The organism is Cryobacterium tagatosivorans (assembly GCF_004402215.1).
Taxonomy (GTDB): Bacteria; Actinomycetota; Actinomycetes; order Actinomycetales; family Microbacteriaceae; genus Cryobacterium; species Cryobacterium tagatosivorans.
Genome location: NZ_SOEZ01000071.1, coordinates 1 through 51041, shown reverse-complemented (window position 1 = coordinate 51041; position 51041 = coordinate 1). Strand labels below are relative to the sequence as shown.

42 protein-coding genes are annotated in these 51041 nt (G+C 69.9%); 13 read left to right on the top strand and 29 right to left on the bottom strand.

Annotated elements, in window-relative coordinates:
- From E3O23_RS18610 to nusA, 3 genes are all read right to left on the bottom strand, one after another.
- The coding region (locus tag E3O23_RS18610) for a translation initiation factor IF-2 N-terminal domain-containing protein (protein ID WP_241983495.1) at positions 1 to 323 on the bottom strand (323 nt) is incomplete at its 3' end.
- A gap of 76 nt (positions 324 to 399) precedes the next feature.
- Positions 400 to 657: a YlxR family protein gene (locus E3O23_RS14775; protein ID WP_092321589.1), complete on the bottom strand. Its 258-nt coding sequence runs from the start codon at positions 655 to 657 to the stop codon at positions 400 to 402.
- Between the two features lie 8 nt (positions 658 to 665).
- A complete protein-coding gene (gene nusA, locus E3O23_RS14770) occupies positions 666 to 1676 on the bottom strand; it encodes a transcription termination factor NusA (protein ID WP_134492284.1) in 1011 nt (336 codons plus the stop codon).
- 136 nt (positions 1677 to 1812) lie between these two features.
- Between nusA and E3O23_RS14765 the strand changes: the two genes are divergently transcribed.
- Positions 1813 to 2634: a DUF1206 domain-containing protein gene (locus tag E3O23_RS14765; protein WP_134492282.1), complete on the top strand. Its 822-nt coding sequence runs from the start codon at positions 1813 to 1815 to the stop codon at positions 2632 to 2634.
- A 22-nt stretch (positions 2635 to 2656) separates the two neighbouring features.
- Here the strand turns inward: E3O23_RS14765 and E3O23_RS14760 are convergent, their stop codons facing one another.
- The 3 genes from E3O23_RS14760 to E3O23_RS14750 all read right to left on the bottom strand — a co-directional run bounded on the left by E3O23_RS14760 (position 2657) and on the right by E3O23_RS14750 (position 6452).
- Positions 2657 to 4423 carry a proline--tRNA ligase gene (locus tag E3O23_RS14760; RefSeq protein ID WP_174776655.1) on the bottom strand — a complete coding sequence of 589 codons (1767 nt, stop codon included), beginning with the start codon at positions 4421 to 4423 and terminating at the stop codon, positions 2657 to 2659.
- Positions 4424 to 4527: 104 nt separating this feature from the next.
- Positions 4528 to 5685 carry a flavodoxin-dependent (E)-4-hydroxy-3-methylbut-2-enyl-diphosphate synthase gene (gene ispG / locus E3O23_RS14755; RefSeq protein WP_174775354.1) on the bottom strand — a complete coding sequence of 386 codons (1158 nt, stop codon included), beginning with the start codon at positions 5683 to 5685 and terminating at the stop codon, positions 4528 to 4530.
- Positions 5686 to 5741: 56 nt separating this feature from the next.
- The gene (locus E3O23_RS14750; RefSeq protein ID WP_134492280.1) at positions 5742 to 6452 is read right to left on the bottom strand and encodes a hypothetical protein; all 711 of its coding nucleotides are present in this window, start codon (positions 6450 to 6452) and stop codon (positions 5742 to 5744) included.
- A 199-nt stretch (positions 6453 to 6651) separates the two neighbouring features.
- Here E3O23_RS14750 and E3O23_RS14745 point away from each other — a divergent pair, with 199 nt between their 5' ends.
- Positions 6652 to 7836, top strand: coding sequence for an acetyl-CoA C-acetyltransferase (locus E3O23_RS14745; RefSeq protein ID WP_134492278.1), 1185 nt, complete (start codon positions 6652 to 6654; stop codon positions 7834 to 7836).
- A gap of 89 nt (positions 7837 to 7925) precedes the next feature.
- On the opposite strand, the gene E3O23_RS14740 is transcribed toward E3O23_RS14745, so the two are convergent.
- Entirely contained in the window at positions 7926 to 9257 is a 1332-nt protein-coding gene (locus E3O23_RS14740) for a M50 family metallopeptidase (RefSeq protein WP_198415193.1), read from the bottom strand.
- On the opposite strand from E3O23_RS14740, the gene E3O23_RS14735 reads away from it, so the two are divergent.
- The 4 genes from E3O23_RS14735 to E3O23_RS14720 are packed head-to-tail and all read left to right on the top strand — an operon-like array spanning position 9193 to position 12520.
- Positions 9193 to 10644, top strand: a complete 1452-nt coding sequence (locus E3O23_RS14735; protein WP_134492276.1) for a serine/threonine-protein kinase — start codon at positions 9193 to 9195, stop codon at positions 10642 to 10644. The genes E3O23_RS14740 and E3O23_RS14735 overlap by 65 nt on opposite strands.
- Positions 10641 to 11165, top strand: a complete 525-nt coding sequence (locus E3O23_RS14730; protein WP_134492274.1) for a hypothetical protein — start codon at positions 10641 to 10643, stop codon at positions 11163 to 11165. The genes E3O23_RS14735 and E3O23_RS14730 overlap by 4 nt, the downstream gene beginning before the upstream one ends.
- On the top strand, positions 11165 to 11563 hold the full coding sequence (locus E3O23_RS14725) for a hypothetical protein (protein WP_134492272.1): 399 nt from the start codon (positions 11165 to 11167) through the stop codon (positions 11561 to 11563). The genes E3O23_RS14730 and E3O23_RS14725 overlap by 1 nt, the downstream gene beginning before the upstream one ends.
- 45 nt (positions 11564 to 11608) lie before the next feature.
- On the top strand, positions 11609 to 12520 hold the full coding sequence (locus E3O23_RS14720; RefSeq protein WP_134492270.1) for an NAD-dependent epimerase/dehydratase family protein: 912 nt from the start codon (positions 11609 to 11611) through the stop codon (positions 12518 to 12520).
- Here the strand turns inward: E3O23_RS14720 and dxr are convergent.
- On the bottom strand, positions 12517 to 13596 hold the full coding sequence (gene dxr, locus E3O23_RS14715) for a 1-deoxy-D-xylulose-5-phosphate reductoisomerase (protein ID WP_134492268.1): 1080 nt from the start codon (positions 13594 to 13596) through the stop codon (positions 12517 to 12519). The two genes, E3O23_RS14720 and dxr, sit on opposite strands and share 4 nt — an antisense overlap.
- Positions 13597 to 13690: 94 nt before the next feature.
- Between dxr and E3O23_RS14710 the strand changes: the two genes are divergently transcribed.
- Positions 13691 to 14473, top strand: a complete 783-nt coding sequence (locus E3O23_RS14710) for a lysophospholipid acyltransferase family protein (RefSeq protein ID WP_420897675.1) — start codon at positions 13691 to 13693, stop codon at positions 14471 to 14473.
- Positions 14474 to 14496: 23 nt separating this feature from the next.
- Here E3O23_RS14710 and E3O23_RS14705 read toward each other — a convergent pair whose 3' ends face one another.
- Entirely contained in the window at positions 14497 to 14985 is a 489-nt protein-coding gene (locus E3O23_RS14705) for a CGNR zinc finger domain-containing protein (RefSeq protein ID WP_134492264.1), read from the bottom strand.
- Positions 14986 to 15068: 83 nt separating this feature from the next.
- Between E3O23_RS14705 and E3O23_RS14700 the strand changes: the two genes are divergently transcribed.
- Complete coding sequence (locus E3O23_RS14700; RefSeq protein WP_134492262.1) at positions 15069 to 15311, top strand: hypothetical protein; 243 nt, start codon at positions 15069 to 15071, stop codon at positions 15309 to 15311.
- On the opposite strand, the gene E3O23_RS14695 is transcribed toward E3O23_RS14700, so the two are convergent.
- Together E3O23_RS14695 and E3O23_RS14690 are read right to left on the bottom strand one after the other, a co-directional pair.
- Positions 15308 to 15829, bottom strand: coding sequence for a GNAT family N-acetyltransferase (locus E3O23_RS14695; RefSeq protein WP_198415192.1), 522 nt, complete (start codon positions 15827 to 15829; stop codon positions 15308 to 15310). The genes E3O23_RS14700 and E3O23_RS14695 overlap by 4 nt on opposite strands.
- The gene (locus E3O23_RS14690; RefSeq protein WP_134492260.1) at positions 15826 to 16323 is read right to left on the bottom strand and encodes an OsmC family protein; all 498 of its coding nucleotides are present in this window, start codon (positions 16321 to 16323) and stop codon (positions 15826 to 15828) included. The genes E3O23_RS14695 and E3O23_RS14690 overlap by 4 nt, the downstream gene beginning before the upstream one ends.
- Before the next feature lie 91 nt (positions 16324 to 16414).
- On the opposite strand from E3O23_RS14690, the gene gabT reads away from it, so the two are divergent.
- On the top strand, positions 16415 to 17788 hold the full coding sequence (gabT, locus tag E3O23_RS14685) for a 4-aminobutyrate--2-oxoglutarate transaminase (RefSeq protein WP_134492258.1): 1374 nt from the start codon (positions 16415 to 16417) through the stop codon (positions 17786 to 17788).
- 2 nt (positions 17789 to 17790) lie between these two features.
- Positions 17791 to 18798 carry an asparaginase gene (locus E3O23_RS14680; protein WP_134492256.1) on the top strand — a complete coding sequence of 336 codons (1008 nt, stop codon included), beginning with the start codon at positions 17791 to 17793 and terminating at the stop codon, positions 18796 to 18798.
- An 86-nt stretch (positions 18799 to 18884) separates the two neighbouring features.
- Here E3O23_RS14680 and E3O23_RS14675 read toward each other — a convergent pair whose 3' ends face one another.
- From E3O23_RS14675 to E3O23_RS14660, 4 genes are read right to left on the bottom strand one after another with little or no spacing between them, the layout of a single operon-like run.
- Positions 18885 to 19691 (bottom strand): ABC transporter permease, encoded by an 807-nt coding sequence (locus E3O23_RS14675; protein WP_174776654.1) that lies wholly within the window; start codon positions 19689 to 19691, stop codon positions 18885 to 18887.
- Positions 19688 to 20602 (bottom strand): ABC transporter permease, encoded by a 915-nt coding sequence (locus tag E3O23_RS14670; protein WP_134492254.1) that lies wholly within the window; start codon positions 20600 to 20602, stop codon positions 19688 to 19690. The genes E3O23_RS14675 and E3O23_RS14670 overlap by 4 nt, the downstream gene beginning before the upstream one ends.
- A 2-nt stretch (positions 20603 to 20604) precedes the next feature.
- On the bottom strand, positions 20605 to 21804 hold the full coding sequence (locus E3O23_RS14665; protein ID WP_134492252.1) for an ABC transporter ATP-binding protein: 1200 nt from the start codon (positions 21802 to 21804) through the stop codon (positions 20605 to 20607).
- 5 nt (positions 21805 to 21809) lie between these two features.
- Positions 21810 to 23021: an ABC transporter substrate-binding protein gene (locus E3O23_RS14660; protein ID WP_134492250.1), complete on the bottom strand. Its 1212-nt coding sequence runs from the start codon at positions 23019 to 23021 to the stop codon at positions 21810 to 21812.
- A gap of 237 nt (positions 23022 to 23258) precedes the next feature.
- Between E3O23_RS14660 and ald the strand changes: the two genes are divergently transcribed.
- The gene (gene ald, locus E3O23_RS14655) at positions 23259 to 24374 is read left to right on the top strand and encodes an alanine dehydrogenase (RefSeq protein WP_134492248.1); all 1116 of its coding nucleotides are present in this window, start codon (positions 23259 to 23261) and stop codon (positions 24372 to 24374) included.
- A 23-nt stretch (positions 24375 to 24397) separates the two neighbouring features.
- On the opposite strand, the gene E3O23_RS14650 is transcribed toward ald, so the two are convergent.
- The 9 genes from E3O23_RS14650 to E3O23_RS14610 all read right to left on the bottom strand — a co-directional run bounded on the left by E3O23_RS14650 (position 24398) and on the right by E3O23_RS14610 (position 42006).
- On the bottom strand, positions 24398 to 27268 hold the full coding sequence (locus tag E3O23_RS14650) for an FtsK/SpoIIIE domain-containing protein (protein ID WP_134492246.1): 2871 nt from the start codon (positions 27266 to 27268) through the stop codon (positions 24398 to 24400).
- A 120-nt stretch (positions 27269 to 27388) separates the two neighbouring features.
- Positions 27389 to 28021: an FHA domain-containing protein gene (locus E3O23_RS14645; protein WP_241983493.1), complete on the bottom strand. Its 633-nt coding sequence runs from the start codon at positions 28019 to 28021 to the stop codon at positions 27389 to 27391.
- On the bottom strand, positions 28018 to 30345 hold the full coding sequence (locus E3O23_RS14640; protein WP_134492244.1) for a transglutaminase-like domain-containing protein: 2328 nt from the start codon (positions 30343 to 30345) through the stop codon (positions 28018 to 28020). Before E3O23_RS14640 ends, E3O23_RS14645 begins: the two co-directional genes overlap by 4 nt.
- Entirely contained in the window at positions 30342 to 31643 is a 1302-nt protein-coding gene (locus tag E3O23_RS14635; RefSeq protein WP_134492242.1) for a DUF58 domain-containing protein, read from the bottom strand. The genes E3O23_RS14640 and E3O23_RS14635 overlap by 4 nt, the downstream gene beginning before the upstream one ends.
- Entirely contained in the window at positions 31640 to 32611 is a 972-nt protein-coding gene (locus E3O23_RS14630; protein WP_134492286.1) for an AAA family ATPase, read from the bottom strand. The genes E3O23_RS14635 and E3O23_RS14630 overlap by 4 nt, the downstream gene beginning before the upstream one ends.
- 53 nt (positions 32612 to 32664) lie before the next feature.
- Positions 32665 to 38556 carry an Ig-like domain-containing protein gene (locus E3O23_RS14625; RefSeq protein WP_134492240.1) on the bottom strand — a complete coding sequence of 1964 codons (5892 nt, stop codon included), beginning with the start codon at positions 38554 to 38556 and terminating at the stop codon, positions 32665 to 32667.
- On the bottom strand, positions 38553 to 39974 hold the full coding sequence (locus E3O23_RS14620; protein WP_134492238.1) for a serine/threonine-protein kinase: 1422 nt from the start codon (positions 39972 to 39974) through the stop codon (positions 38553 to 38555). Before E3O23_RS14620 ends, E3O23_RS14625 begins: the two co-directional genes overlap by 4 nt.
- A 96-nt stretch (positions 39975 to 40070) precedes the next feature.
- On the bottom strand, positions 40071 to 40910 hold the full coding sequence (locus E3O23_RS14615) for a PP2C family protein-serine/threonine phosphatase (protein WP_134492236.1): 840 nt from the start codon (positions 40908 to 40910) through the stop codon (positions 40071 to 40073).
- 43 nt (positions 40911 to 40953) lie between these two features.
- Positions 40954 to 42006 (bottom strand): FHA domain-containing protein, encoded by a 1053-nt coding sequence (locus E3O23_RS14610; RefSeq protein ID WP_134492234.1) that lies wholly within the window; start codon positions 42004 to 42006, stop codon positions 40954 to 40956.
- Positions 42007 to 42191: 185 nt separating this feature from the next.
- On the opposite strand from E3O23_RS14610, the gene E3O23_RS14605 reads away from it, so the two are divergent.
- The gene (locus tag E3O23_RS14605; protein WP_134492232.1) at positions 42192 to 42674 is read left to right on the top strand and encodes an Lrp/AsnC family transcriptional regulator; all 483 of its coding nucleotides are present in this window, start codon (positions 42192 to 42194) and stop codon (positions 42672 to 42674) included.
- 3 nt (positions 42675 to 42677) lie between these two features.
- Entirely contained in the window at positions 42678 to 44141 is a 1464-nt protein-coding gene (locus E3O23_RS14600; protein ID WP_134492230.1) for an aspartate aminotransferase family protein, read from the top strand.
- 67 nt (positions 44142 to 44208) lie between these two features.
- On the opposite strand, the gene E3O23_RS14595 is transcribed toward E3O23_RS14600, so the two are convergent.
- The 5 genes from E3O23_RS14595 to E3O23_RS14575 all read right to left on the bottom strand — a co-directional run bounded on the left by E3O23_RS14595 (position 44209) and on the right by E3O23_RS14575 (position 50888).
- Entirely contained in the window at positions 44209 to 45408 is a 1200-nt protein-coding gene (locus tag E3O23_RS14595; protein WP_134492228.1) for a DUF4192 domain-containing protein, read from the bottom strand.
- A gap of 178 nt (positions 45409 to 45586) precedes the next feature.
- A complete protein-coding gene (locus tag E3O23_RS14590; protein WP_134492226.1) occupies positions 45587 to 47551 on the bottom strand; it encodes an ABC transporter ATP-binding protein in 1965 nt (654 codons plus the stop codon).
- Positions 47548 to 49281: an ABC transporter ATP-binding protein gene (locus E3O23_RS14585; protein WP_134492224.1), complete on the bottom strand. Its 1734-nt coding sequence runs from the start codon at positions 49279 to 49281 to the stop codon at positions 47548 to 47550. The genes E3O23_RS14590 and E3O23_RS14585 overlap by 4 nt, the downstream gene beginning before the upstream one ends.
- A gap of 8 nt (positions 49282 to 49289) precedes the next feature.
- Complete coding sequence (locus tag E3O23_RS14580; RefSeq protein WP_241983496.1) at positions 49290 to 49877, bottom strand: TetR/AcrR family transcriptional regulator; 588 nt, start codon at positions 49875 to 49877, stop codon at positions 49290 to 49292.
- Positions 49878 to 49925: 48 nt separating this feature from the next.
- Positions 49926 to 50888 carry an aldo/keto reductase gene (locus E3O23_RS14575; RefSeq protein ID WP_134492220.1) on the bottom strand — a complete coding sequence of 321 codons (963 nt, stop codon included), beginning with the start codon at positions 50886 to 50888 and terminating at the stop codon, positions 49926 to 49928.
- Positions 50889 to 51041 lie beyond the last annotated feature (153 nt).

Genomic DNA, 51041 nt, shown 5'->3' with positions numbered 1-51041 from the left:
GCCACGGCGACCGGTGCCGGGGCTGCCGGCGCGGCGACGGGCTGTGCGGCCGGCTTGGCCGGGGCGGGGCGGGCCCCACCCGGCTTGGCGGTCGATGCGACGGCCGGCTTTGCGGCGGCCGGCGCTTCGGTTTTGGTTCCCGCGGCGGCGGTCTTCACACCGTCGGCCTCGAGCGCGGCGCGGAGGCGCCGGGCTACGGGGGGTTCAACACTGGAGGACGGTCCCTTGACGAACTCGCCCATTTCCTTCAATTTGGCAAGGGCTACCTTGCTGTCGACGCCGAGCTCGGTTGCGATCTCGTGTACGCGTGGTTTTGCAGCCACAATTCTCCTGTTCCGGGCCTGCACCCGGAAAGGGGCAGACCGTTAGTAACGGACGGTTCTCATTTCGAGCCGCTCATTAGTTATCCATTAGCCAAGTCAGCCTGTTCTCTAGTTGTTTCGCGTCCACGGAACTGGTCACGCGAAGGGCACGCCCGAAGGCGCGTCGCCGCTGTGCGTCCTGGAAGCACGCGACGGTGGGATGCAACCACGCGCCTCTGCCAGGAAGTGTGGCGGTTTCATCCGCCACGAGTTCCGATTCCCGGGCCACAACCCTCAAAAGAGAGGAGCGAGGTGCGCGCAAACGGCATCCAATGCACGTTCTAACGGGTTCCATCGTACCCCCTATTCGGCGTCCTCCAGAATACTGTCAGGTTGGATGTCGATCTTGGCCCCGGTCAGCTTGGCCGCGAGGCGGGCATTCTGGCCCTCCTTGCCGATGGCCAGGGACAGCTGGTAGTCGGGAACGAGCGCCCTGACGGCCTTGATCGACTCGTCGATGACGTAGGCGCTGGTGACCTTGGCGGGAGACAGCGCGCTGGCGACGAACGTGGCCAGGTCGGGCGAGTAGTCGACGATGTCGATCTTCTCGTTGTTGAGCTCCGCGGTGACGGCGCGCACACGCTGCCCGAGTTCGCCGATGCAGGCGCCCTTGGCGTTGACGCCGGGTTCGGTGGCGCGCACGGCGATCTTGGTGCGGTGGCCGGCCTCGCGGGCGAGCGACACGATCTCGACGACGCCGCTGGCGATCTCGGGCACCTCGAGCGCGAACAGGCGGCGAACCAGGGACGGGTGGGTGCGTGACACGGTGATCTGCGGGCCCTTGAGCCCCTTGCCGACTGCGGTGACGTAGACGCGGATGCGCGTGCCGTGCGTGTAGCTCTCGCCCGGCACCTGCTCCTCGGGGGGCAGGATCGCCTCGATGCTGCCGAGGTCGACGTGGATCATGCGGGGGTTGGGACCCTGCTGGATGATCCCGGCCACGATCTCGCCCTCGCGGCTGCGGAACTCGCCCAGCACCGCGTCATCCGCCAGGTCGCGCAGACGCTGGTTGATGACCTGCTTGGCGGCGAATGCCGCGATCCGGCCGAAGTCGGTCGGCTCGTCGACGCCCTCGCCGATGATGTTTCCCTCGTCGTCCTGCTCGGGGACGAAGATGGTGATGTGGCCGGTCTTGCGGTCGAGAACGACCCGCGCCCCCGGCTCTTCCTCGACGGCCTGCTTCATGTGCTCACCCGGGTGGATGTGCTTGAGGTAGGCGGTCAGAATTGCCTGTTCAATGATCCGCGCGAGTTCCTCGAAGGGGATCTCTTTCTCGCGCTCCATCTGCCGCAACATACTGAGGTCGATGTCCATGGCCGGCCTCCTCTATTCAAATTGTGCCGCCGCGAAACTGCGCAGCGGGCTCACCTCTACGGTACCTGAATCCGAGGGGCTCCGTCACCGGGGATGCCCCTGTCCCCGGTGGCGTTCCGACGGCTAGTCTGGGCGAATGACGAGTGATTCCGCAGCAAAATCCGTGCGCAAGGTGGCGCGCAAGGCCGAAGACAGCACGCCGTTCCGGACCCTGGCCCGGGTGGGCTACGCGGTCAACGGTTTGCTCCACCTGCTGATCGGCCTGATCGCCGTCGGCGTCGCCACCGGCACCAGCGGAGCGAAGGCCGACCAGTCCGGCGCCCTCGGGCAGCTCGCCGCCACGCCCGGCGGGGTGTTCGTGCTCTGGACCGTGGTGATCGGCCTGGCCGCCCTCGGCTTGTGGCAGGTCGTCCAGGCCTTCCTGGTGCCGGCCTACGACCCGAAACGCAAGTGGGCGCACCGGGTGATCGAGCTCGGCAAGGGCGTCGCCTACCTCGCGATCTCGGGAACGGCGTTCTCGTTCGCCCTGGGCGCCGGGTCGGACGCGGCCGCGAGCACCCAGGACTTCACCGCGGGGTTGCTGGCGGCGCCGGGCGGAGTCCTCCTGATCGTGCTGCTCGGTCTCCTCGTACTCGTGATCGGCGGTTTCTTCGTCTACCGGGGAGCCGCGAGGAAGTTCACCGAGGCGATCGCCGTGCCGACCGGCCCGGTCGGCACGGCGATCGTGAGCCTCGGCGTCTTCGGTTACGTCGCCAAGGGATTAGCGCTCGGCGTGGTCGGCATCCTGTTCCTGGTCGCGGCCCTCACGGCCAGCGCGGCCAAGGCGACGGGGCTCGACGGGGCGCTCAAGGCGCTCATCGTCCTGCCGTTCGGTCCCGGCATCCTGATCGTTGTCGGGGTCGGCCTGATCGCCTTCGGCGTCTACAGCTTCGCTCGGGCTCGGTACGCCCGCCTCTGACTAGCGCAGCGCCTCGGGGCGCTCAGCCCAGCCGGGACACGACGTCGGCGACGGCGACCTGTTCGCGTTCGCCGGTGCGGCGGTCCCAGAACTCGACGATGCCCTCGATCGCTCCCCTGCCGACGATGACGATCTTCGGAACGCCGATCAGCTCGGCGTCGCCGAACTTCACGCCCGGCGAGACCTTGCCGCGACGGTCGTCGTAGAGGACCTCGCGGCCGGTGGCTTCGATCGCCGCGACGACGGATTCCGAGGTCTCGAAGACGACCTCGTCGCGGCCGGTCGCGATCACGTGCACGTCGAACGGCGCGACTGATTCCGGCCAGATCAGGCCCTTCGCGTCGTTGTTGAGCTCGGCGATGGTGGCCAGGATCCGGGTTACCCCGATCCCGTAGGACCCCATCGTGACGGTGACGAGCTTGCCGTTCTCGTCCAGCACCTTGAGTCCGAGCGCTTCGGCGTACTTGCGGCCGAGCTGGAATACGTGGCCGATTTCCATGCCGCGGGCGAGTTCGACCGGGCCGGAGCCGTCCGGGGCCGGGTCGCCTGCACGCACCTCGGCGGCCTCGACGGTTCCGTCGGCGTGGAAGTCGCGGCCGGCGACGAGCCCGAAGACATGGCGGCCGGGCTCGTTGGCGCCGGTGATCCACTCGGTGCCGTCGACGACGCGGGGGTCGACCAGGAAGCGGATGCCGGTGGCGGATTTCTCGCCGAGGACGGCCCCGGCGATCGACCAGGGGCCGATGTAGCCCTTGACGAGGCCGGGGTGCCTGGCGAAGTCGGTCTCGTTGGCCGCCTCGACCTCGGCCGGCGCGAAGGCGACCTCGACACGCTTGAGGTCGACCTCGCGGTCCCCGGGGAGGCCGATGATGACCAGTTCCCGGCTGCCGTCCGGCTGCATCAGCGCCAGCACGACGTTCTTGAGCGTGTCGGCGGCGGTCCATTCGCGGCCGTCCGGGCGCGGGTGGGCGCTGTTGGCCCGGTCGACGAGGGTCTGGATTGTGGGGGTGTCAGGCGTGTCGAACACCTCGGCCGACGTCAGGTCCTTGAAGCTGATCGCGGGCGGCGCGACGGTCGTGAAGGCTTCGATGTTGGCCGCGTAACCGCCGGCCGAGCGCACGAAGGTGTCCTCGCCGACCGGGGTCGGGTGCAGGAATTCCTCGCTCTTCGAGCCGCCCATCGCGCCGGCATCCGCCTGCACGATCACGTATTCGAGGCCGAGCCGGGTGAAGATGCGTTCGTAGGCGTCGCGCTGGGCCTGGTAGCTCGCATCCAGGCCGGCGTCGGTGTAGTCGAAGGAGTAGGCATCCTTCATCGTGAACTCGCGACCGCGCAGCAGCCCTCCGCGCGAGCGGGCCTCGTCGCGGTACTTGTCCTGGATCTGGTAGATCGACAGCGGCAGGTCCTTGTAGCTGTTGTACAGGTCCTTGACCAGCAGGGTGAAGACCTCTTCGTGGGTGGGGGCCAGCAGCAGGTCGCTTCCCTTGCGGTCCTTCAGGCGGAACAGTCCGTCGCCGTACTCGTCCCAGCGCCCGGTGATCTCGTACGGTTCTCGCGGCAGGAGGGCGGGAAAGTGCACCTCGTGCGCGCCGGCCGCCGTCATCTCCTCGCGCACGATCGCCTCGATCTTCGCTTTCACGCGCAGTCCGATTGGCAGCCAGGCGAAGATCCCGGGGGCCTGGCGACGGATGTAGCCGGCCCGCACGAGCAGGCGGTGGCTGGTCACCTCGGCGTCTGAGGGGTCTTCGCGGAGGGTACGGAGGAAGTAGTTCGACAGGCGTGTAGGCACCCGTCTACTTTAGGCCGCGCCCGCCCGGTCCCGCGAAACCGCAGTCGTGCGCCTCATTCGGCCCGCATAACGCGCACGACTGCGGGTTCGCGGGGTGAGTAGGGCTACTTGCCGACGGTCACGACGGGCGCGCCGAGGCTGTCCTCGCTCGGGGGCATTTCGGCGGCCAGTCGGTTGGCCTCCTCGATCAGGGTCGCGACGATCTCGGACTCGGGCACGGTCTTGATGACCTCGCCCTTGACGAAGATCTGGCCCTTGCCGTTGCCGGAGGCGACGCCGAGGTCGGCCTCGCGGGCCTCGCCGGGCCCGTTGACGACGCAGCCCATCACGGCGACGCGGAGCGGCACGGTCATGCCCTCGAGGCCGTCGGTGACGTCGTTGGCGAGCTTGTAGACATCCACCTGGGCCCGCCCGCAGCTCGGGCAGGAGACGATCTCGAGCTTGCGCTCGCGCAGGTTCAGCGACTGCAGGATCTGCAGGCCGACCTTGATCTCCTCGACCGGCGGCGCGCTCAGGGACACCCGGATCGTATCGCCGATGCCCTCGGAGAGCAGGATGCCGAACGCCGTGGCGCTCTTGATCGTGCCCTGGAACGACGGCCCGGCCTCGGTGACGCCGAGGTGCAGGGGCCAGTCGCCGCGTTCGGCGAGCAGCCGGTAGGCCTTGACCATGATGATCGGGTCGTTGTGCTTGACCGAGATCTTGAAGTCGTGGAAGTCGTGCTCCTCGAAGAGGCTCGCCTCCCAGACGGCGCTCTCGACGAGCGCCTCCGGGGTGGCCTTGCCGTACTTCTGCAGCAGGCGCGGGTCGAGCGAACCGGCGTTGACGCCGATCCGGATGCTGACGCCCGCGGCCTTCGCCCGGCGCGCGATCTCGCCGACCTGGTCGTCGAACTTGCGGATGTTGCCCGGGTTCACCCGCACGGCCGCGCAGCCGGCGTCGATCGCCGCGTACACGTAGCTGGGCTGGAAGTGGATGTCCGCGATGACCGGGATCTGGCTCTTCTTCGCGATGATCGGCAGCGCCTCGGCGTCGTCGCGGCTGGGCACGGCGACACGCACGATGTCACAGCCGGACGCGGTCAGCTCGGCGATCTGCTGGAGGGTCGCGTTGATGTTCGGCGTCGGCGTTGTCGTCATCGATTGGACGCTCACCTGGGCGTCGCCGCCGACGAGTACCTTGCCGACTTTGATCTGACGGGTCTTTCGTCTGGGAGCGAGTACCTCAGGTACCTTGGGCATCCCTAAATTGATTGCAGCCACGCCGTTAGCTTACGCGCCGTGACCGGGACGTTGGCTGTGCGGCCGGGCACTGTCGGTCAGGACACCCAGTGGCTGAGGTTGACCGGCGCCGAGATGTGATCGATGACGCCCGAAGCCGAATCGGAACTGGCGCGCACCGCCCAGGCGTTGGGATAGGTCACGTTCTCCCCGGCGGGCGTCGCGAGTTCGGGGCCGACGTCGACCAGCACGAAGGCGTAGCCGACCGAGACGAACATCACGTCGACGCTCAGGCCCAACCCCTTCGCGACGCCGATGATTTCGTGCCCGACGGTCTTGCCGGCCGCCGTCTCGATCCCGACCCCGTCGCCGATGACGCCGCGGGTGACATCGAGTTGGAAGTCGCTGTAGCCCGGGAAGTTGCCCACGGTCGGCAGGAAGTCGGTGAGCCGCAGACCGGTCCAGGAGTAGGTGACCCCGGCCGGGGCCTCCAACCCGGCCGCGAACGGGGTGATCGAGGGTTCTCCGCCGATCACCACGGACAGCGCGTCCACCACTTTCTCGGGCGGGAGGTCGTACGGAAGCGACTTCACGACGGACCCCGCCGCGTCCGCGAGGTCCAGCGCCTCGGCGCGCACGATGATGGTGGTGACGGTGGTGAGCGGATCACCGCGCGGGGCGGGGGCCGGCGAGGCTGTCACGTCCACGGCTGGGCGGGGCGTCTGCTCGGAGGCACACGCCGCGCCAGCCAGCACGATCCCGATCACCAGCACGCCGACAACGAAGGGCCTTCCGAACGATCGGCGCATCCCGTGCCTCTTCCCCCAAGGGCGCGACCCGACGCGCCGCCTGCCGCGATCCTCCCATTTCGCGCGCGCGAACGGGAAGAGGCTCCGCATAACGATTCGGCCAAGGGGCCTGCCCCTCGCAACGGGAAGCCGGGGCGCCGGTCCCACCGGATCGGCGTTACAGTCGAAAGATCAGTGTGAAGACGAAGGAGTCACCCCTATGCCCGCAATCGACGTAGTCATCCTGGCCGGATCCCGCACCCCGCAGGGTCGCGTGAACGGCCAGCTGTCCTCCCTCACCGCCGTGCAGCTGGGGACGGCCGCCATCGCGGGCGCCCTCGCGCGTGCCGGCGTCAGCCCGGACCAGGTCGACGCCGTGCTGATGGGGCAGGTGCTCCAGGCCGGCTGCGGGCAGAACCCGGCCCGCCAAAGCGCGATCGCCGCCGGCATCCCTTGGAACGTCCCCGCGATGACGCTCAACAAGGTCTGCCTGTCGGGGCTTGCCGCGGTGATCGACGCGGCGCGTCTCGTCCGGCTCGGTGAAGCGGATGTCGTCGTCGCCGGCGGGCAGGAATCCATGTCGAAGGCCCCGCACCTGCTGCCCGGCTCCCGCCAGGGCTGGGCCTACGGAAGCGTCACCGCCCTCGACCACGCCGCCCACGACGGCCTGACGGATGCCTTCGACGGCCTGTCGATGGGCATCTCGACCGAGCGGGTCAACGAGAAACTCGAGCTGAACCGGATCGAGCAGGACGAAATCGCGGCCGCGTCGCACCAGAGGGCCGCCGCGGCCATGGCCGACGGCACCTTCGACGACGAGATCACGCCGATCAGCGTGCCGCAGCGCAAGGGCGAACCGAAGCTCATCGGCGCCGACGAGGGCGTTCGCGGCGACAGCACGGTGGAATCGCTCGGGCGCCTGCGCCCCGCCTTCTCGACCGACGGAACGATCACGGCAGGCAATTCCTCGCCGCTCAGCGACGGCGCGAGCGCGGTCGTCGTGGCCGGCAGGCAGTGGGCCGAGGAGCACGGGCTGACCTGGCTGGCCGTGATCGAAGCCTCCGGACAGGTCGCCGGCCCCGACAACTCGCTGCACTCGCAGCCGGCGAACGCGATCGCCCACGCCCTCGGCCGGGCCGGCTGGTCGGCCGAGGACCTCGACGTCGTCGAGATCAACGAGGCGTTCGCCGCGGTCGCCCTGCAGTCCTCGCGTGAGCTGGGCCTCAGCAGCGACAAGGTGAACATCCACGGCGGCGGGATCGCGATCGGCCACCCGATCGGCGCCTCCGGCGGCCGGCTCGCCCTGCACGCGGCGCTGGAACTCGCTCGTCGGGGCGGCGGCAAGGCGGCCGTGTCGCTCTGCGGCGGCGGCGGCCAGGGCGAGGCACTGCTCCTCTCCCGCTAAAACCCCCTCCGCCCCTCCCGCGAAACCACAGTTGTGCGCGCTAAAACGCGTTCAGAACGCGCACAACTGCGGTTTCGCGGGGGGAGGGCTCAGCCGAAGATGCTGATCGGCTTCACAATGTCGGCGTAGATCAGCAGCAGGCTCATTCCGCCGAGGACGATGACCACGGCGAACGTCAGCGGCATGAGCTTGGCCGTGTCGACGGGTCCGGGAACCGGGCGCTTGAACAGCTTCGCGAAGAAGCGACGGATGCCCTCCCACAGCGCCCCGGCGACATGGCCGCCGTCCAGCGGCAGCAGCGGGATGAGGTTGAAGACGAACAGGGCGATGTTGACCGAGCCGAGCAGGCCGAGCAGGCTCGCCACCTTGCTGGCAACGGGGACCGAGTCGATGCTCGTGATCTCGCCGGCTACGCGCCCGACGCCCACGACGCTGATCGGCCCGTTCGGGTCGCGCTCCCCCGGGCCGAATGCGGCGTTGGCCACCTCGACCAGCCTCTGCGGCAGGTTCAGGATCATCTGGCCGACCCGGACGATGTTGTCTCCCACGGCGGGCAGCACGGCGGCCGCGGGCTGCTGCACGAGTTCGCTGGCCGGGCCGATCCCGACGAATCCGACCTCACGGGTGACCGGCTTACCGGAGGCATCCTCGGTGATCGCGCCGGCCTCGTCGACGACGTAGCGCTCGGTGAGCTTGGGCGTGATGGCGAGGTTGACGTCCTCGCCGTCGCGCTCGACGACGAACTCGAGCGGGGTGCCCGGCGACTCGCGGATGATCGCGGTCGACTGCTCCCAGGTCTGGATCGGGGTGCCGTCGACGCTGACGATCCGGTCGCCCGGCTTGAGTCCGGCGGCGGCGCCCGGTGCCTGCTCGTCGGACGCGTCGCAGGTCTGCCGGGCGCTCGTGGCCGGCAGGACGCACTCAGACACGCTGCCGACGGTCGTGCTCGGCTGGGCCGTTCCGAAGCCCATCAGCACGATGGCGAAGAGGATGATCCCGATCAGGAGGTTCATGGTCGGTCCGCCGAGCATGATGATGATGCGCTTGAAGACCGGCAGGCGGTAGAAGGCGCGAGCATCCTCGCCCTCGCCGATCGATTCGGCGCTGCTGCTCCGGGCATCCTGCACGAGGGTATTGAAAAACCCGGTTCCCGCCGTGCGGGCGGCGCCGCCCGCCTTGACCGGAGGGAACATGCCGATCATCGAGATGTAGCCGCCCAAGGGGATGGCCTTGAGGCCGTACTCGGTCTCGCCCTTGCGCCTGGACCATACGGTCGGGCCGAATCCGATCATGTACTGCGTGACCTTGACCCCGAACGCCTTGGCCGGTACCAGATGGCCGATCTCGTGCAGGCCGATGGACAGGGCCAGGCCGACAATAACGACGACGACACCTAAGATAAACAGCAGCACGGTTTCCACAGGCCCCAGATTAGCCGCATCAAGCTGCAAAGCCGCTGGTTACCGGCCCCCTCGCGGGTCGCGTCCCAGCCACAGCATTCCCGAGGAGAATCCCCTGTCTGAACAGCAAACTGCCAGCCCCATCGGCGATGTCCTCGCCGATCGGTTTCGCGTCGATCGCCTCATCGGCAACGGCGGCATGGCGGCCGTGTACCAGGCTACGGATGTCGTCCTCGGCCGGACCGTGGCCATTAAGCTGTTCCGCAATGACTCGCTCGACGATGACTCGGGGCCGGAGCGCCAGAGCGGCGAAGTCGCACTGCTGGCCAGCCTCAACCACTTCGCCCTCGTCACCCTCTTCGACGCGGGAACCGCCGTCATCGATGGCGCACCGCGCACCTTCATCGTCATGGAATTCGTCGACGGACCCGACCTGCGCAGCCAGATAGCCGGCGGGCCGCTGTCGGCCGCGGAGGTGGCCGAGATGGGCGCCGACCTCGCCGAGGCCCTGCACTACGTGCACTCCCAGGGCATCATCCACCGTGACATCAAGCCGGCGAACGTCCTGCTGGCGCCGTCCAGCTTCCCGGGCCGCAGCTCCCACGCCAAGCTTGCCGACTTCGGCATCGCCCGGCTCCTGGACGAGGCGAGACTCACGGCGACCGGCACGCTGATCGGCACGGCGAGTTACCTGAGCCCAGAGCAGGCCCTGGGCGCTCCGATCGGCCCGCCGAGCGACGTGTACTCGCTCGGGCTGGTCCTGCTCGAGTGCCTGACCGGGCAGCGCGCCTATCCCGGCACGGCGATCGAGTCGGCGACGGCCCGGCTGCAGCGCCAGCCGGAGATTCCGGCGATCCTCGGCCGCGAATGGTCGAACCTGCTCGGCGCGATGACCAGCAGGGAGCCCGCAGACCGGCTCAGCGCCTCCGACGCCGCCGTCGCGCTCCGCGCACTGACCTCCCCCGGCGCGGCGGATGCCGGCGCCGTGGATGCCGAAGCCACCCAGCTCATCGCCACCGGCGCCTCCGACGCCACGGCCCTCCTGGCCAGCGACCAGACCGACGAGACGGCGGCCACCGCCCTCCTGCCCGTCGCCTCCCCCGCCGCGACGCTTCCCTCGGCCGACACCTCGGCGGAGACGGTGGTCATGGGCAGGGCGCAGTCGCCGCAGGAATCCGACGACACCGCGGCCCAGGCCACTCGCGGGGCCGGGCGTGCTTCGCGGTCCGGGCGCAGGAAATGGCTGCCCATCGTCCTGGCCCTGGTCGCCGCCGTGCTCATCGGAATCCTGGCCTTCGTGCTCCTCCAGCAGCCGAGCGGCTCGGAAGCGACCCCACCGAACTATCCGGCCGTCGAAGGAACCCTGGGCACGCACCTCCAGGAGCTTCAGAAGAGCGTCGAGCCGTGAGCGGTTTCCGTGCGCGGTCCGTTGCCCTGGCCGCCGCCTTCCTGATTGCCGCGTCGACCCTGTCCGGATGCTCCGGCTCAAGCCCCGAGCTCAAGCCCGGCGCGGCCGGCCAGCTGCAGGACGGGGTGCTCGCGGTGTCGACCGCGGCCGCGGCCGGCGATTTCGCCGCCGCCCAGTCCGCGCTCACCGGGGTGCAGGCGGACGTGCTCGCAGCAGCGAAGGCCGGGGACGTGTCCGCCGGCCGAGCCGCCGAGATCCAGGCGGCCATCAAGCTCGTCGGTGCCGACCTCGCGGCGGCGATCGCCGCCTCAGCCCCGAAGCCGACAACGGCTCCCGAGGCGACCGACGAACCCGAACCTTCGCCGGAGCCGACGGCCACGCCCACGCCGACGCCCACCCCTCCGCCGGAGCCGACGACGACACCCGTGCCCGAACCTGCGCCGACGCCGACGACGGAACCCCAGCCGTCAACAGCCCCGGGAACCGCACCGCCGTCATCCGCCGTGCCGGTGGTGCCGTGATGACCCGGGCCGCGACCCTGGCGGTCATCCTCGCGGTGACCCTGTCCGGCTGCGCGACCGCGCCGCCCGCCCTGGAGCAGTCGGCCGCCGGGCGCCTGCAGACCGGTGTGCTCGGCGTCACCACCGCCGTCTCCGCGGGCGACTACGCCGACGCCCAGTCCGCCCTGGACGCGCTGCAGGCCGACCTGCTGGCCGCCGCCTCGGCGGGCGACGTGACGGGAGAACGCTCCGCCCGGATCCAGGCCGCCATCAACCAGGTGGGCGCCGACCTGGCCGCGGCCATCGAGGCCGCCACCCCCACCCCGACGCCCACGCCCACCCCGACGCCGACGCCGACCAAGGAGTCCAAGCCGGGCGAGGGCGACAAGGGCGGCAAGGGCAAAGGCAAAGACGACTAGTCGAAGTTTCCCGGGCAGAGAGTCTCGGGCGGAAGGGGACCCACCGTGGAGCACCTCGTTGTCGGCGCCGGCCTGATCGGGCGCCCACTGGCCGAACGCCTCGCCGCTCGCGGCGACAGCGTGACCATCGCCACCCGCTCAGGCTCTGCCTCGCGGGGTGCCACGCCCCTCGTTCTCGACGCGGGCGACCCGGTCGCCTTCAGCCGGGCGGCGGCGCGGGCTTCGACGATCTTCCTCTGCACGAACCCGCCGTACACCAAGTGGGCCGCCCAGTGGCCGCCCATCTTCCGCGCCGCGATCACCGCGGCGACAACCTCCGGCGCCGGCCTCGTCGTGATGGGCAACCTGTACCCGTACGGCTCGCCGTCCGGGCCGATGACGGAGCATTCCCCTGAGGCGACCACGGAAACGAAGGGCCTGATCCGCCTGGCTGGGTGGCGGCAGGTGCTCGCCGCCCACGAACGCGGCGACATTCGCGCCGTCGAGGTGCGGGCCAGCGACTACTTCGGGCCCGGCGCCGACGCGACATCCCACCTCGGTCGCTCATTCTTCACGGCGGTCCAGGCCTCGAAGACCGCCCGGGTGGTCGGCAAGCCGGACGCACTGCACAGCTGGAGTTACCTGCCCGACATACTGTCCACGCTGGTCGCCGCGGCCGACCACACCGGCGACTGGGGCCGCGTCTGGCATGTGCCAAGCGGCGCGGTGAGACGAACGGATATCGTGCAGCAGCTCAATCGCCGTTACGGAACCCACGGGACGGTGTCCGGCTACCCGCAGTGGCTGCTCCGGACGCTCGGAGCTGTGAGCCCGATGATGCGAGAGGTCTGGGCGTCCAGCTACCAGTTCGTCGTACCCTTCGTCATCGACTTCGCGGAGACGGAACGCCGGCTCGGCGTCGCGGCGACACCCTGGGACGAGGCTTTGGCCACGACGGCGGAGAGCTACCGCGCCTAGCCTGCCAGCAGCGTGTCGGCCGTGGCGCGGGCCCAGTCCTCGGCGGCGGCGAGCGACTCCCGGGTCAGCGGTCCGTCCTGCTCATGCGCCTCCACGACCCGCTGCACGGTGGCGACGATGTCCAGGAAGCCGATCCGCCTGGCGTGGAACGCGGCGACGGCCTGCTCGTTGGCCGCGTTGAACACGGCGGGATAGGTTCCGCCGGCCCGGCCGACCTGTTTGGCCAGCTGAACCGCGGGGAAGGCCGCGTCGTCGAGGGGTTCGAACGTCCAGGTGTGCGGGGTCGTCCAGTCGATCGGCACACCGACGGCCGCGACCCGGTTCGGCCAGTCCAGCCCGAGCGAGATCGGCAGCCGCATGTCGGGTGGGGAGGCCTGGGCGATGGTCGAACCGTCGATGAACTCGACCATCGAGTGCACGACCGACTGCGGATGCACGACCACATCGATGCGGTCGTACTCGACGTCGAAGAGGAGATGCGCCTCGATCACCTCGAGTCCCTTGTTCACGAGCGTGGCGGAATTGGTGGTGACGACCAGTCCCATGTTCCAGGTCGGATGCGCCAGCGCCTGCTCGGGCGTGGCAGCCTGGAGCGACTGCCGGCTGAGACCGCGAAACGGCCCCCCGGATGCCGTGAGCACGAGGCGCCGAACCTCCCGATGCGTGCCCGAGCGAAGGGCCTGGGCGATCGCGGAGTGCTCGGAGTCCACCGGCACGATCTGCCCGGGTGCCGCGAGAGACTTCACGAGGTCCCCGCCGACGATGAGGGACTCCTTGTTCGCCAGGGCGAGCGTGCGGCCGGCCTTCAGTGCGGCCAGCGTCGGCCCGAGGCCCACCGAACCGGTGATGCCGTTGAGCACGACGTCGGCGTCGACATCCCGCACCAGCTGCTCGGCCTCGGCGGCGCCCAGCGCCGTGTGGTCGACCCGGAACGCCTCGGCCTGCTCGTCGAGCAGCGCCCGATTGCTGCCGGCCGACAACCCGACCACTTCGAAGCGGGAGGGGTTGGCCTTGATCACGTCGAGGGCCTGGGTCCCGATCGACCCGGTCGATCCGAGGATGATTACTCTCTGCACGCTCCCATGCTACGGCCCGCTGCTACGGCCCGCGGAGCCGGCGCCCGGGATTCACATTCCCTCGCACGCATACGAACGGCGCTATCGTCGAGGGGTGACAGCTGCCAGCCCAGACCCGGATGTCGTCGACGAGGCAGCAGCGCCGGAGCGCGCGAACAGGCCCGGTTTCGTCTATTTCCTCGGCTACGGCATCATGGCGCCGATCGCCCGGCTGGTCTTCCGGCCGCACATCACCGGGCGGGAGAACATCCCGAAAACCGGCCGCGTCATCCTGGCCAGCAACCACCTCTCGTTCATCGACAGCCTGGTGATCCCGCTCACCGCGCCCCGTCCGGTGCAGTTCCTGGCCAAGTCCAGCTACTTCACCGGCACCGGCTTCAGGGGCTGGGTCTCCCGGACCTTCTTCACCGCGATCGGGGCGGTCGGCGTTGAACGCGGCGCGGGGCAGGCGGCCCAGGACGCGCTCGACGCGGGCCGGCGCATCCTGGAGTCGGACAGCGCCTTCGCGATCTACCCCGAGGGCACCAGGTCGCTCGACGGGCGCCTCTACCGCGGCCGCACCGGGGTCGCCTGGCTCGCCCTGACCACGAATTCGGTCGTCGTGCCGGTCGGGCTCATCGGCACCCAGGAGATCCAGCCGGTCGGCGCAAAGTTCCCGCGGATCCGCAGGGTGACGGTCAAATTCGGCGAACCGATCGACGTCGGCAAGCACGGCACGGCCGACTCCGGCCGGGCCAGGCGCCGGGCCACGGATGAGATCATGGCCGCCATCCACGACCTCACCGGGCAGGAACTCGCGAACGCGTACAACGAGACGCCGCCGACCGGCGTCGTGCAGCGTGTCGCCCAGGCGATTTTGCGCCCCGAGCGCCGCTGAGCCGAAGCTCAGGGAGCCGAAGCTCAGGCCGGTTTGGCCCGGAAGTTCCGCGCCTTCGAGCGGTTCCCGCAGATCTCCATGCTGCACCAGGCCCGCGAACCATTCCGGGAATGGTCGTAGTAGGCGAACCGGCAGGTCTCGGCCTGGCAGAGCTTGACCCGGCCGATCTTCCCCTGGATGCTCAGGACCACCGTGGCCGCGATCGCGGCCTCGGCGACGGTGTTCGACCGCAGGCACACCCCGTCACCCTCGCAGGACGGATGCAGCGAGACGGCCGGCAGCTCGGGCCGGCCGCCCGTCACCAGGGAACGCAGCGCGTCCCGGGTGCGCCGGGCGTCGTCGAGACCGCCGGGTTCGAGCCCGTGGCCGGTGGCCCAGGCTGCCAGGCCGGCCGGCGTCGCCAGGGCGTCCGTGCCGTCCTCCACGTCGAGCGTGTTGAGGAAGTCGACCAGGAGGTCCGCATCCTGCGAGCCATTCCGGACGACTTTCGACTCATTCCTGCCATCGGTCATATAACCATTGTACGCGGTTCACCAGTTACGTAACATGTAACCCGTAAAGCAGTTTCACTGGTTATTTTCGAACGGAGAGAATGATGAACCCCCTGGCCTACTTCGCCATCGAGCTGAACCGCCAGAACGAGGAGCAAGCGGAGCGCGCGCGCCGACTGCGCCGCCAGCGCCACGGCGAGGACGAACCGACCGCAGCCCGCGACCGCCTCTGGGCTGCGGCCATCCACCGCTTCGCCGAGCGCTCCGCGGAGCCGAACACGCCGGAGCGGCGGCCCGAGTCGCGCCCGGCTGCCGGCCAGCCGGCCCTCGGCTACCCGGCGGCCTAGCCGCGCACCGGGCGCGTGGGCACCGGGCGCTCGAAGACGAGCTCGATGCCGTCCTCCTCGTCCCACTCTTCGCCGGGCTGCTCGAAGCCCCAGTGGTGGATCACCGCGAGCGACGCGGCATTGCCCGGGCTGACGCTCGCCCGCACCGTCAGGACACCCTCGGCGACGGCGAAGGCGAGGAGTTCCCCGACGATCTCCTTCGCCAGCCCGCGGCCCCGCTCGCCCGGCAGCACCGTGTAGCCGATCTCGACCGAGCCGTCGGCGTCGGGATGGAAGTGGAACCCCGCGTGGCCGACGACCACGCCGGTTGACCTCTCGACCACGGCCCGTGCCAGCCAGCCGACGGACTCCGGGTGCAGCAGCATCCGCTCGGCGTGCAGGCGCCACAGCCAGTCCTCCCCGGCGAAGAACGGCGGGAACTCGATCCCCGCCGCGCGTCCCGCCGCCGCGAGGTCCCCGGCCGCCAGGTCGAGAAGGACCGGCCGGTCCAGCACCACAAGCCGGACCACCCCGCTCACTCGGCCGATTCCGCCCCGGTGACGACCTCGGGCACGGTCATCGCCTCATGGCCGACCGGGAAGTTGACCGACGCCGCGATGAAGCACTCCCGTGCCGCCTCGGCGTGCAGCGACTGGGCCAGGTCGAGCTGCCTCGGGTCCGAAATCGTGACCCGGGGGCGCAGTGTCGCCGAGGTGAAACGACCGCCGCCGGGCGGGAGCTGTTCCATCGTGCCGACCGCGTCATCCGTGTAGGCCACGACGGTCACGCCGTGCCGAACGGCGACATGCAGGTAGGACAGCATGTGGCACTGGCTGAGGGCCGTGAGCAGAAGCTCCTCGGGATTCCAGCGGTCGGCGTTGCCGTGGAAGGTGCGATCGGCGGAGCCGTCGATGGAGTGTTTCCCGGCGGCCGTGATCGTGTGCTCGCGACCGTACTCGCGATATCCGCTCGTGCCGGTGCCCCGGTTGCCGGTCCACGAAAGCCGCACGGCGTAGTGGTGAGCAGCTTTCATGACATCTCCTCCAGAAATCGCGGAACCGGACACGATTCTCGCAGGAAAACGCTGCGATGAGCGACGGTCCGGTCGGTAAACTGGGGACACCATGACTGAAACCATCAACGCTTCCGCCGCCCCCGCCGCCCCCGTCTACACCGTGACGCAGGAACGCAGGATCGTGACCAGCATCCCCGGTCCGAAATCGCAGGAGTTGCACAAGCGACGCCTGGCAAGCGTGTCCGGCGGAGTCAGTTCGATGCTCCCGGTCTACGTCGCGAAGGCCAACGGCGCCATCATCGTCGACGTCGACGACAACCAGTTCATCGACCTCGGGGCCGGCATCGGCGTGACCACGATCGGCCACACCGAGTCCAGCGTCGTCGACGCCGTCGTCGGCCAGGCGGGCGAGTTCATCCACACCCTCTTCACGATCACGCCCTACGAGGAATACGTCCGGGTCGCGGAACTGCTTGCCGAGCACACCCCCGGCACCTTCGCCAAGAAGAGCGTGCTGATCAACTCCGGCGCCGAGGCCGTGGAGAACGGCGTGAAGATCGCCCGCAAGCACACCGGCCGCCGCGCCGTCGCCGTGCTCGACCACGCCTACCACGGCCGCACCGTGCTCACGATGGCGATGAACTATAAGGCCATGCCGTACGCGACCGGGTTCGGCCCGCTCGCAAGCGACGTCTACCACGCCCCCAGCTCGTACCCGTATCACGACGGCCTAAGCGGTGCGGATGCCGCCAAGCGCACCATCACGTACCTCGAGAAGGCCGTCGGCGCGACCGACCTCGCCTGCCTCGTCGTCGAGCCCATCCAGGGCGAGGGCGGCTTCATGGTCCCCGCGGACGGCTTCCTGCCGGCCCTCCAGGCGTGGTGCACCGCGAACGGCGTCGTCATGATCGCCGATGAGATCCAGAGCGGCATGGCCCGCACCGGCGCCTACTACGCGGCCGAGCACTTCGGCTGGGTCCCCGACCTCGTCCTCACCGCGAAGGGCATCGCCGGCGGCATGCCGCTGGCCGCCGTCACCGGGCGCGCCGAGATCATGGACTCGTCCCAGCCCGGCGGCCTCGGCGGAACGTTCGGCGGCAACCCGGTCGCCTGCGCCGCGGCGATCGCGGTCTTCGACGCCATCGAGAAGAACAACCTGCTCGCCGAGGGCAAGCGGATCGAAGCGACCCTCACCGCCGGCCTCGAGGTCCTTCAGCGGAAGTACGACATCATCGGCGAGATCCGCGGACGCGGCGCCATGATCGCCATCGAGCTCGTGCAGCCCGGCACCGGAAACACGACGAAGGAGCCCAACGCGGCCGCCGTGTCGGCGATCTCCGCCTACGCCGCCCAGCACGGCGTGCTGCTGCTGACCGCGGGAACCTACGGAAACGTGCTGCGCTTCCTGCCGAGCCTGGCCGTCACCGACGCGCTTCTCGCCGATGCCCTCTCGGTCATCGACGACGCCATCGCGGCGCTTTAAGGGTGGCAGCCGCAAGCGTCACGGAGACCTTCGCCGTCGGCAACGCGGTCGAACTGGCCGTCGTCGAGCGGAGCGGTTTCGTCGAGTCGAGGCATGCCGGCTCGGCCGTCGTGCTCCGGGCCGACGGCACGCTGCTGCGCGCCCTGGGCGATGTGACGACCCCAATCTTGCCCCGGTCCTCGATGAAGCCGTTCCAGGCGATCGCCGTGATGGCGAGCGGGGTCACCCTCCGCGGCGAGGACGCGGCCGTCGCCACCGCCAGCCACAGCGGCACGGAGAAACACGCCACCCTCGCCCGCGGGCTCCTCGCCCGTGCCGGCGTTCCCGAGTCGGCGCTCGGCTGCCCGGCAGCCTGGCCGGATGACACCCCGTCCCGCGACGCCCTGGTGCGGCTCGGCGCCGGCAAGGCCCCGATCTACATGAACTGCTCCGGCAAACATGCGGCGATGCTGGCCGCGTGCGCCCAGAACGACTGGCCGCTGGAGGGCTACCTCGACCCGGCACATCCGCTGCAGAAGCGGATCCTCGACGTGGTCGAGCGGTTCACCGGCGAACGCCCGGCGGCATCCGGCATCGACGGCTGCGGCGCCCCGGTGCACGCCCTCTCGCTCACCGCGCTGGCCCGCGGCATCGCCCGGATCGCCACGTCCAAGTCGAGTTCGCCCTTCGCCATCTACCGCGAGGCCGGATTCCTCGCCGAAGCGGTCCGCTCGAACGGCTGGGTCATCGCCGGCCCCGGGATGCCGGACACCGTGGTGATCGACCGCCTGGGCCTCTTCATCAAGACCGGCGCCGAGGGCATCATGGTCGCCTCGGCGGACGACGGCACCACGGTTGCCCTGAAGGTCCTGGACGGCAGCCTGCGAGCGGCGACCATCGTCGCCCTCAGCCTGCTCGCCGATGCCGGGGCCATCGCGCGCTCCGACGTCGACGCGCTGGCCCCGGAGCTGCACCTCGCCGTGTCCGGCGGCGGACGCCAGGTCGGCCAAATCCGGGCCAGCTACATCTAACCTCTCCCCAAACCCCCCGCGAAACCGCAGTTGTGCGCGCTAAAACGCCCGAATGACGCGCACAACTGCGGTTTCGCGGTGGGCGGCTAGCCGAGTTTGGCGAGGCGCTTGGCGCGGGCCGCGGCCGACACCTGCGTCGTGACGACCACCACGAGCGCGATCAGGAACACGGCCGAGGCGATCACGTTCGCTTCCGCCGGGATCCCGCGGGAAGCGGAGATGTAGATGTACTTCGGGAACGTCGTCACCGAACCGGAGTTGAAGTTCGTGATGATGAAGTCATCGAAGCTCAGCGCGAACGACAGCAGCGCGGCGGCCAGGATCCCCGGCAGGAGCAGCGGGAAGGTGATCCGCATGAACACCTGGCTCGGCGAACCGTAGAGGTCCCGCCCGGCCTCCTCGAGGGCGGGGTCCAGGCTGGCGACCCTCGCCTTGACGGTCACCACGACGAAGCTGATGCAGAACATCGTGTGCGCGAGGATGATCGTGGTCATGTCCTTGGGCACGCCGACCGAGAGGAACTGGGCTGCCAGTCCCGCGCCGAGCACGACCTCGGGCGTCGCCATCGGCAGGAAGAGCAGCAGGCTGGTCGCCGAGCGGAACTTGAACTTGTACCGCACGATGGCGATGGCGATCATGGTGCCCATGACCGTCGCCGCGACGGTGGCGACCGCACCGATGATGAGGCTGTTGCCGAACGCCTCGCAGACCGCCCCGTTCTGCACCTGGCAGACGTTGAGCCACTTGTCGAGGGTGAAGCCCCGCCAGGTGATGTTCGACTTCAGGGAATCGTTGAAGGAGAAGATGAAGGTGTAGATGATCGGAATCATCAAGAAGGTGAGGGCCAGGACCGCGTAGACGGGAAGCAGCCACTTGCCGAGCGAGATCTTCACAGCAGCTCCTCCGTTCCTGCGCGCCGGATATAGATCGTGACGATGACCAGGATGACCGACATCAGGATGATCGACAGCGCGGCCGCGGCCGGGTAGTTCTCCAGCACGAGGAAGTTCGCCTCGATCACGTTTCCCATCATCTGGGTGTCCGACCCGCCGAGGAACGATCTGCTCGCGTTCACGTAGTCGCCGGCGGCCGGGATGAACGTGAGCAGCGTGCCGGCGACGATTCCCGGCATCGAGAGCGGGATGGTGACCTTGCGGAACACCTGCAGCGGGCTGGCGTAGAGGTCGCTGCCCGCCTCGAGGAAGCGGACATCCAGCCGCTCGAGGGTCGTGTAGAGCGGCAGCGTCATGAACGGGATGAAGTTATAGGTCAGGCCGAAGATGACCGCCACGGGGGTCCCGGTGAAGTGCGCATCCGGGGGCATCACCGACAGCGCCTTGAGCGCTGTGATCACGAACGATTCGTCGGAGAGGAGCTGCTTCCAGGCCAGCGTGCGCAGGAGGAAGCTGATGAAGAACGGCGCGATGACCAGGACGAGCATCAGGCTCTGCAGCAGGGGCCACGGCCTCGCCTTGACGCCGATGAAATAGGCGAGCGGGTAGCTGAACGCCAGCGCCAGCACGGTTGCGATCAGCGCGTAGCCGAACGAGCGCAGGATGTGCGGCCAGTAGTCGTTGATGACCGTGACGTAGTTCTCCCACTGGAAGGCCGGATCGTACACGCCGGGTTCGCCCGTCGCGGACGGCACCTGCAGGGACGTCAGGACGAGCGAGACGAGCGGGGTGAGGAAGAACAGGGCGAGGTAGAGGATGCCCGGCAGCAGCAGGAGCAGCGCGATCGGGCTGCGCCGCCTCTGTACCTCTTCGCCCGGGCCTGCTGTGGTGGCAAACGCCGCGAAGGCCATCCTCAGGCCTCCCCGAGCTCCGTGATCAGGGCGGCGTGCCGCTGGGCCGCGATGTTCTTCGTGTCGGTGTCCGCGGCGAACCGGGGGCTGTCCGCCGGGTCGTCGGCGAGTCCGAAACCGTGCTCGATGTCCCAGCTCACCCACACTTCTTCGCCCACGTGGGCGACCGGCCCGAAAGCCATGTTCTGGGCGAACACCACGATGGTGCCGAGGGTGGGGTGGGCGATCAGGTACTGCGTGCTCACGCCGCTGAACGACACGTCGATCACGTGCGCCGGCCCGATCACATTGCGCGCCGGATCGCTGGCGGGCGCCTCCCGGTGCAGGCTCAGCTTCTCCGGGCGGACGCCGACCGTGACGTCGCCGGAGTGGCGGTGCGACCGGCCGACCGGCACGACGATCTTCTGGCCCGCGATGTCGACCGAGATGGCGGTGCTCGTCGTGCCGACGACCGTGCCCGTGAACAGGTTCGACTGGCCCAGGAAGTTGGCGACGAACGCCGTCTTCGGGAGCTCGTAGAGCTGCTCGGGGGCGCCCATCTGCTCAATCCGGCCCTTGTTCATCACCGCGATGGTGTCGGCCATGGTCATGGCCTCCTCCTGGTCGTGGGTCACGTGCAGGAACGTGAGGCCGACCTCTTCCTGGATGGTCTTCAGTTCCAGCTGCATCTGGCGGCGGAGCTTCAGGTCGAGGGCGCCGAGCGGCTCGTCGAGCAGCAGCAGCGCCGGGCGGTTGACCAGGGCCCTGGCCAACGCGACTCGCTGCTGCTGGCCGCCGGAGAGCTGCTGCGGCTTGCGGGCGGCGAGATGGTCGAGTTCGACCAGCCGGAGAGCCTCGTGCGCCTTGCCGACCGGGTCCGCCAGCCTGCGCCGACGGAGCCCGAACGCCACGTTCTCGAGCACCGTCATGTGCGGGAACAGCGCGTAACTCTGGAACACCGTGTTCACCGGACGCTGGTACGGCTTGAGATTCGTGACGTCCTTGCCGCCGATCAGGATGCGGCCCGTCGTCGGCTCCTCCAGCCCGGCCACCAGCCGAAGGGTGGTCGTCTTGCCGCAGCCGGACGGACCGAGCAGGGCGAAGAAGGAGCCAGCGGGAATGGTCAGGTCGAGGCTTTCGATCGCGGTGAAGCCGGGAAATCGCTTGGAGATCCCGACCAGCTCGAGGTCGGCACCACGTTCGGCGAATGCGCCTGTAGCCATACTCATCAACCCAGCAGCACCTTCTGGAATTCGGCGTTGTACTTGGCCTCTTCGGCCGGGGAGAGCCCCCGGAAGACGTGCGCCTTCGACAGCGTTTCTTCGTTGGGGAAGATGAGCTGGTTCTCGGCCAGCGTCGGGTCGATCGCCATCGCGGCCTCCTTGGCGCCCACGACCGGGGTGATGTAATTCACCCAGGCGGCTACCTCCGCGGCAACTTCGGGCTCGTAGTAGTAGTTGATCAGCGCCTCGGCGTTCGCCTTTCGCGGCGAGCCGATCGGCACGAGGAAGTTGTCGTTCCAGAGGGTTCCGCCCGCCGTCGGGATGGCGAACTCCCAGTGGTCGCCGGCTTCGGCGTTGATCACCGTGATGTCACCGGACCAGACGATGGCCGCGAGGGTGTCCTCGCTCTTGAGGTCCTCCAGGTACGCGTTGCCCTTGATGTTGCGGATCTGGCCGTCACCGACCTGCTTGGCGAAGATGTCGTTCGCGGCGTTGAACTCCTCGTCGCCCCAGTCCCCCGAGATGTCGACGCCGTTCTGCAGCATGATCAGGCCGAGGGTGTCGCGCATCTCGGAGAGCACGCCGACGCGTCCCTTCAGGGACGGGTCCCAGAGGTCGTCAACCGACTTGAGCCCGCCCGGGAGCTTGTCCTTGTTCCACGCGATACCGGCGAAACCACCCTGCCACGGGAGCGACTGGTTGCGTCCCTTGTCGAAGTCCACGTTGAGCAGGCCGGGCGTGAGGTTCTTCAGGTTCGGGATGTTGGCGTGGTCGAGCTTCTGCGTGTAGCCGAGGCGAATCCACCGGGCGACCATCCAGTCGGTCAGGCAGACGGTGTCCGCGCCGATGTCCTGGCCGAGGGCGAGCTGGTCCTTGACCTTGCCGTAGTAGGTGTTGTTGTCGTCTACGGCCACGTCGTAGTTGACCTTGATCCCGGTCTGCTTCGTGAAGGCATCGATCGTGGGGTAATTGCCCGCGTCATCCTCGTCGATGTACGCGGCCCAGTTCGCCCAGTTGACCTTCTTGTCGGTGGCCGACTTGTCTTTGGCCGGGGTCGGCTTGGTGCTGCCGCCTCCGGTCGAGCAGGCGGCAAGGGCGAGGGCCGCCGCTCCCGCACCGGCGCCGGCGAGAACGGTGCGACGACCGATCTGGGCCCGCTGCGCCTGACGGATCAGCTCCTGGATCATCGGATCAGCTGGCATCGTCCTGGGCTTCATGGTCGGTCTCCTTGCGTATTCGGCGGGCAAACACTCACGCCTCGCGACACTGCGAGTGGATTGATAATCGCACAATCGCGACCCCGGCACACCCCGGAGTGACCAAATCGTTAATTTTCTTCCTGTTTCGTCACGAAATCAGCACTTTAGCGAGACATTTTCATCTGAAAACGGCAGTCAGGCGGCGCTAGGCTGGCGGCAGGGACAGAGCTGTCCCCCGCTGAGCTAAGGAGCACCATGAAGGTCGCCATTCCGAAGGAGATCAAGAACAACGAATTCCGGGTTGCGATCACCCCGGCCGGCGTGCACGACCTCGTGTCGAACGGGCACGAGGTGCTCGTCGAAACCGGCGCGGGCCTCGGCTCGTCGATCACCGACGAGAGCTATGCGTCCGCCGGGGCGACGATCATGCCGACGGCCGACTCCACCTGGGCCGCCGCCGAGATGCTCCTCAAGGTCAAGGAGCCGGTCGCGAGCGAGTACGCCTACTTCCGCCCCGGACTGGTGCTGTTCACCTACCTGCACCTGGCTGCGGAGCCGGAGCTCACTCGCGCGCTGCTGCAGGGCGGCGTCACGGCGATCGCCTACGAAACCGTGCAGCTTCCCTCCCGGGCGCTCCCCCTCCTGGCCCCGATGAGCGAGGTCGCCGGCCGGCTCGCGCCCATCGTCGGCGCGAACGCCATGCTCAAGCCCAACGGCGGCCCCGGCCTGCTCGTCCCCGGCGTGCCCGGGACGCACCCGGCGAAGATCACCGTGCTCGGCGGTGGCGTCGCCGGCACGGCCGCCATGCAGGTCGCCCTGGGCCTGGGCGCCGAGGTCACCGTGCTCGACACCAACCTGTTCCGGCTTCGCGAGCTCGACGCCCTGCACTACGGGCGGGTGAAGACGATCGCCTCCAACAGCTTCGAGATCGACAAGGCCATCGTCGACTCCGACATGGTCATCGGTTCCGTGCTCATCCCCGGGGCCAGGGCCCCGAAGCTCGTCAGCAACGAACTCGTGTCACGGATGCGGCCGGGGAGCGTCCTCGTCGACATCGCGGTCGACCAGGGCGGATGCTTCGCCGACTCGCACCCCACAACGCACGCCGATCCCACCTTCACGGTGCACGGGTCGATGTTCTACTGCGTCGCGAACATGCCCGGCGCCGTCCCCAACACCTCGACCTACGCCCTGACGAACGCGACGCTGCCGTACGTCCGCGCCATCGCCAACCGAGGCTGGCAGGATGCCCTCCGGGCCGACCCCTCACTGGCGCTCGGCCTGAACGCGTTCGGCGGCGCCCTGACGAACGGCCCCGTGGCGACCGCGCACGGCCTCGAGTACCGGGAGCTGGCCGACGTCCTGGCCTGAGGGCCGGGGCGCGTCCGACCGCGTCAGGGATACGGGGAAGCCGCGCGGAGCGACACCCGGCCGAGGGTCCCGTCCGGGCGCAGCAGCCACGCATGGCCCCTGCCCGGCGCCAGCGCGGGCGGAAGCTCCCTGCGCCGGCTGATGGCGCGGAATTCGCCGAGACTGCAGCCGTCGAAGACGATGGCGGCGTGGGCCCGCAGCGCCGCCAGCAGCGTCCACTGCGCCTGCCACGACTCGGCGTCGCCCACGAATACCGCGTCCGCCCCGGCCTCACCAACGTCGATGCGCTCGAGCGGGCCGCGGGCCGGCGCCGCGAGTTCGACGACGGCCCGCCGACCCTCGAGGGCGGACCGCAGCATCCCGGCCGCGCGGGCGGGTGTGGCGGAGACCACGAGCAGGGTCCCGCCGTCCTCCAGGATCGGCGGGGCCGGCGGCGAGGGCCCGAGGGGACGGGGGCCCGGCCCGGGGTGAGGCGCCTGGATGCGCAGGCCCTGCCAGCTGCCCCCTCCCGGCGGGAGCGACGGGTCGAACAGCGCGCTGTCTCCCCCGGCGGCCGCATGGTCGGCGCGGGAGGGCAGGCGAAGCAGCAGAGTGAACTGGCACAGGCCGGGAAGGCCCCCGAGCACGGCGTCGCGCTGCGCCGTGATCACCAGGTGCAGGCCGGCGGCCCGGCCGTCGCGCAGCAGGCCGGCGAGCATCTCGGCGGCGGCAATCCGATACTCCGGCTCCCACCGGGCCCAGAGGGAATCGAGGTCGTCGAGCAGCAGCAGCCGGGGCGGGCCGGATGCTCCGGCGACGAGCTCCCCGTGCGCCCGTTCCAGGGCGTCCCAGGCGGTCTCAACGTCGGGCACGAGGAACTCGATCCGCGCGGAGCCGGACGCCTCCTGGGCCGCCAGGGCGTCGAGCACTGCGCTCTTCCCCGAGCCGGCGGCGCCGATCACGAACAGGTTCCCGTCGCGTTCCGGGAGGTAGCGCGCAACCCGGTAGCGCTGCCGGTCCGGCTCGTCGAGCAGGCCGAGGAGGTAGCCCTCCCGGTCGCCCGCGTCGCGCTCCCGCAGCGCCCCCTCCCGCAGGGCGGGGAGCGTCACCAGCGCGGGAAGCGGGTCCAGCCACGGACGGCGGGCGGGCGGACCGGCCGGGAACCGGTCGGCGATGGCGCTCAGGTCGCCCGGCCCGGTCACGGCCACCTGGCAGGCTCGGCTGCCCGCCCCCGCGTCGACCAGGCAGCGGCCCGGCTGATCCGGGGCGAGCCCGGCTGCGGCATCCGTGCCGATCACGGCGACGCTGTCCGCCCGGTTGTTGACGCGGAGCGAGACGCGGAGACTGCAGTTGGCCAGGAGGGCGTCACGAACCACCCCGGACGGGCGCTGGGTGCAGAGAATGAGGTGCACCCCCAGCGAGCGACCGCGGGCCGCGATGTCCACGAACCGGGCGTGCAGCCCGGGGAAGACGTCGAGCATCGTGGCGAATTCGTCCACCACGATCACGAGTCGCGGCAGCGCCGCCGTTGGTTCGGTCTCGCCGATGTCTCGCGCGCCAGCGGAGAGGAGGGCCTCCTCGCGGTACCGGAGTTCGGCGGCGAGGCTCCGCAGGGCGCGCTCCGCCTCCGCCGCGTCGAGATCGGTGATCAGGCCCACGCAGTGCGGCAGAACCCGCAAGGGCCCGAACGTCGCCCCGCCCTTGAAATCGACGAGGAGGAAGGTGACCTGGTCCGGCGAATAGCGGGAGGCCAGAGCGGCGACCCAGGTCGCGAGGAGTTCACTCTTGCCGCTCCCGGTCGTGCCGCCGACGATCGCGTGGGGACCGCTCGCCACCAGGTCGAGCGAAACCTCACCGTCCTCGCCCAGGCCGATCACGGCGTCGAGGCCGCGCCCCGGCTGCGGGGTCCGGAGCCCGTCGAGATCGGCCAGCGTCACGCTGCGGGGAATCGGGCGCCGGCGGCCGACCAGCCCGATGGCCAGGGCCGCCTCGCGAAGCCGGGCCGCGAAGCACGCCGCGTCCTCGGTGGAAACCAGCTCAGGGCGGAACGCCGCCCCCGGCGCGTGCGCGGCCGACGCGATGATCTCGGCCCTCGCCGGGCCGTGCACGCGCACGATCGTTTCGCAGCCGGGCGGCAGTTCGAGGGCGGTTTCGGCCAGCGCGATCAGGAGCGGGCCCGGCGCGGATGCAGCCGCGGCAGGCGCCGTCGCCTCCGCCACGACGATCGCCTGCGCGGGCGGTCCGGCACCGGCGTGGGGCAGCGCCGCGGTCCACTCCCAGCCGGCGCCGGGCTCGTCCGGCACGGCGCACCGGTCCGGGGGGAGGGCGAAACACAGCTGGATGAGCAGCCCGCGTGCGAACGCCCGGGTCAGCGGGAGCCGGCCGATGATGCCGATACCGCCGCGCGGATCCACGGCCAGCGGGGCCGCGGCCAGGGTGGCCGCCCACCGCCGCAACTGCCGATCGTCGGCCGTGTCTCCCGGCCCGTCCACGCGCAATCCGCTGGCCACGTCGCCCGAACCGAGCACGACCGTCGTGGCGTGCGTCCGGTGCCAGCGCCCGGCCTCGGCCGCTCCGGCCAGGATGGTGCGGACGGCCGGAGTCCGGGCCCAGGCCGCCCGCCGCAACGACTCGTGTCGTTCGGCCACGTCGGCGCGCAGGGCAGCGGCCGCTTCGGCATACGCCCGCGCCTCGGTCCGGAGCCTGCTGCGTCGCGTGCGCCGGGCGTCGACCATGCTCGCGACCGCGATCACCGGGCCGAGGACGGCGAAGACGAGGCTGAAGGCCGACCCGGTGATCGCCCAGATAACACCGGCCGCGGCGAGGGGGGCGACGCTCGCGACCAGGGGGAATCGCACAGGGGGCGGAGCCGCGGCCCGAATCGGCAGGGTGAACTGTTCGGCGGGCTGATTCACTCGCCAAGGAAACCAGCCGCCGCCGGGCCCGTGGACGGGGCGCCGGGATTCGTTCACCGGGCTCCGCCGCGCCACCGTGGGGAGGAGCAGTGGACCCGTGGCGCGGGCGGCTGCGTCGAGCTAGCGCAGAACGAAGAACTGGTCGGCGATTTCCACCCGGGTGCCGCGGGGCACCCGGTACCGGCGGCCGGGTTCGCACCGCAGCGCCGCCTCGCCCGGGCGGCGGATGATCGTCCCGTTGCCGGAGAAACGGTCGCTCACCCAGAGCTCGCCGTCCTGTTGCCCGAACTCGAGGTGGCTCTTGGACACGGACATCCCGGTGTCGGAAATCTGGATCAGGTGATCGAAGACTTCGGACGGCTGCGGCAGCGGGCGGCGCCCGATCAGGCCGGTGCCGCCCACGGTTGCCCTCTCCCCCGTGCTGAATTGCAGGTCGAAAAGCGGCGCACTCGTCGAGGCAGGGACCGCGGGCGCCGTCACGGGCGCGCTCACGGGCGCCGTCACGACTGCCGTCAGGGGTGCCGCCTGCACGGGCCGAGGCAGGACCACGGCCGGCGACAGGTCGATCGGTTCGATCGGCACGTCGATCGGCACCGAGATCACCGTGGGCGGCAGCCGCTGGATGATCGTGGTGTCGCTGGGGCGCGGGTCCGGTCGCTTGCGCGTGGCCGGCGTCGCGGTGCTGGAGCTGCCGCATTCCCCGCAGAACATGGCGCCACCCGGAAGTTCCGCCCCGCAGATCCGGCAGTTCACGATCCGGCTCCCTCCGCGGTCCGTTTGGACGCCTCTCCAGAGTACCGGCCGAAGGAGCGCAGCGAAATGAGCGCCTTCACTCGCTCGAGGCGGCTGCTGCTCCCCCGGAACGAGGCGCGCAGTTCACCCACGGAATCCCACACGGCATCGGCGTCGGCGTGGGCCGGTTCGTCCGGTGAGTAGAGCGCACGATCGACCACGGATGCCAGGACGAGCGAACCCTGCCCGCCCACCGCCACGGCGAGCTCGGTCCGGGTGGCCGAACGAGGCACCGGCACGCGGAAGTCGATCGCTGTGTCGGCGAAGTCGCGCCAGCCGCCGCTGATCCGGTCGGCGGCCGCGGCGGCGGAGCGGCGCAGCCGGCTCCGCCGGAGTTTGGCCAGGGCGATCGCCAGGAACGGGGCGAGCACAACGAGCAGGCCCAGCAGGGTCCAGCCGAGCACGGTCACGGCGGCCAGCAGGAAGGCCAGGAGGGGGTGCATCGGCGCGGGCGGATCTTCGACCGTGCTCTCGGGTGGAGTGAGGTCTCCCGGTTCGGCCGCGTCGGGGGCGGGCGGCGGCACGACGGTCTGCGGCCGGGACACGACGGTGGGCTCGTCCGGCTGCTTCGGCGGAACCTCCCTGACGAGTGGGTTGGGGTCGATGGGCACCCAGCCGTCTGCGGCGGTCTGGACCTCGATCCAGGCCGAGATGTCCGAGCCGGTGACGGTCACCGACTCGTCGCCGCCGGCGTTCTCCGGCGCGAAACCGACGACCACGCGGCTCGGGAAACCCAGTTTCCTGGCCATCAGGGCGGCCGCGACCGCGTATTGCTCCTCGTCGCCGAGCATCGGCCGGTCGCCGAACAGCTGGGTGATCCGGTCGGCGCCGTGTCCGGATCGGCTGGCCGGTTCATCCGCCTTCACTCCGTGGCTGATGTAGCCGTCGGCCCGGAGGCCCGCCAGCATCGACTGGAGCTGCACACCGGGCGGGTCGCCGGCTCGCACGTACCCGTCCAGGGCCTGGGCGATCCCGTCCGGGACGACGCTGATCGGCGAGAGGACCTCGATGCCCGGCCGGGCTCCCGCGAGTTCGGCCGGCGGGCGCGGAAGGACCGATTGGCTGCGGTAGCTGTCGCCCTCCTGCAGGCCGCCGAGGACCGCCGCGGTTGTGCTGTTGTCGTTGTAGTAGAAGGAGTCGGCGCGCGCCGACGCCGACGCGCCGAGGAATTCGATCCGCTCGAGCGCACCGGCGCCGGGAACCCACACCCCTCGGTAGCCGACGACGGTGACGCTCAGCGTGAGCGGGTCGCCGTCGACCTGTGCCTGGTCGAGCCGGTAGGGCAGGCGGGTGAACGACCCGGAGGCGCTGCTGACGGTGTCGCTTCCGACCGAGTAGACGATGCCGTCGTAGCTGTCGAGCGTGGCGATCCGGAGCCTGCCGTCCTTGGGCAGTCCGGCCACGGTCAGCAGCGCGGTGTCGCTCTGCTCCGGCTGGAGGTAGCCGCGGAATCCGCTCAGCGGGCTGGGATAGTCGCGGGGGTCGAATGGTTGCTGGACCCGGGCCCGCAGCACGTCTCGGGGTTCCGAGACCGGGACCGCGATCGCGGCGGCCGTGCCGACGGCGATGGCCAGCGCCATGATCACCGCGGCGCTCGCGAGCCCCCGTGCGGCGGCGAGTGCCCGGTCGGCGGAGGACTCGAGGGTGCGGCGAGACTGCTGCGCGACGAGCCGCACCGCGGCGCGTCGTCGCTGCCAGTGGAACCAGAGCAGCCAGAAGAGCAGCACGACGAAGAGGCCGAGGCCGCGCCCGATCGCCGTGGTTTCCGCGGTCGGGCCCAGCCCGATGCCGGCGACGAACAGCGCGATCGGCGCGAGCAGGGCGAACTCGCCGATCCGCGACCGCAGCGCGGCGGAGAGCCCGATCACGCTCGTCAGGAGCACCAGGATGAACGCAGGCACGAGAAGGGACTGGTATGCCCCGACCGGAAGGACGATGGTGACCAGTTGCTTCCAGCTGAGGGCGGTGGCGGTGAGGAGCTCGAGCAGGCCGTCCACCGACGGCAGGACGCGTTCGATCGCCCGCCCGGGGATGGCCAGGGGCACACCGGCGAGCAGGTAGGCGGCCACGGTCACCAGCGCGACCAGCCAGGCGGGCCAGCGGAGGCGGGCGCCGGCGATGGCGATGGCGGCGCCCAGGGCGAAGGTCGCGGCCACGAGCACGATGAATTCGCCGCTCTGGTACACCGGCCACAGGGCCAGGGACGCGGTGGCCGTGGCCGCCATCAGCGCCAGGGTGTTGCCCGCGATGAATCCCCAGCCCGGACGAGGCCGCTCGGCGCTCATGCGCCGGCCGTTCGGGAGAGGCTTTTCTGCAGGTCGTCGAGGAAGCCGATGGTGAGCACGCTGAGTTCGGCCACGCGCCGGAGGCTGGGCACCGCCTCGGGGTCACAGACCACGGCGACGACCTCGACTCCCGCGGGGAACCGGGTCGACGCCGCCCGCAGCTCGGCCAGGGTCGCCCGTGACCCGCAGACCAGGAAGGCAACCGAGATCCCGGCCATGCTCTCGGCCGCGGCCCGGGCCAGGCCGGCCAGGGGAAGTGCCCTCGCCGACGTCTCCACCCGGCTCAGGTCGTCCAGCAGCCGAGTCCGGGTGAGCGTGCTCAGCGTGCGGAGGGCCGACCGCCGGCGCCTGCCCGATGCCCCGGTGGTCTCACTGGCGACGACCGACACCGTTCGTCCGTCGCGGATCGCCCGCACGCCCAACGATCCCGCCACGCTGACGGCCATCTCGAACTCGTCGTCGGACGCGTAGTCCGCTTCGGCCACGCTGAGCGCGACCATGAGGTGGCTCCGGCGTGTCTCCTCGAACTGGCGCACCATGTAGGTGCCGGTCCTGGCGGTGCTTTTCCAGTGGATGTTGCGGCGCTCGTCGCCGCGGACATACTCACGCAGCGCGTGGAACGACACGTCACTGCTGGTGAGGTCCCTGGTCGGGTTGCCCTCGAGGTCGCGGATGAATCCCGTACTCATGCTCGGGATCGGAATGGTCAGGGGGTGCACGAACAGCTCGATTCGTTCGGCCCAGACCCGCTCCCTGCGCACCAGGCCGATGGGGTCGGCGCGCACCGTGCGGACGGGGCCGACCGGGATCACCCCGCGGCGCCTCGTCGGAACGAGGAAGACGTCCTCGAAGTTGGACTCCCTGGCCAGGCCGGGCATGGCGAACTCGGCCAGCCCGGAGCCGACCGGCACCTCGACGTGGACTCCCGGCAGGCGACGCCTGGTCGGATTGCGCACGACCACCTGGCCGGGGACGCGGTCGCCGACGACGACGCGGTCGACCGGCATCGCCAGCGAGATGACGTAGGCGGTGCGACCGATCAGGTACCCGGAGGCGGCCCCGACCAGCACGAGTCCGGCCCAGCCGACGGCGACCAGTTCGGTCCAGCCGAGCGAGTAGCCGGCGACGAAGGAGAGCACGACGACCGCGAGGATGGACCAGCCGAGGGGTGTGACCACCGCGCCCAGAGCGCGCGCTGCCGTGCGGAGGCGTGCCCCCGAGCTGCGTGCGGCGTCGACCGTCCACGCAATCGAGTCGGCCAGACGGCCGTCCCGGGGAACAGTGACGGCCTGGCTCACACGAGCTGCCTGTCGCCGGGCGGCGGGGTCTCGATCAGGATCTGCGCGATCACACTCGACGGGGTGACCCCGTCGAATTCGGCCTCGGGGTCGAGCAGGAGACGGTGCGCGAGCACCGGTTCGGCGAGGGCCTTCACGTCATCCGGGATCACGTAATGCCTGCCGTTGGACGCGGCCAGCGTCTTGGCCGTGCGGATGAGGGCGAGCGCGCCGCGAACGCTCGCGCCGAGGCGCACCTCGGTCGCGTTGCGGGTCGCGTCGACGAGCCGGGAGACGTAGTCGTTGATGGTCGGGTCCACGTGCACCGTGCGCGCCAGCGCGGCGAGCTCGACGACGGTGGCGGCCGACAGCACAGGCGGGACCACCACGTCGTGGGCGCGCCGGTCGGACCCTTCGAGGATCCTGATCGTGGACGCGTGGTCGGGGTAGCCGATCGATGACTTCATGATGAACCGGTCCAGCTGGGCCTCCGGGAGTCGGTAGGTGCCCGCCTGCTCGATCGGGTTCTGGGTGGCGATGACCATGAACGGGGCGGCGACCGGGTGAGTGACCCCGTCCGTGGTGACCTGTCCCTCCTCCATCACCTCGAGGAGAGCCGACTGGGTCTTGGGGCTGGCCCGGTTGATTTCGTCGGCGAGCACGATGTTCGCGAAGACCGGTCCGCGGTGGAAGTCGAAGGAGCCGCTCCGCTGGTCGTAAATGCTCACGCCGGTGATGTCGCTCGGCAGCAGGTCGGGCGTGAACTGCACCCGGTTGCTCGTGCCGCGCACGCTCTGCGCGATCGCGCGGGCGAGGGAGGTCTTGCCAGTGCCGGGAACGTCCTCGAGCAGCAGGTGACCTTCGCTGAGCAGCGCCGTGAACGACAGCCGGATGACGTGGGCCTTGCCGAGCAGCACCTGCTCGACCCCGCGCACCAGCCGGTCGAAGGCCTCGGCGAACTGGGTGGCCTGCTCCGGGGTCATCGTCATTGCGTGTTCTCTTTCGCTGGTGCGCATCGCGTTGGTGCTCGTCGAATTGGTGTTCATCTGTCGTAGTCGTAGCTGTGATCGGTGCCGCCGATTCTGACCGTGACCGTCAGCCGTACTGTACCTGCTGGGGCCGGGGCCGGCAGGACGCAGGAGTTCGGTGAGTCGGCATCCGACACCGACGCGGGGCCGTCAGCGGGCACGGAACAGCGGAAGCGGGCCGGCAACAGGGGCCCGTTGTCGGGGCCGTTGGTCCAGCTGAAGACCCCCCGGGCCTCGTCGTAGGCCAGCCCGGTCACCGCGAAACTGACCGACTCCTCCGGCGCCGTCGACGTGGCCGACCAGTCACCGCACGACCCCCACGGGGCGCAGGCCTGGAGCTGGAAGCCGACGATCTCGCCGAAGGGACGGTCCAGGAGCTCGCGCGGCCAGCCCTGTCCGTCGAATCGCACCGTCGGCCCCGTCCCGTCGCCGGAGCGGATGTTGTAGTGGTCGATGCCCGCCGAGGGACTGACCCGGGTGACGTGGAAGTCCCAGGCGTCGTCGCGCGACTCCATCGCCCCTCGCACATCGGTGATCGTTCCCGGTGCCTCGCGCACCCGCACGGTGGCCACCGGGGTGTGCGCGCAGCCCGCGCGGTTGTAGCCCCAGACGATGAAGTCGTAGGTGGCGTTGGCCGCCAGCAGGTTCTCGAAGGCCACCGAGCGGGTTCCAGCCGACACGGCGACCTGCTCCTCGACCGACCCGCCGGCCTGCGGCGGGTCGAGGCGACCGGGCGCCGGGGAGCTCACCGAGCACGCCTGCGCGCCCGTCGGGACGATGTCGCTGCTGAGCCGCTGGACGATGTACCCGTCGATGGGGTCGCCCCGGCCGTCGAAGGCGTCCCAGGACACCATGACGGTTCCGTCGGAGTCGGAACCGGTGGCCGAGATCCCGCCTGCCCTGGCCGGGCCGAAGGGGCGTCCCGTGCCTGCCGAGGTGGACCAGGTCGACAGGGCCGGGTAGGCATCGTTGCGCGCGCTGACCGTGTAGGCGACGTCCGCGCCGTTGCCCAGGCCCGCGACGTCGATGCTGCAGGAGGACGCGTCACACTGCGGTCCCGTGGCGCTCACTTCGCCCTGGGGTGTTCCGCCGACGGTGACGACATAGCCGCGGACGGGCGTTCCTCCGCCGGATGCGCCGACCGCGTCCCAGCTGAGGCGCAGCCCGCCCTCCAGCGGCGCGGCGGCGAGCCCGGCCGGGGCCGGCGGCACCACGTCGGACCAGACCGGATCGGCCAGAACGGTGGGCACGGACAGCCCGATCGCGTTCCGGGCGGCGACGGAGACCCGCACGGAGTGCCCCTGGCCGTTGCCCGGCGTCGGGATTTCGCAGGCGGTCGAGGCGCACAGCACGGTGCCGGTCGACGCGCCGGAGTCGACGTCGACCAGAGTGACCTCGTACCCGGAGATCGGCGAGTTGTTGGCGGCCCCGGCGTTGAAGGAGACGGACAGCCTGCGGTCGCCGAATCCGGTCACCCGCAGGTTCGTGACCGGGTCCGGCTTGTCCTGCACGGAAATCCGGACCGTGCCCCAGGCATACCGGTCAGGGTCGCCGGTGGCGTCGGCCACCTGGTATTCGAGGTTCGTGTCGACGGGAGCGGCCGTGTCGGAGACCGTCACGGAGAGGCGGCTGCTGTCGGCGCTCCGGCTGATCGCCACACCGGCCGGAAGCGAGGCCCGGTCGAGTCCGCGCACCCCGACCACGGTCAGCGGGGTCGCCGGGAACGGGTTGGTGGCGCCGTCGTTCGCCAGCACATCGACGACGGTGGTCCGGCCCCGCGGGGCGATCGCCGCATCCCTCGCCGGAACGGCGATCGGCCGGGTCGATCCGACGACGCGCACATCGATTCGGCCGGCCTTGCCGGTGCTGAGGTCGTCCCGGACCCCGATGGTGAGCGCGCTCCGGGCGCCCTTGGGTGTCTTCAGCGCGGCGCGCACGGTGAGCATCCGGCCGTCGACGGAGTAGCTGAATCCGGTGGGTTTGGGTTCGAGGACCGTGTAGGCGAGCTCCGCCCGGTCGTCGGGGTAGGGGTAGGCGGTGAGCTTGCCGAGGTCGATGACCCTGGTCTCGTCCGGCTCGATGTCGAGGACGGCGCCATCGAAGGCCGGCGGCTGGTTGGTCCGCGGCGTCACGGTGATCGGCAGGACAATGGTGGCCGTGCGGCCGCCGCGGTCGGTCGCGTCGGAACCGTCGGTCACCTCGAACGAGATGGACGCGGGACCGTAGTACTTGTCGGCGCTGGTGAAGACCAGCCGGCGATCGCCCGAGACGAGGCTCGCCCCGTCGGAGTGGGTGGCCTGCACCGTGCTGCGGTCGGTGACCTTCACGCGCTTCCCGCCGACCGCGACGACGTAGTCGTTGATGTCGATGGTGAGCGTCGACTCGCTCGGGATGGTGAGCGCCGGCGCTCCCCTGCGCAGCTGCGGGAGGGCGTCGTCATAGCCGGGCACCCAGATGAACGCGTGGGCGACGATTGACGGGTCGTCGGGGTGGCTGACCGAGAACGGGATGATCTGGCTGTCGTTGCCGATGCTCACCCGGATGCGCTTGGCACCGGTCACCCGTGCGTGGTCGCCGAACCCGGGCAGGACGGACACGTCGAGCTTGCGGGCCGGGGCGTCGGCGAAGAACACGTTCGCGAGCACATCGACGTCGATCGTCTTCCGGTCAAGCACGTCGGACAGCGTGAGCCGGGTGTCGCTGGCGTCCGGCCTCGACAGCGGCGCATCCGCTCGCACCACGACGGTGAGGAAATTGGAGCTGGTGCCGCCCCGATCATTGCTGATCTCGTAAATGAAGCCGAAGCGGCCCTCGGTCTTCGGCGCGGTCACCGCGACCACGTCGCCGTCGACCGCCGCCTCGCCGAGGTCGCCGCTCGGGGTGACGTCGGTGATCGTCAGTGCTCCGCCGTCGGGGTCGGAGTCGTTGCCGAGGACCCGGACCGAAACGGTGCTGCCCGGGCGGACAGTGACTTCGTCGGGGGCCGCGACGGGGTTGCGGGCACCGTCCAGGCGCGGGCTGATGCCCACCCTGATCGTTCCGCTCGCCCGTGCCCCCAGGGCGTCGACGACTGAGTAGGTGAAGGTGTCCGTTCCGGCGGAGTATTCCCCGGAGGTGTATTCAATCGAATCGGAGCCGCCGGTGGTGACCGAGCCCTTCTCCGGGTTGGTTTCCTGGCCGAGCAGCTGGACCGAGTCGCCGTCCGGGTCGATGCCGGAAAGCGGAATCGGGATCCGCACCGTGTTCCCGGCCAGGACCCGCGCGATCACGGTCTTCGGCACGGGCGGGTTGTTGGACTCCTCGTCGGCTTCGCGCACGGAGATGCTCACCTCGGCGCTGGCGAACTGGCCGTCCGGCGCGTTGACCCGGTAGACGGCGGTGAAATTGCCGGCCGTTCGCGGCGCCAGGTAGCGCAGCACGCTGCCGGAGGCGAACAGCACGCCGGCGCCGCGCGGCAGCGCAGCGTCGAGCGCGGGATCCAGCGTGAGGGTCTCGCCGTCCGGGTGCTCGTCGTTGGCCAGGACCGGGATGTCGATGGCGTCGCCGACCCGCACCGAGATGGTGTCCGCCGTGGCGATGGGGGCCTGCTTGCGGGACGGCTCCGCGATTTCGACGACGGTCACCGTTCCCTCGGCTTCGGCCAGGCCGTTGCTGACCCGGTAGCCGAATGTCACCTGCCCGGCTTCGAGGGGCTTCGTGAGCGTGAGCCGCAGCAGGCGCTGGTCGAGGACCTCGACCCGGATGCCGCTGGCCGGCGGCACAGCCATCGTCCCGGTGACGAGCAGCACCCCGCCGGCGGGGTCGAAGTCGGTGGCGAGCACATCGACGACGGTCGAGTGGCGGCCGCGGATGAACGCCGTGTGCGGCACCGTGACGGGTTTCGTGTTCGACTCCGGCGCTGGGATGACGTCGATCCGCACGCGTCCGGTCGCCGTGGTCCGGCCGTCGGTCACCGCGTACTCGACCTCGTGGGTGCCGACGACGTTGCTGGTGAAGCGGAATGTTCCGCCGTCGAAGGACGGTGTCACTGTCGCGTCGGGTTTGGCCGGGACGCTGCTCAGGCGAAGCGGGCCGGAGCCACCACGCACGTGCAGCAGCGGTGACACGGTGACCTCTCGTCCCGCGGCGGCCAGCACGACGAACGGCTCGGTGACGATAGGCACGGCTCCGGCGGGGCGAACCGTGACGGCCAGCGTTCCGGCGCCCTCCATCCGGCCGTCCGACACGACGAGGCCGACCTGCTTGACCTCGCCTCCCCCGCCGGCATCCGTGTAGACGACGGAACCCTCCGGGGTGAAGCTCGCCTGGTCGGGAAGGGGAGCCGTCGCCGAGGTGAGGTAGAACGGATCGCCGTCCGGATCGACCCAGTCGCCGAGGACCTGGCTGGTGACCCGGCCGCCCAGCTGCACCGTGGTCCGGGTCGGCCTGGCCTGCGCGGGGGGCGAGTTCTCGTCGTCGGCCCTAACCACGACCGTGACCGTCGCCGACGCGGTGCCCCCTCGGCCGTCATTGACCGTGTAGCCGAAGCTCAGGCGACCGGATGCCGTGGGCGGCAAGGTCAGCTGCACCTGTTGGTTGTTGCCGATCAGTTCGAGTCGTCCCGTTTCGTGCGGGATCCGGCTGAGCGAGGCGATCACGAGCACGTCGCCGTTGGGGTCGTAGTCGTTGAGCAGCACCGGCAGCGTGACGGCCCGGCCCGGCCGCGCGCCGAAGGCGTCGTCGATCGCCACCGGCGGGACCTGCGTCTTCTCGAATTCGGGCGCGCTGTCGTCCCTGGTGTCGTCGACCCGCTGCTGGTCGCGAACCGTTTCGATCAGTTCGTCCCAGTTGTCGATGAGTTCGTTGCCGTCCTGGACGGCCCAGGCAGCACCGTTGCGGGCGTCGTTGAGCAGCACGGCGGAGCCGTTCAGGCGGAACCCCAGCCTGGCGTCGCCGGCGACCCCGGCGAGTGTCGCGGTTGTGCCTTTCCGGGCCTCGCCGGCGCAGGAGCGCCAGAGCGTGCCGTCAGCCCAGGCCGCGTAGGAGCACTTTCCGGCCGAAGCCGGCGCCGCGGCGTCCCCGGTGCGCCGGGCGACCAGGATGGACGGCTCGCCGCCGGAGACCGGGACCCCGATGAGCCCTCCACGGTGCGCGATCAGCACGCGGTCTCCCGCGACCGCCGCCTGCTGCAGCAGTGGACCGTCCGCGAGGGCGATCTCCGCGGAGAGGTCGACCTTCTGCCCGGGCAGGTAGAGCTGCCTCGTCGTCTCGTTGAGGAGGGCCCAGCGCCCGCCGACGCTGGTCAGCTGGTAGCCGTCGTCCCCCGCTCCGGCCTTCAGCGAGACCGTGGAGACAACCGCGTCGCCCTGGGTCGCATCGACCCGGGACAGGTCGCCGGTCGCCGGCGTGAACGCGAAGAACACGCCGTCGGCGTCCATGCTGGTGACCGAACCGGCGCCGAGGGCGAGGGTGGGTTCCGCGAGGCTGTCGAAATCGGCGAGCGCGGCTGCCTCGAGGTTCCACATGTTGCCGTCGGACGTGATGACGGCGCGGTCCCCGGCCAGGTAGACCGCCGGTTCCACCGGCGGGAGGGGAACGCTGTCGGCGACGGTGGCCGTCGCCGGATCAAGGATGTCCATGGAGCTGTTGCCGCGGTCGATCACGAGCACGGTCGCGCCCTGCTGGCGCACGTCCAGGCTGGAACTGCCCGACTCGACCACCGTGTTCAGTTCCCGCACCGCGGTGTTGGCCCGCCCGACGACCTGGCGGGACTCATTGGTCACCCAGACGGCCGCGTCGCCCAGGTCCAGCCGCTGGGCGGTGTAGCCGCCCGAAACCACGGCGATCCCGGCGATCAGCGCCGCGACGACCGTCCCGCTCGTTGCCGTGGCGACCAGGGAACGGTGGGTGGCGAGCCACCCCCTCACGGTGCGCCTTCGGCGGTTTCCACGCACTTTTCACCGCTGGGCTCGCCCGGCTTGCCCTCGCGGTTCACCGTGACGGTCACGCAGACGTTGGCCCGCCCGGTCGCGTCAACGCTGAACTCGGTGCCCTTCTGCCTGCTCTCCTCGCCCGTGCGCAAGGCCACGACGTAGCTGTCGCCGGGACGCAGGCCGGGGTCGGACCAGGTGAAGACCACCGTGCCCGAGTCCAATCGGCCGGTGACCTCGCTGACGGCGGGGATGTCGGCCACGTCCTGCTGCACGAGCAGCGTGGCCGCCGCCGCGGAGAGCCCCACCACGAGCAGGGACGCGGCGATCAGCGCCCCCATCAGGCGGCGGCGCCCACCCTGCGGGTGGATCCGGGTCTGGGAGACGCCGGGAGTGCTGCGGCTGTGCAGAAGCTGCGCTTCGCTCCTCGGACCGGCGGCGGCCTGCGGCTTGCGGCGGCGACGGGCCGAGTGCGGGTCGATGGAGTTGACGCCGCTGACGCGCGTGCGGTCATCCGGGTCGGCGAGGGTCGCCTCGGCCCAGTCGTCCATGGCCACCTCGAGCGGCGTCTGCGCCAGCCCGAGGTCGGCCTCCACCGACTGCAGCTCCCGAATGAACTCCAGCACGGTGCGCTGCCGGGAGCCTGGTCGCCGCGACATCGCCCGGCCGAGGACGATTTCGAGCCGGGCCGGCACGTCGGCACGACTGATGGCAGGGACCTTCCCCTTCGCGATGCGGGACATCAGCGCCGCGGAGCTGTTGTCGGCACCCGGCTGCTCGAACGGGGAGCGCCCGGCCAGGAGCGAATAGACGGTCGCACCGAGCGACCAGACCTCGGAGGACACGGATCCGGAAATCTCGTCGAGCAGGACCTCTGGAGCCGACCACGGGATGGAGAGCCCCACGGCGTCCTGCGACTCCGCTTCACCCAGGGTCGCCGCGATGCCGAAGTCGGACAGGACGGGGTGGCCGTACGCGGTGACCAGGATGTTCGACGGCTTGATGTCGCGGTGCAGGATCCCGAAACGGTGGGCGGTCTCGACGGCGCTGGCGATCTTGATCCCGATGCGCAGCGCGTCCGGCACAGAGAGCGGCTCGTCCCGGTAACGCTGGCTGAGTCCCCCAGAGCAGTACTCCATCACCAGGTACGGCCGGCCGTCGGCGGACAGGCCGGCCTGGAAGACGGTGAGGATCGACGGGTGGGAGCTGAGTTGGGCCATGACGTTCGCCTCGGCCTGGAACAGCTGGCGGACCTGGTCGTTGACGATCGCCGAGAGCAGCACCTTCACCGCCACCTGGCGCCTGGGCATGTTCTGTTCGTAGAGGAAGACGTCGGCGAATCCGCCGGATCCGAGCACCCGGACGTAGGAAAAGCCCGGCAGATTGGGCGGCGCGGAGGGCAGTCGTCGTGCCATTTTTTCGCCTCCCCGCCTGTTCGTCACCCCGGCGTGCGGCGGGCGTTCACCAATTGTAGGCAGCCCCAACCGGCCCTTTGGGGCCCGGCGGCAGCCTTAAGCGGACTGGGATACCCCCAAGTCGGGGGGCTCCTCCATGTCGCCGGCGGGCAGATCGAGAACCTCGATCACGTCGAGAACGATGACGCTGACATTGTCACGCCCGCCGTTCTCGAGGGCGGCGTTCAGCAGCGCCCTCGCCGCGTCATCCGCGTCGGGATTGGACATCAGGTAGTGACGGATGCCGTAGGCCGTGAGCTCCTTGGTGAGCCCGTCGGAGCAGACCAGCAGGCGCATGCCGGGCCGCACCGGGACGATCCGGTAGTCGGGGATCGGCGGCTCATGGAAGCCGACCGCGCGGGTGATGACGTTGCCGTGGGGATGCACTTCGGCCTCTTCGCGGGTGATCTTCCCCGCGTCGACGAGTTCCTGCACGACCGAGTGGTCGATGGTCACCTGCTCGAGCACGCCGGAGGCGAGTTGGTAGACCCGCGAGTCACCGATGTTGAAGATGATCCACTGCGGCGCGCCGCCGACCACCGCCAGGGCGGCGCCCGTGACCGTCGTGCCGGTCCCGTTGTCGGTGACGCCGGCCCCCGTGGCCATGTCTTCCACGGCGAGGCTGAGCAAGCGGGCGATGGATTCGGCGTCGGGGTCGGTCGTGCCGGCGAGCTCGGCGAGCCTGGTCACCACGGCCGCGCTGGCGACGTCTCCGGCGGAGTGGCCGCCCATGCCGTCGGCGACCACGAAGATGGGCGACTGGGAGAGGAGGCTGTCCTCGTTGACCTCACGGCGGTGCCCGGTATCGGTGACCGCCGCCCAGGCCAGGGTCACGGTTTTTTGGCTGGTGGGCAGGGAAACCGTGTGCCGGGGCGAGCCTTGACCTATCTGGGTCACGCGTGATGCCTTCCGATTTCGATCTGATCGTGGTGGAGAACGGCTAACGCTCCCTCGAGGGGAGGACTTCGACGATGTTACCGTCCCCGATGTCGACCGTCGTACCCGGTGCGACCACAAGGGACTGCCCGGAGCCCAGCCGCTGCCGTCGCCCGCGCGGCGGATTCACGACAGTCCCGTTGGTGGAGTTGAGGTCGGTCACCACGACGGTGTCGCCCTCCTGGCGGATCTCCAGGTGCGTGGCGGAGACGGCGGACGTGGGCGAGCTGACGGTGATCAGCCGGGGCAGGAGGTCGCCAGTGATGCGCGGCGAGCGCGGTCGCCGGCCGAGGAAGTAGACGGCATCCAGTCGGCGCTCCTCGCCGCCCGGAAGGCGGAAGCCGTAGTGGGCCCCGCGGGTAACTTCGGCGGGCTCCGCGGCCGGCCGGCGTTTGCCCCGGTCCCGGCGCCTGATGATGACGGTGTCCTGGGCGGCCTGGGGCGGCCGGACCACCGTGTCCGCGTCCGCCGGCGAGAGGGGCTGGGTTTCGGGCGCCGGGACGGGACGCGCCGCGGGCTGCGGGAGGGCGGCCGGCTGGCGGATGATCGTGTCGTCGTCGCGGGCCGAGGGCGCGGACAGCGACCAGAAGAGCGTGTCGGCACCGATGGTCCCCATCTCGGCTGTCCGGCCGGAATCCAGCCGGCTGGCGTGGACGACGGCGGCCAGCGGCGAACCGATCACGAGGCCGATCACGGATCGGAAATCGGCCAGGAGCCAGGGGCGGATGTCCCGGTCGGTGAACCGGCGAGATCCGCCCACCGAGAAGACATCGACCGCCACCCGGCCACGCGCGACCACGGACACCGGGATTCCGTCGCCGTCCGTCGGCTCCCCGGGGACGACCACCACGAAGCTCGCGACGGCCTGTTCGCCGGCCAGCGGGAGGAGGGAAACGAGGGACTCGATGTCGATCCGAGGCTCCGCGACCAGTCCGCTCAGCTTCGCCACAATGCCGGGGAACGTGCCGGCTGGGACGGCGGCCAGGAAGGCCCGACCCGCGACGAACGTCCATTCGCCGCTGCCGCCGGGCGCCAGCCCGTACCCCACCCGTGCCATCGCTATCCTCCCGGAGACTCCCCGTGTCGTGGTCTGTCCGGGGCGGCCGGGCCGCTCCGTCGTCCCCATCCTATCCGTCCGGGCGGAGCGGGCCCCGGGGCCGAATTATTAGGATTCCGCAGCTTTTTGGGCGTGGAGCTGCGGATTCGCTTGCCGAAGGGCCGTTTGACTGACACAATCGAGGCATGAGCTCAAATGCACGAAGTGTTGGCGGGAAGCCGGCGCAACTGGACGAGGTCTCCAAAAAGATCATCGAACAGCTGCAGGTCGACGGCCGCCGCTCGTATGCCGAGATCGGCAAGGCCGTCGGTCTGAGCGAGGCCGCCGTTCGCCAGCGGGTGCAGAAGCTCACGGATGCCGGCGTCATGCAGGTCGTCGCCGTGACCGACCCGATGCAGCTCGGCTTCTACCGCCAGGCCATGATCGGCATCCGTGCCACGGGCGACGCGAGGGAACTCGCCGACACCCTGGCCGCGATCCCGTCCGTGGACTACGTCGTCCTCACGGCCGGATCATTCGACATCCTGGCCGAGGTGGTCTGCGAGGACGACGAGGAACTGATCAACCTGCTCAATTCACAGATCCGCAACCTCAAGGGCGTCACCTCCACCGAAACCTTTGTCTACCTCAAACTCCACAAACAGTTGTACAACTGGGGAACGCGATAAAAAATGACCATTTCAGAACAGGCCGTACCGGCCCATCACCACTCTCACGTACCCACTTCGGCACTGGCGCCGGGCGAGTACAGCGACGCCGACAATGCGTCGATGCAGCAGAAGGCGAAGGACCATCTCTGGATGCACTTCGCCCGCCAGTCCGTGATGGAAAGCGGCGCCGGCGTGCCGATCATCACCAAGGGCCAGGGCCACCACATCTGGGACTCCACGGGCAAGAAGTACATCGACGGCCTCAGCGGCCTGTTCGTTGTCAACGCCGGCCACGGCCGCAAGCGCCTCGCCGAGGTCGCCGCCAAGCAGGCCGAAGAGCTGGCCTTCTTCCCGATCTGGTCGTACGCGCACCCGTCGGCGATCGAGCTCGCCGACCGCCTGGCCGCCTACGCGCCGGGCGACCTGAACCGCGTCTTCTTCTCCACCGGCGGCGGTGAAGCCGTCGAGACGGCCTTCAAGCTGGCCAAGTACTACTGGAAGCTGCAGGGCCGCCCCACCAAGCACAAGGTCATCTCGCGGTCCGTCGCCTACCACGGCACCCCGCAGGGCGCGCTGGCCATCACCGGAATCCCGGCCATGAAGGAAATGTTCGAACCGGTCACCCCTGGCGGGTTCCGCGTGCCGAACACCAACTTCTACCGCGCCGACGAAATGGGTTCGGGCCTCGGCCACGACCTGGAGGCCTTCGGCCTGTGGGCGGCCAACCGGATCGAAGAGATGATCCAGTTCGAGGGCCCGGAGACGGTCGCCGCCGTGTTCCTGGAGCCCGTGCAGAACTCGGGCGGCTGCTTCACCGCCCCTCCCGGCTACTTCAAGCGCGTGCGCGAGATCTGCGACCAGTACGACGTGCTGCTCGTGGCCGACGAGGTCATCACCGCGTTCGGGCGGATCGGCAACATGTTCGCCTCGACGACCTTCGGGATCGAGCCGGACATGATCACCTGCGCGAAGGGCATGACGAGCGGCTACTCGCCGATCGGCGCCACGATTGTCAGCGAACGGATCTACGAACCGTTCAAGCACGGTGACACCGCGTTCTACCACGGCTACACGTTCGGCGGGCACCCCGTGTCCTCCGCCGTGGCGCTGGCCAACCTCGACATCTTCGAGGAGGAGAAGCTCAACGAGAACGTGCGCGAGAACTCGCCGATCTTCCGCGCCGAGTTGGAGCAGCTGCTGGACCTGCCGATCGTCGGCGACGTTCGCGGCGAGGGCTACTTCTTCGGCATCGAGCTGGTCAAGGACAAGGGCACCAAGGAGACGTTCAACGACGAGGAGTCCGAGCGCCTGCTGCGCGGCTACCTGTCCAAGGCGCTCTTCGAGGCCGGCCTGTACTGCCGCGCCGACGACCGCGGCGACCCCGTCGTGCAGCTCGCTCCCCCGCTGACCATCGGCCCGGCCGAGTTCCGCGAAATCGGGGAAATCCTGCACGGCGTGCTCTCCGAGGCCCCGAAGCACCTCTAGTTCCCGACGGAGTCCGGGGCGGGCACCCGAAGCCCGCCCCGGAGTCTTCGCCGACGCGCCCTGGGGTTCAGGGGCTGGGCTCGGTATCGAACGGCACCTGGTAGGCCCAATCGGGCAGGTGCCCGCAACTGACGACCGCGTTGAGCAGGCCGGCCATTCCGTAGGCTGGATCGATCGCGAGTGCCTTGTCGATGAACATCCCGGCCACGGACCCGCGCCCGAGCGCCCAGGACAGCCAGGCCAGCATGCACAGCGGAGCCGGCCTGGTCGACCGGGGCGCGATTGCCACGAGCGTCTTCAGCAGCGCAATCGCCTGCCCGATCCGGGCCGGGTCCGGTCGTTCCGTGCCGAGCCCGAGCATGAGGTCGCCGGTGCGCTGTGCGTCCGGATGGACGCCCGCCGGCTGAGCGCACTCGTCCTGGACGATGGCGTCCATGCTGTTGCCCGTGGCCCTCTGGATGATCGCGTAACGCAGGTTCAGCTCGTACGTCCGGATGCCGACCTCCTCGCCGAAGGCGAATTGCAGCATGATCTGGTCGCGGTTCGCCGGTCCCTGGACGAGGAAGAGCAGGGCGGCCGCGTCGTCCAGCCGCAACGACGCCGGATCCCAGGTGAGTGCCGTCTCGGCCAGCTCGACCGGGTCGAGGATGTCGCCCACCGTGTCGATGAGCTCCGGCAGGCTGTCCGCGCCGCGCGCCAGCCGCTCGAGGCCGGCGAGCCGGCGCGCCAGGCGCTCCTTGACCGCGAGGTCCACCACCGGCAGCTCCGCACCGCTCCGCAGCGCCGCCAGGTCGCGCCGCGCGTCCGCCGGGATCGCTTGGTGCACCTCCGACGTCGTGATGTCGCTGAGCGAATGTCCCCCGGTCGGGCACTCCGGTTCCAGGTAGGAACCCCAGCCGTCCGCGCCGACGCAGAGCGCGTCGCGCACGAGGAACCCGGCGAGCTCGGCGCGCGCGATCAGCGCTTCCGCGAAGCGTTCGTGCGGGATGCCGGGGACCGAACCGAACGAGTCGTCGGCGTAGGCCACCGGCACGACGGCGTCGACGCCGGGGATCTTGCAGAGCATGCCGATCAGCGTGGTCGCGATGCGTTTATGGACCTTGGCCGGCGCGTCCGGATCCGGCAGGTTGAAGCGCATGGCGCCGCAGGTGCGGTTGCCGCGGAAGGCGACGAGCACGATGCACTTCTCCGGCAGGAATCCGAGGAGCTGGGGCACCAGGGCGAGGAAGTCGCACGCCTGGCTGGTCTTGACGATGTTCTTCTGCATGCGGACACTCTGGCCGTCCGCGGCGGCGCGCTCCCCCGCGCGGCCGCATCGGGGGATAACTCCCCCGGCCCCTGGCCTGTGGGGGCTCGGACCTTGACACTTCCGGTCGACCTTGACTGGCACGTGTGCCCGGCAAACTCGACCGGAATGGTCCAACTCGGCGCAACAGCCTCGGCCGCTACACCTCGGTGACCGGGGCGGCGAACTGGGCGTCGTAGAGGGCGCGGTAGGCGCCGTCGGCGGCGAGGAGTTCCGCGTGGCTGCCCTGCTCGACGATGCGCCCGGCCTCCATCACCAGGATGAGGTCGGCGTCGCGGATGGTCGACAGCCGGTGCGCGATGACGAAGCTCGTGCGGTCGGCGCGGAGGGCGCTCATCGCCTTCTGCACGAGCACCTCCGTGCGGGTGTCGACCGAGCTGGTCGCCTCGTCGAGGATGAGCACGCTCGGCCGGGCGAGGAAGGCCCTGGCGATCGTGAGCAGTTGCTTCTCCCCCGCGCTGACGTTGCCGCCCTCGTCGTCGAGCACCGTGTCGTAGCCCTCGGGCAGCGAGTGCACGAACCGGTCGACGTAGGTCGCCCGCGCCGCCTCCTGGATCTCCTCCTCCGTGGCATCCGGCCGGCCGTAGGCGATGTTCTCCCGCACCGTGCCGCCGAACAGCCAGGTGTCCTGCAGCACCATGCCCATGCGTGAGCGCAGTTCGTGGCGGGTCATCCGGGCGATGTCGACGCCGTCGAGGGTGATCCGCCCGGCGTCGAGTTCGTAGAAGCGCATCATCAGGTTGACCAGGGTCGTCTTCCCCGCCCCGGTCGGGCCGACGATGGCGATGGTCTGGCCGGGCTCGGCGACGAGGCTGAGGTCGTCGATGAGCGGCTTGTCCGGCAGGTAGCGGAACGAGACGCGCTCGAAGGCCAGCCGGCCGCGGGTGGCGGCGGGCGCCTCGGCCGGGTCAGGGTCGGGGCTCTGTTCGTCGGCGTCGAGCAGATCGAACACCCGCTCGGCGGATGCGACGCCGGACTGCAGCAGGTTGGCCATCGAGCCGAGCTGGGCGAGCGGCTGGGTGAACTGCCGGGAGTACTGGATGAAGGCCTGCACGTCGCCGAGCTGCATCGCGCCGGAGGCGACCTGGAGCCCGCCGACGACGGCGATGCCGACGTAGACCAGGTTGCCGATGAACGTCATCGCCGGCATGATCAGGCCGCTGACGAACTGCGCCCCGAAGCTGGCCTCGTAGAGCTCGTCATTCTTCACGCCGAAGCGCTCCTCCACCTCCTTCTGCCGGCCGAACACCTTGACCAGGGCGTGGCCGGTGAAGGTCTCCTCGATCTGGCCGTTGAGTTCGCCGGTGTTCTTCCACTGCTGCGCGAACAGCTTCTGCGACCTCTTCGCTATCAGCACCGTGGTCACGAGCGTCAGCGGCACGGTGACCAGCGCGAGCAGGGCGAGCACGGGCGAGAGGATGAACATCATCACGATGACGCCGATGACGGTCAGCAGCGAGGTGACGGCCTGGCTGATCGACTGCTGCAGGCTCTGCGAGATGTTGTCGACGTCGTTGGTGACGCGGCTGAGCAGTTCGCCGCGCTGGATGCGGTCGAAGTAGCGCAGCGGGAGCCGGTTGATCTTGGCCTCGATCTCCTCCCGGAGGCGGTAGACGGTGCGCTGGACGACGCCGTTCAGCACGTAGGCCTGCACCCAGGCGAAGGCCGAGGAGAGCACGTAGAGCGCCATTGCCCACATCAGCACGGTGGATAGCGCCGTGAAGTCGATCCCTGCCCCCGGCGTCAGCGTCATCGCGCTGAGCATGTCCGCCTTCGCGTCGTCGCCGGCGGCCCGCAGCTGCGCGATCAGGTCCGACTGGCTCAGCCCGGCCGGGATGGTCTTCGAAATGAAGCCGGCGAAGATGAGGTTCGTGCCCTCGCCGAGCAGCCGCGGTCCGATCACCGCGAAGGTCACGCTGGCCACGGCCAGGAAGAGCACGAGCGAGAGCCAGAGTCGTTCGGGGCGGAGCGTGCCGAGCAGGCGCCTGGCGGACGGCCAGAAGTTCATCGCCTTCTCGGCGGGGACGTTCATCCCCCCGAACGGACCGCCGCGGCCCATCGGCGGACGGGCGGGGGTGGCCCTGGTGCCCTCTGTCGCGCTCATGCCACTTCCTCCGCGGCCAGCTGGGAGGCGACGATTTCCTGGTAGGTCTCCGAGCTCTCGAGCAGCTCCTCGTGCCTGCCCTGGGCCACGATCCGGCCGTCGTCGAGCACGAGGATCCGGTCGGCGTCCACGATGCTCGACACCCGCTGCGCGATGATGATCATGGTCGCCCCGTCCGTGTTGTGTTTGAGGGCCAGCCTGAGGCGGGCATCCGTCGCCGTGTCCAGCGACGAGAACGAGTCGTCGAAGATGTAGAGCTCAGGCCGTTTGACGAGCGCCCGGGCGATCGCGAGCCTTTGCCGCTGCCCGCCGGACACGTTCGTGCCGCCCTGCGAGATGGGGGCGTCGAGCCCGCCCTCCATCCCCGTCACGAACTCCCGGGCCTGCGCGGTGGTGAGGGCCTGCCAGAGTTCTTCCTCGGTCGCGTCCGGTTTGCCGTAGAGCAGGTTGCTGCGCACGGTGCCGGAGAACAGGTACGGCTTCTGCGGCACCAGCCCGATGTGGCCCCAGAGCAGGTCGGGGTTCAGCTCCCTGACGTCGACGCCGTCGACGAGAACGGATCCGCTGGTGGCGTCGAACAGCCGGGGCATGAGGTTGACCAGGGTGGTCTTGCCAGACCCTGTGCTGCCGATGATCGCGGTGGTCTGGCCGGAGTGGGCGACGAAGCTGATGTCGCTGAGCACGGGTTCCTCGGCTCCCGGGTAGGCGAAGCCGACGCCCCGCAGTTCCAGTTCGCCGTGGCCGATGGTCTCGTTGACCGGGCGCTGCGGCGGCCGCACGCTGGACTCGGTCTCGAGCACCTCGCCGATCCGGTCGGCCGAGACCGTCGCCCGCGGGATCATCACGGCCATGAAGGTCGCCATCATGACCGCCATCAGGATCTGCATGAGGTAGCTGAGGAAGGCGATCAGCGTGCCCACCTGCATCGACCCGTCCTGGATCCGGAACGCGCCGAACCAGATCACGGCGACGCTCGAGACATTGAGCACGAGCATGACGACGGGGAACATCAACGCCATCAGCCGTCCGGCGCGGAGTGCCGTATCGGTGACGTCGTCGTTGGCCGTGGCGAACCGCCGGGTCTCGACATCCTCGCGTACGAACGCCCGCACGACGCGGATGCCGGTGAGCTGTTCGCGAAGCACCCGGTTGACGGCGTCGATGCGGGTCTGCATCAGCCGGAACAGCGGCACCATCCGGACGATGATGAGCCCGACGGCGACCAAAAGCACGGGGACCGCCACGGCGATGAGCCAGGACAGCTGGACGTCCTGGCGGACCGCCATGATGATGCCGCCGATGCTGAGGATGGGCGCGGAGACCATCAGCGTGCTCGTCATCAGCACGAGCATCTGCACCTGCTGCACGTCGTTCGTCGAACGGGTGATCAGCGAGGCGGCCCCGAACCGGGTGACCTCCTGCTCGGAGAACTCGCCGACGCGGCTGAAGACGGCGCCGCGGAGGTCGCGGCCGAGCGCCATCGCCGCCTTGGCGCCGAAGTACACGGCCGTGATGGCGCAGGCGATCTGGATGAGCGTGATGCCCAGCATCAGCGCGCCGGTTTCGAGGATGTACCCGGTGTCGCCCTTCGCCACGCCCTCGTCGATGATGTCCGCGTTCAGCGTCGGCAGGTAGAGCGAGGCGATGGACTGCGCCAGTTGGAACACGATGACGGCCACCAGCAGGCGCCGGTACGGTCGCAGGTAGCGCACGAGAAGCTTCCAGAGCACGGGTTCTCCTAGGTGGGTGGGGCGGAGGTGGGCCGGCCGATGATGCCGTAGAGGATCAGGGCGGTGATGTCATCGTCATCGAACGCCGGGCCGTTGCGAACGTGCGGCACGGCAGCCGCGAGCGCGATCATCCGGATGATCTGGGCGGCCCTGGCCGGCTCGACGTTCAGCCGGGCGAGGTCGGGTGCGAGCACGCGGCCCATGATCTCGGTGAACTCCCGGCGGGCCTCCGGCGTCGGCGGCGGCCCCATCGTCCCGAGCGCCGTCATCAGGGTGAAGACCCTCGCGAACCGGCCGCGCATCAGGGCCACCAGCGTCCGGATCTTCTCCTCGAGCGGAAGCGCCGGGTCGACCGAGCGGAGCCGGGCCCGGAAGGGCTCCGGGTCGAGCTGCTTGGCCACCGCGGCGCTGATCAGGTCGTCCTTGCTGCCGAAGGCCCGGAAGATCGTGCCCTCGGCGATCCCGGCGCACTCGGCGATCTGCTTCGTCGTGACGGCGCGGCCGTGCGCCAGGAGCAGGGGCGTGACCGCGTCGATGAGCATGGCCTGGCGGTCTTCGACCGACAACGACCTGGCCCGACCCGGTTTCTCCGTCATACTCACGCGGGCCAGACTATCTGAGTGAGTGCTCACTCACAAGGGTGTTTACTCGAAGAGCGCGGAGATCCAGGCCACGTCCTCGGCTGAGGGGCGCCAGGCCGTCGCGGCATCCGCGTTCTGGGTGATCTGCTCCGGCCGGGTGGCGCCCGCGATGACGCTGGTGAGGCCCGGCTGGGCGAGCAGCCAGGCGAAGGTCGCGTCGAGCATGCTCACGCCGCGTTCGTCGCAGAACGCCTGGTAGCGCTCGATGAGGTCCCAGGGTGCGTTGTCGACGAGGTGGCGGCGGATCATCATGATCCGGCTGTCCGCCGGGCCGCCCTCGCGGGTGAACTTGCCCGTGAACAGCCCGTTGTACAGCGGGAAGAAGGGCAGGAAGCCGAGCCCGTACGCGTTCACGGCCGGCAGGACCTCGTCTTCGGCGTCGCGCACGAGCAGGCTGTACTCGTTCTGCGACGAGATGAACCGGGGGTGCCGGTGCAGCTCGGCGGTGAACTCGGCCTCCGCGATCTGCCAGCCGGCGAGGTTCGAGTGGCCAATGTAGCGGATCTTGCCCTCGCCGATGAGGTCGTCGAGCGTCGAGAGCGTCTCCTCGATCGGCGTGTTCGCGTCGGGGGCGTGCAGTTGGTACAGGTCGATCCAGTCCGTCTGCAGGCGACGCAGCGACGCCTCGACGGCCAGGCGGATGTAGCGGCGCGAGCCGCGAGCGCCCCAATCCGGGCCGTTCAGCCCGCCCATGTCCATGCCGAACTTGGACGCGAGCACGATGTCGTCGCGCCGTCCCTTGAGGGCGTGGCCCATCAGGGTCTCGCTCAGGCCCCGCTCCGCGCCGTAGATGTCCGCGGTGTCGAACAGGGTCACCCCGGCCTCGATGGCCGCGTCGATGACGGCCGTCGTGCCTTCCTGGCCCTGGGAGGCCGTGCCGGTTCGGCCGAAGTTGTTGCAGCCGAGCCCGATCGTCGAGACGATCAGTCCGGAGTTGCCGAGTCTGCGATAGTCGATCTGAGCCATCGCACCAGCCTAAGGGAGGGTCAGCCGGCCCGCACTGTCGAGCCTCCGGCCTGTGCTAGGGCGTGTCTCCTAATCGAATCGTGATTCGTTTGGGAGGCTGGAGGAATGTCGCGTACTGCTCTGCTGACCGATGACCAGTGGACTCGGATTGAG

Excerpts from the sequence above, each read along its gene's own strand:
- E3O23_RS14775 (WP_092321589.1), bottom strand. The coding sequence starts at position 657 with ATGGAACCCGTTAGAACGTGCATTGGATGCCGTTTGCGCGCACCTCGC.
- nusA (WP_134492284.1), bottom strand. The coding sequence starts at position 1,676 with ATGGACATCGACCTCAGTATGTTGCGGCAGATGGAGCGCGAGAAAGAG.
- E3O23_RS14765 (WP_134492282.1), top strand. The coding sequence starts at position 1,813 with ATGACGAGTGATTCCGCAGCAAAATCCGTGCGCAAGGTGGCGCGCAAG.
- E3O23_RS14750 (WP_134492280.1), bottom strand. The coding sequence starts at position 6,452 with ATGCGCCGATCGTTCGGAAGGCCCTTCGTTGTCGGCGTGCTGGTGATC.
- E3O23_RS14745 (WP_134492278.1), top strand. The coding sequence starts at position 6,652 with ATGCCCGCAATCGACGTAGTCATCCTGGCCGGATCCCGCACCCCGCAG.
- E3O23_RS14735 (WP_134492276.1), top strand. The coding sequence starts at position 9,193 with ATGGACAGGGCCAGGCCGACAATAACGACGACGACACCTAAGATAAAC.
- E3O23_RS14725 (WP_134492272.1), top strand. The coding sequence starts at position 11,165 with ATGACCCGGGCCGCGACCCTGGCGGTCATCCTCGCGGTGACCCTGTCC.
- E3O23_RS14705 (WP_134492264.1), bottom strand. The coding sequence starts at position 14,985 with ATGACCGATGGCAGGAATGAGTCGAAAGTCGTCCGGAATGGCTCGCAG.
- E3O23_RS14700 (WP_134492262.1), top strand. The coding sequence starts at position 15,069 with ATGAACCCCCTGGCCTACTTCGCCATCGAGCTGAACCGCCAGAACGAG.
- E3O23_RS14690 (WP_134492260.1), bottom strand. The coding sequence starts at position 16,323 with ATGAAAGCTGCTCACCACTACGCCGTGCGGCTTTCGTGGACCGGCAAC.
- gabT (WP_134492258.1), top strand. The coding sequence starts at position 16,415 with ATGACTGAAACCATCAACGCTTCCGCCGCCCCCGCCGCCCCCGTCTAC.
- E3O23_RS14670 (WP_134492254.1), bottom strand. The coding sequence starts at position 20,602 with ATGGCCTTCGCGGCGTTTGCCACCACAGCAGGCCCGGGCGAAGAGGTA.
- E3O23_RS14665 (WP_134492252.1), bottom strand. The coding sequence starts at position 21,804 with ATGGCTACAGGCGCATTCGCCGAACGTGGTGCCGACCTCGAGCTGGTC.
- E3O23_RS14660 (WP_134492250.1), bottom strand. The coding sequence starts at position 23,021 with ATGAAGCCCAGGACGATGCCAGCTGATCCGATGATCCAGGAGCTGATC.
- ald (WP_134492248.1), top strand. The coding sequence starts at position 23,259 with ATGAAGGTCGCCATTCCGAAGGAGATCAAGAACAACGAATTCCGGGTT.
- E3O23_RS14640 (WP_134492244.1), bottom strand. The coding sequence starts at position 30,345 with ATGAGCGCCGAGCGGCCTCGTCCGGGCTGGGGATTCATCGCGGGCAAC.
- E3O23_RS14630 (WP_134492286.1), bottom strand. The coding sequence starts at position 32,611 with ATGACGATGACCCCGGAGCAGGCCACCCAGTTCGCCGAGGCCTTCGAC.
- E3O23_RS14620 (WP_134492238.1), bottom strand. The coding sequence starts at position 39,974 with ATGGCACGACGACTGCCCTCCGCGCCGCCCAATCTGCCGGGCTTTTCC.
- E3O23_RS14610 (WP_134492234.1), bottom strand. The coding sequence starts at position 42,006 with ATGGCACGGGTGGGGTACGGGCTGGCGCCCGGCGGCAGCGGCGAATGG.
- E3O23_RS14605 (WP_134492232.1), top strand. The coding sequence starts at position 42,192 with ATGAGCTCAAATGCACGAAGTGTTGGCGGGAAGCCGGCGCAACTGGAC.
- E3O23_RS14600 (WP_134492230.1), top strand. The coding sequence starts at position 42,678 with ATGACCATTTCAGAACAGGCCGTACCGGCCCATCACCACTCTCACGTA.
- E3O23_RS14595 (WP_134492228.1), bottom strand. The coding sequence starts at position 45,408 with ATGCAGAAGAACATCGTCAAGACCAGCCAGGCGTGCGACTTCCTCGCC.
- E3O23_RS14590 (WP_134492226.1), bottom strand. The coding sequence starts at position 47,551 with ATGAGCGCGACAGAGGGCACCAGGGCCACCCCCGCCCGTCCGCCGATG.
- E3O23_RS14580 (WP_241983496.1), bottom strand. The coding sequence starts at position 49,877 with ATGACGGAGAAACCGGGTCGGGCCAGGTCGTTGTCGGTCGAAGACCGC.
- E3O23_RS14575 (WP_134492220.1), bottom strand. The coding sequence starts at position 50,888 with ATGGCTCAGATCGACTATCGCAGACTCGGCAACTCCGGACTGATCGTC.